A 54,457-nucleotide genomic window follows, 5' to 3' on the forward strand; every position below is an offset into this window, starting at 1 on the left:
CAACTTCGCTTCACACACAGCGGCGCCACCGAAGATTTGGAAACGGTGGTCTCGCATGTCATTTCAACGCGTGATCACAGCGAGATCGCGCTGATTGGATTCAGTCTGGGCGGTAATGTGACTTTGAAGTACCTCGGTGAACGTGGTAAGGGAGTGGATTCACGAATAAGAAAGGCCGTGGCTTTTTCCGTTCCATGCGACCTTCATGCCGGTTCTCTCAAATTGGCCTGGCCGGCCAACCAGATTTACATGCGCCGTTTTCTCCTCAGTTTGCGCCAGAAGATCCGCGCCAAGATGAAAATGATGCCGGGAAAAATAGACGATCGCGATTACGGCCAACTCCGCAGCTTCAAAGACTTCGATGACCGCTACACCGCGCCCATTCACGGTTTCGCCGACGCGGAGGATTACTGGCGCAAATCCGGGTGCAAGCAGTTCTTGAAGAATGTTTCGATTCCGACCTTGCTGATCAACGCGCGCAACGATCCCTTTCTGGCCGAACCGTGTTATCCCGTCGAGGTTGCTGCTGCGAATCCCAACTTGTTTTTGGAAATGCCGGCCTCGGGCGGCCATGTCGGTTTCATCACGTTCAATCATCAAGGCGAATACTGGTCGGAGAGCCGCACCGTGTCATTTCTCAACTGAGCTTGTTTGCTGCGCAACAATGGCCGGACCGATTGTTGAATTCAGATTGCTCCCGGTCGGCAAAAGAGGCAAATGATCCGCGTGTCGCACGCTTATCCACATCTTCTCGGGGAGCTTTTGTCAGCCACGGCTGCGCGTTTGCCCGACAAGGAAGCGCTGGTCTTTGGCGATCAACGCGTGAGCTGGAGTGAGTTTGATCGCCGCGCGAACAATCTGGCCAAGGCGTTCTTGAAACTGGGCATTCAGCGCGGTGAGCGGATCGGCGTCATTTCAACCACCCGGCCCGAATACCTTTACACTTATCTGGCTGCCGCGCGAATTGGCGCGGTGCTGGTTGGCTTCAGTGTGCTCTACACGCCAACGGAACTCGTTCGTCTTGCGCAACTGACGCGGCCCGTCGCCATGGTCGTGCTGGGGAAAGTTGCAGATAAGAAACTCGCTGCGTCGATCAAGCCGTTAATTGACCGGTTTTCCTTTGTCAGACTTTTCGTTGTCATCGGCGACGAAGCGCCTGCTGGAGCAATCCGTTTCGATGACTTGATTGCCGGGGATTATCACAATCAAGATCCTGCACTGGCTGCGCGCAAAGCCGGGTTGCAGGAAAACGAAGCGGCGCTCATCGTCTTCACTTCCGGCTCCACCGGCGTGCCCAAAGGCGCAGTGCTGACCCACAAGAACATTATCGACAACATCGCCGTGCAGGTCCGTCAGTTCGGCTCGCATGCAGACGTCCGCAGCATCCTTCATCTGCCGATGAACCACGTGGCCGGCTCGACCGAAACCACAATTCCCGCGTTGATGACCGGCGCCACGCTCGTTCTGATGGACCATTTTCATCCACGCGGCACGCTGGAAACCATCCAGCGGGAGCGCATCACCATGCTGGGCCAGGTGCCGACGATGTTCATCATGGAGTTCAACCTGCCGGATTTCGCACAGTTCGATCTATCGACATTGCGCACGGTGGTGGTTGCCGGTGCAGCCACGCCGGCGCCCGTCATGGCAAGGATGATGAAGCTGAATGAAAACGTGACTGTAATCACTGGCTACGGCATGACCGAGGTTGGCGGCTTCGTCACTTACACCGCACCCGACGATGTCGGAGAAACAATTGCCCGCACCGTGGGCAAGGTCGCGCCGGAATTTGAATTGCGCATCGTGGACGATCAACACCGCGAGCTGCCGACCGGACAAGTGGGCGAGGTGGCGATTCGCGGCTCGTGTGTGATGCAGGGCTATTTTGAGAACCCGGTGGAAACGGCCGCGGCGATTGACGCGGAGGGTTGGTTTTACTCTGGCGATCAAGGCCGGTTGGACGCGCGCGGTTATCTGACTTTGGTGGATCGGAAAAAAGACATGTACATAACGGGCGGCTACAATGTTTATCCGCGTGAGATTGAGGAACATCTCAGTCAACATCCTCAGATTGCTTTCGTGGCCGTGCTCGGCACCAAGGACGATGTGATGGGCGAAGTGGGTGTGGCCTATGTAGTGGCGCGTCCGGGCGCAACTTTGACCGCCGACGAGCTCAAAGCCCACTGCAAAGCAGGTCTGGCCGAGTATAAAATCCCCCGGCACTTCGAGCTGCAAGAAAGACTGCCGCTCACACCTCTGGGCAAGGTTGACAAAATGAAATTGCGCATGGATGTGGCTGAAACGAATAATGCGAACCGCGACTAATTCTCCGCTCGATCCGGCTGCCGCTCACCCGGCCAGATGCCATCCTCTCCCCCTCGGAGGGGGAGAGGGCAGGGTGAGGGGGCAGCCAAACAAATTGGGTCCACTCTCAACCTCCTATTGAACAACCAAGTGAAAACGATTGAACTGCAAAACACCGGCCCCGTCGCCTGGGTCTGGTTGAATCAACCCCAGCGCCTGAACGCCATCAATGAGACGACGTTGGCTGAGCTGCGTCTGGTTTTCGAAGAGTTGGATCGGAATGAGGAAGTGCGCGCCATTGTTCTGGCAGGTCGCGGGCCGGCTTTCTCAGCGGGATTCGACGTGGCGTACATGGCTGGATTGACGCCCGAAGCCGTGGCGGATGGATTGGACGGAACGCGGGCGGTGTTCGATGTCATCGAGAAATGTTCCAAGCCACTCATCGCCGCGATTCATGGAGCGGTAATGGGCGGCGGCCTGCTCCTGGCCTTGGTTTCTGATTTGCGTCTCGCCAACGAGCGGGCGAGCTTCGGGGCACCGGAAGTCAAGATTGGCATTTTCCCGTCACTGGATTTGATTCCGCGATTGGAGCGGGTTGTCGGTGTGGGCCTGGCAAAAAAGATCGTGCTGACTGGTGAGCCAATCGATGCGACCGAAGCGCACCGGATCGGTTTGGTCGAGCGCATCATTCCTGCGGAGTCATTGCACGCTGAAGCGCAGAAGTTGGCGGAGCAATTGGCCCGCTTGCCGCCTTTGGCGGTCCAGCTTGCCAAGGAGGCTTTTGCGGCCGCGCGAGGACCCGGTTATGCCGACTGGGAAAAGAAACAATTCGTCGCTTGTTGGGCTTCACCGCAACGGCCGGCCGCGATGCGCAAGTTTCTGGGCGCGGGTTGATTGCCCGAATCGGAGATGGTTTCTTGCCGAGCCGTCGTCATCGCGGACGAAATTTTCATTTTGCCGCGCTGACCCAGGTTGAAAATTCTCGTCTCTCTAGCGCAAACGCGCTACACTTTCGTCATGCGGAAGAGAGCCAGCATTCTCATTCTAGTTGCGGCGTTACTCGTTGCGGTTGGTTGGCTGTCGGGTTGTGTCAGTGCGCCGACGTCAGGCCAAGGCGCGGCCAAGGGGGAAAAATTTAACCGCAAGCAGGCGTTGAAGGAGAAGCAGGCCATTGAACGGCGCTACGCCGAATTGCTGCCTCAGGCCATGAACCGGCCTTTGACCATCGAGGAATGGAACGCCATGTTGCAACCCAGACAGACAAAATTTGGGACCTTCGCATTGACGGAAGAGAAGATACTCGAGTACCTCGGTAAACCAGAACGCACCACCACCACCGAAAACACAATTCTTGGTGTCGTGGAGACCTGGATTTATCCCAACTACGTGCGCACCCAGAAGGCCGGCAAAACGGGAACATTGCTCGTGGCGTTTAAGAGCCGGCTTGTCTTTCTGGTCTCGACGCCGGAGGAGTAATCTTAATTCCTGCCCCATTCCCAATCTGATCAATCGCGATGCAAAGGCAAGCAGACGATGAACAACGCGCTGATCCGGTCTCTCACCGTACGAACTTGAGAATCGCCAGCGCCAATGGGTCGTCGTCGTGCGTGATGCTGAGCATTTCGGAGATGTGGCTTTCGTGGGCCACAAAGATCAGCTCGGATTTTAATCCGGCTTTGCGCAGCGCGGCGTGAAATTGTCGCGCTTGCGCCGGTAACGTCAGATAATCCCACTGACAATAGGTGACCAGGAACGGCGGCTCGGAATCCTTGATGTGATTGAGCGGCGAAGCGTCTTTGCGGGCTTGCCCGTCTGTGCCGAACACCGACGCCTGGCTGTCGCCGGTTCCCAGATTGAAAACACCGCTGAGGCAAATCGTCCCGCGAATATTTTTTTGGGAAAGGTTGTAGGGTTTCAAATACTTCTCGTCCAGCGTAAGCAGAGCGGAGAGGTGGCCGCCCGCTGAATGGCCGCCCACGTAAATGCGGTTCATATCGCCGCCGTATTCGCTGATATGCTTCACGACCCAGGCGAACGCTGCCGCCACATCTTCGATCTGTGCGGGGTGCGGATTTTTGGGGGCGAGCCGGTAGCTGGGTACGACGGTCAGAAGTCCTTCCTTGGCAAAACGATTTCCCACCGCTGGATATTGCGCCCGGTCGCCAAACCTCCACGCACCGCCGTGAATGAAAAAGAAAACCGGAGGCGATTTCTTGTCCTTGGGCAAATACAGATCGAGCTTATGTTTCCCTTCGTCTTCCGGTTTGCCTTCGATATAGACAATGTCCTTCTTCACCTCGACGTTCGAGGAAATCGCCGTCGAGGGCAGGCGGATGGCTTGAGCGGAAGGCGTCTTGATGTAAACCGGATTCGAATAAATCCACGGACGCTCTTCGCCATCAACGGTAAGCCACGCTTCCAGCCGGTACGCCCCGGCATCCTTGGCGGAGAAATTCAAATTCGTGCCAGTGGTTTCCTCGACGACTTTGCCGTTATAAATCAATTTCAGCTTCGCCGCCAGCGGCGTGACCGCGGCGAGTCGCGTCGTACCCAGAAACGGAATCGTGTCGCCCATCGGATAAACGCCGAGATTATTTGCCGCGCCAAACGCAAAACCCGTCGGGTCGCAAAGCCAGTCGTGCGACACATAGACGTTGCCATCGCGCAGCGCCCGGCGAATCTCCGGCTCGGTCAACCCACGCGCCAGAATGTGCGTCGAGAGGTGACGAAAGCTCACGTCATACGGGTCAATGGTCGTGCCGCCGATGACGCGATTCTGGTGGGCGTCATTCGCCGCGATGCCGGTAAAGCTGTTCGTTTGAGTTTCCCTGTCCCACTTTGCAAAGACTTCAGGGCGATGATCGCTGCCCGCTGCAAAACATTCGTCCGGGTAGGCTTTGAAGTTTTCCAGCACCTTCCGCCATTTGTCTGGATAGTTTGCGGCTTCGTTCAAGTAGTCATAAAATCGGTTGTCGATTTTGGCGTCAGTGTGGCGGTTGCAGATTTCCATGCCGGTGAAGCCGGTGGTCGCAGCATCATAACGGTCTTCAATTTGGGAGAGAAAGCGGAGTTCGCCGTCCGGCAACGGTTTTCGGTTTGCATCGAAGTTGGGAAAGCGTAAGACGCCGTCGTCGTCCTCCGAGCCGGCGATGAACAGGACACCATCTCGCAAACCGTGCCAGGTCTCGGGCAGCGGGCCATGATGATCGGTGAACATGACCACACGAACGCCGGACTTCTTCGCTGCGTCGAGGACTTCCTGGCGTGTGCCCTTCGTGTGATCGGAATCGTCGGCGTGAATATGAATCACCGCGCGAAAATCTTCATAGACACCGAGGTTGGTCAAGGTCTGGCGTTCGCGCGCGAAACGCATTCGCGCTTCGTGCGCCGCTTTCAGATGTTCCGGTTCGAGGCGCTGCAGCGGGGTCAATGGTTCCGCTTTCGCGGCGGAACAAATTCCCACGAGAACTGAAACGAAGAGGATCTGCAGGTTAACGGCGAAACGTGTCGAACTGGAACGAGTATTGAGACAAAAATATTTCATAGCTGAAAGAACCGGACGAGCATGGTTATCGCGTCATTCAAAATACCTTGCGCGCTTCCAAGTGCGCTTCAATTTCCTGGCGCGTCCGCCAGACTGGGCGCAGTTCTTTCCGCGCGAACAACGGCAATTGGTCGGTGCGATGCGGCGAGCCGGGTTGCGAGGAATTGCCGTAACCAATCAGTGCTTTCGCGCGCACGGGGTTCGAAAACTCAATCGCCGCGACATACGAATCTCCACCCGCCATTTGCATCGGTCCGTTGTTCGCCCGGCCAAAGTAAGCGGCGCGGAAAATCCCCAGATCGCTCGGCCCACCGTTGGCTGGCAGATCCACCTTGTCAATGAGCAGATGATAAACCTTGCCCCACGCGACATCGAGTGATCCGTAGTCCGCTTGAACCTTGTCGGCGGCGGCTTCCAATGCGGCGACGGCCATCGCCGGATCAGCCAGTCCGTCCGGCGTGTCCAACGGTGATTTTTCACTCCAAGGAACCGCGAACGGACCGGACTTGCCCGCGCGTTGAGTCAGTTCCTTGAAAAAGGCCTCGAATAAAACCGCCCCGCGACTGCCTGCATCGGCACAGCGGTCCCAGGACTCCAGCACGGCCATTGCGCGTTGAGCGTTCTCGCCGCCCTTCTGTTTAACCGCGGAAGCCAGGTCGTCCAGAATCCGGTCGGCCAGTTCCATGCGCGTGGAATGTTTATAGCGAACCAATTCGTCGAACGAAATCTTCGGATCTTCCATCAACATCCGCGCTGAACGTTGCGCGCGAAAGTGCATGAAGCGCGGCGCCATGTAGGAAGGAAATTTATCGGCGTCGAGCGCCGGAGGAAACGTGGTCGTCCATGGCGGATCGTTCGCGTTCTGCAACCACCCGCTCGGCGGATCGACGACACGCGGCAGTTCTTCGTAGGGATGAGTTTTCGTCCACAAGGTTGCGGAGGTGTCGCCCGGCACTGTACCCGACCAGTTGTAATTCCCTTTGGGCCGGACCGGGGTCCGTCCACCAAACAAGTGCAGGATGTGGCCGTCACGATCGGCATACATCACGGTGAACATGGGGTTTTGCAGACGCTTTTCCGCGGCTTCAAATTCCGCCAGGTTCCTGGCCCGGCCCATTTCCCAGTATTGTCGGGTCGTGTCAGGTTGATCAAGCCCGACGACGCGCAGCGCGAGCGCCTTCCCGCCTTTTTCTTCGACCACCGGGCCGTGGATGGAACGGCGCACAACCAGTTTTTCATCGCGCAATGTTCCGTCCTTTTGTTTCACCTTCAGCGTTTGTTCCTCGCGCTCGAACTTGCGCACGCCGCCGTCCCAACGATAGCCGCCGTCTGCCAAGGTCAATTCGTAGAGGTCGGCGCCGTCGTGCGTGTTGACGGTGTGCGTCCAACCGAGATAATCGTTGAACGCAATGCTCAAGAGGGGCGAGCCGACCAGCGTCGCGCCGTAGAGGTTGACGCCGGGTGCGATGAATTGCGCTTCATACCAAAGAAAAAAATCCGCCCAACGCAGATGCGGGTTTGCCAGCAGCAGGGCGTGCCCGCTCTCGGAGTGCGATGGCGCAATCGCCCAAGCGTTCGAGCCGTCCGGATGCCAGTTCTTCGCTTGGTTTTTGACCGAGCCGGAATTGACCACAAAAGTGAAGTGCGTCACGCGTTGTCCGTGAGCGATGACGTCAGTGGCTTTCACCGGCAGGACAACTCTGACGTCGGCGCTGATCTGGTCGAGATGTTCTTTGGCGTAGTCGTTAATGCCGGAGGCGAAGGCGTCCAAGTAGTTGCGGAACTCTGGCGACTGCGCCTGATACCATTCCTCGGCACGACGCGGGACGCCCATCGTTCGAACCCACCGATCCGAATCGAGATAATCCGCGCCCCAGTATTCGGCGGCGCGTCCGCGCACCTGGCCGTAAAGACGAAGAATGAGATTGCCATGACTTTGCGCCTGCGCCCAACCGAAGCCGTGAAAAAGCCCGACTCCATCCTTGCCGTAAATGTGCGGAATGCCCCATGTATCCCAAAGAATTTCGTTGCGTGCGACTGACTCGGATGCAGGCGACCGGGTTGAAGAAATGGGCGCAGTGCAGGAGGAAGCCAGGACCGCAATTACAACGCTGAGAAGCCAAGCCGAGGTTTGTTTCCGGCGAGTGACGGAAATCAACCGCCGCGATTTGCAATTCCAATCAGTCATAAACACTTTTCTGTGGTCGCCATCGTTGACGCATTGGCAGTCTGTCGATTGGGTGGGCGCAGCTTAGTGAGCTTCCGCGCGAATGCGACTAAAAAATAAGCGAGTTGGGCAATCTACAATTCATCGAGCGGCCACACCGGTCGCCGGACCTGCTGATAAGGAAGTGCGCGCAGGTTGCTGGAACAGGGGCCGGGCGTATCCACTGTCAGCAGGCGGGCGGCAATCGGTTCGTAAGCCCGGCGATGCGCGACGGCCGCTTTGACGCCAACCACGGAAAACTTCGCGGGGTCAATGCCTTGACTGCGCCATTGACCGAGATCAAAAGGAGGCGTGGGCCGACTCGTCAACAGTAACGTCAAACTCCCGTGCCTGACGACGGCGCAAGGACCCATGTCGACTTGTTGACCGCACATCGAAGCCAGGTGGCTCCGGGTGTCCTCCAGTTGAAATCTTCCATCGCTGCGCGAAACCAGTTCCACTTCCAAGCGCAACGGTCCCGCGTCCAAACGGCTTCCCCGACCACCGAGATCCAGCACCATCGATGAACTAAGCGGCAGACCCGTGAGCCACGCCACGGCAGCGGGGTCACACAGCACCATAGCCGCGTTGTGGACTCGATGCCGAACCAAGGCGCGAAGCAGGCCGGTGCCATCGCCCGGCGCACCCGCGCCGATATTGTCCGAAGGCTCGGCCAGCACTGTGAGACCCGCTGGCAACGGGGACAGTTCGCGTAGCACATCATCCACTGGTCGTTCTGCAACACAGCCTAATTCGCGATGTTTGATGGCGGCAGCACATAGCCGGTCGAGTGCTTGCTCGGCCGCGGCTGCGGAACCGGTGGTAACGATTGAAAAACTGACTCCCGTATCCGGCGTGTCGGCGAATGAAAAGCCGGGCACCACGTTTACGGCCCAAAAGGACGAAGACTCTCGCTCAACTTCGCGCGCCAATTGTTCCAGCTCGCGCATTGGCTCGGTCGCTGTCGCGGTGCCGGTCGGCGGCCAGATGATCGGTGGATGCGCTGAGAACATTTTCGGGATTTCACCCGAACGAAAGCACCGCTCCAGCAGTCGCGCGGCCCGCTGCGCGGACTCACGGGCGTCGGTGTGTGGATTTTCGCGATAGGCGACCAGGCAGTTGGCGTGCGTGGCCATCGTCGCAGTGAAGTTGGCGTGCAGATCGAATACGCCGAAGATTGGTAATCGATCCGCGCCGGGCAGCGCACGAAAGCGCCGGAGAATCTCGCCCTCCACGTCGAGGAACGATTCGGAAACCATCGCTCCGTGAAGCACGAGAAAAAGCCCATCAACTCCACGGGCCAGCGCCGGTTCGGCGTGCTCACGCAACTCGCTCCAGAAAGTTTCGACCGCCGCATCCGCCACCAGCCCGCCCGGTGAAGCGCGGTAATCAATCGTGGACACGATTTCCCAGCCGAATTCCTTGGCCAATTCCAGCGCGCCTCCCAACGGTGACGGGTCGCCACAGACGCCCAGCAAAGTTTCGTCGCGCGCGATTTGGAAATCGGCCAACCTGGTCCGACGCTCGACAAACGTGTTCGTCTCGTGGAACAAACCGGCGACGAGGACCCGTTTTTTCATCGAATTGAGCGAAGAGTCCAAAGCATTCGGACTTCAAAGAATTCCGTGTTTGCGGAACACTTCGCCCATGGGAATTCCGCGGGCGAGGTCGGCGCGGGCAAGATTCTCTCCCGCTACTTTTTCACGCGCCAGACGGACTGCTTCCTTCAAAGCTTCCGCCGGAATGACGACCACGCCATCCTCATCGCCCAGAATCCAGTCACCGTGCCGGATTTTGACCCCGGCGATTTCGATGGGTTCAGCGATGGCGACCATGTCCGCCCGTCCCTTGCTATCGGCGGGATGGTAACCGATGCCGAAGATCGGAAAATTCAAATCCTTGATCTTCCACATGTCGCGCGTGCAGGCGGTCATCACAACGCCCCGCACGCGTTTGGCGACACACGCCGTGGTGAGGAGTTCACCCCAAAACCCGCACGTTCGTTCCTCGCCCGCGTCCACCACAAGCACATCGCCCGCTGCCATCGCCTCCACGGCGGCAATCTCGAGCTTGTATGGTTCCGCTGTCGTCGAATCCACCGTGGCCGCTCGCGCCGGAAAGACACGTCCGCACACGGCTCGCGCCGGAGTCAACGGGCGAATCGAAGCCGGCAATGTCTGCTGACGGAAGCCCAGGCCATCCAGAACGTCGCAAACCACCGCGGTGTACAAAGTGGCAAGCGCGTTCCCGGTGTCGGCAGCCTGAGGTTGCGATATCATGGGTGAAAACTGAGTGTGACGCTATTGATCCAGTTCGGTGAAGTCAAGGTTGTGCGAGGTCGTTGCGTGAGGTCGAAGTCTAATCGGGCTGTGGGGGAATCATCGTTTGACTGGACAGCGAATTGAGCTGGTTGCTAGATTCACGGCCGAACCTTACCAACCAAACTAAAATCTATGTCACCATTTACCGCTGAATTGATTGGCACAATGATGCTCGTCATCCTGGGGGATGGAGTGGTCGCCAATGTTTTGCTAAATAAATCCAAAGGGCAGAACTCCGGCTGGATAGTGATCACCGCTGGTTGGGCCTTTGGCGTGACAGTGGGCGTCTATTCGGTCAACTCGATCAGCGGCGCGCATCTGAATCCGGCGGTGACGATCGGGCTGGCGGCCATCGGGAAATTTGCGTGGAGTAGCGTGCCCGGATATGTCGTCGCGCAAATGATCGGCGGATTTCTTGGCGGAACGATTGTCTGGCTGGCGTATCTGCCGCATTGGGAGGAAACCAAGGATCAAAGTTTTAAACTGGCTGTGTTCTGCACCATACCCGCGATTCGCAAACTGCCGATGAATCTCCTCACGGAAATCATCGGCACGTTTGTTTTAGTCCTGGGCGTCCTGGCCATCCTATCCCCCAGCAATCTGAAGCCCAATTCCGGTTTCGACACGGGCTTCGCTCCGTTTTTGGTTGGCGTGTTGGTCTGGTCGATTGGGTTGTCACTCGGCGGGCCGACCGGTTACGCCATCAACCCGGCGCGCGATCTCGGTCCTCGGCTCGCGCATTTCTTTCTGCCCATCGCCGGCAAGGGCAATTCGGATTGGAGCTACGCCTGGATTCCCGTCGTCGGCCCGGTCATTGGTGGGATTCTGGGGGCGTTGTTTTATAAAATGTGTTGGGTTGCGGCTTGACGCACCACTTCATCAATCGAAGGAAGGACGATATGAAATACATTCTCGCCCTGGATCAGGGAACGACGAGTTCGCGCGCGATCATTTTTGATCACGCCGGTTCAATCAAATCGGTGGCACAACAGGAGTTCCGCCAGATTTTTCCGCAGCCGGGCTGGGTCGAGCACGACGCGAATGAAATCTGGTCCACGCAAACCAACGTTGCCGCAGAAGCGATTCTTAAGGCCGGTCTCATGGCCAAGGACATTGCTGCCATTGGCATCACGAACCAGCGCGAGACGACGGTGGTGTGGGACCGCAAAACCGGAATTCCCATTTGCAACGCGATCGTCTGGCAAGACCGGCGCACGGCAGCAATGTGCGATCGGCTGCGCGCGCGCGGACTGGCGTCGATGATCCGCCGCAAGACCGGACTGGTCGTTGATGCGTATTTTTCCGGCACAAAGCTCCAATGGATTTTGCAGAACGTGGAAGGAGCGAAGAAAAAAGCGCAACGCGGCGAACTGGCTTTCGGCACGATTGATTCCTGGCTCGTGTGGAATCTCACCGGCGGGAAAAATCATGTCACCGATGTCAGCAACGCCTCACGCACGATGCTGTTCAATCTCAAGACCTGCGATTGGGACGACGAACTGCTCGACATTTTTGGCGTGCCGTGGTCGGTCCTGCCGGAAGTCCGTTCGTCGAGCGAAGTGTACGGCGAGACTTCATTCTTCTCTGGATCGATTCCCATTGCTGGCATCGCCGGTGATCAGCAGGCCGCACTCTTCGGCCAGGTCTGCACGCAGCCCGGCATGGTCAAGAACACCTACGGCACCGGCTGCTTCATGCTGATGAACACGGGCACGAAACCGATTGCGTCGAAAAACAAATTGTTGACGACGGTCGCGTGGCGAATTGGCAACCGCACGGAATACGCGCTGGAGGGAAGTATTTTTATCGCCGGCGCGGTGGTGGAATGGTTGCGCGATGGACTGGGTATTATCCGATCATCAGCCGATGTTGAATCCCTGGCAGCGCGAGTGCCGGATACCGGCGGCGTTTATTTGGTGCCGGCGTTTGCGGGACTGGGCGCGCCGCACTGGGACCAATACGCACGGGGCACGATTGTCGGCATCACGCGGGGAACGAATGTCTCGCACATCGCGCGCGCGGCGCTGGAAGGTATTGCCTTTCAGGTCGTGGACGTGCTCAAGGCGATGGAAGCCGACGCGGGGATTCGATTGAAAGAACTTCGTGTGGACGGCGGCGCGTGCGCCAACGATCTGCTCATGCAGTTGCAGGCGGATTTGCTGGGCGTGCCCGTCGTGCGCCCGAAAATTTCCGAAACCACGGCACTGGGTGCGGCGTATCTGGCAGGGCTGGCCGTTGGCTATTGGCAAAATCAATCTGAGATCGCCGAGCAGTGGCGGGCGGATCGGAGATTTGTTGCCGCCATGAAACCAGCCGTTAGAAAAAAACTTCGCGACGGCTGGGCCAGGGCGTTGACGCGCGCCAAGTCGTGGCAGGTTTGAGGTGCGCGATCAAATTGGCTAGCGACAACCACCAATCGCCGTTCGTTGGGAAGCATTTTCAGCTGGAGCGAGGCTGTGCATGAAGTGCCAGCCGCAGCACATCCAAACAATCTGCGGCTGGTCTGCGACACAGCCGCGCTCCAATCGATTCGCATTCAATGCCTAATTAGGATAATATCGCTGCGTCGCCTTGCTGGCCAAAAGCACCACATGCTTTCCTAGCAACTCGACCGCGCTTTACCAGAACGATGAGTGATTATCCGCTTTGTCGCGCAAAAGATTCGAGAGTCATCTCATTGGTGCTGGGTAGCGAATAGTATTTGGAGTCCCGAAATTCAACTCGCCATTGAATCAATTCTTCAAGACAATATTGGTAAGTTTGGCCAAGATTTCTCAGAGAATGCGCCGCGTTGTTTACACGACGTTGAGGAAGTTCTTACAAGAATCCCACCATCTGCAGCAGAGGAGCTTTTAGAAAAATACTGGATTCACTTCGGTAAAACGAGATACTTCGTTACTTGCGCTCTTCGAGTTGGGACGCCTAAATGCCGAGAACTCGCGTCACAAAGCATCAATGCGTGTCCAAAGGAAATAAACTTACTCCGTTTTGTTTATATGCACATGGGTCGAAGGTTAGGCGAAGATGACAACCCCGTTTTTAGATCAGCCCTCCTAACGAGTTTAGAACCCCATCTGGACCGACTTGGTCAGGAGGACATCAGGGGCTTTTATTACGAAATGAAACGTGGAGCAGACTACGAATGGTATAAAACATTTCTCTCCGGGCGATTATCTCCAGAACAACATGCACATCTGTTTCCAAAGGATGAGGATTTAGCAACTGAACTGACCGGACTGGAACAGCCGAACAGAATTCCTCGCTATTGGTTGGAAGAGCTGGAACAGAGGAGAGTCCCAGTGGAACGAATTTGGCCGATTTTGGAAAAGTGGTTTATGTCAACCCCATCAACTAAACGCGCAGAAATTGTATTTGAAATCATCGAAGTAGCAGGAACGCGCCGCGAATTAGCACTATTGGAGCGCGTCTCGAAGTTGCTAAACACTACGGAGAATAATCGGGCAATTGCAAATGTCAGTTTTTCTGTTCGATTGAGAACGTTATTGTGATGATGAATTACGAATCCACCCAAGAATTTCCGCTGAAGCGGAAGAAGTTCTTTCGGACAGCCACCCTAACTTAAACTACCCGCGCGGACCAAGAGATTAATCCGCCTGCGTTTGCGGTACTCAAAGGCTTGGCAAACGAAAGCCGGTGGGTAAGCTGTCGCACGTGACCAACCTTGCTCGACTCAACGATAGAACGAAAGGACCAGGCTATTTATGAAAAGGCATTCCCGCTCGCTTCAAATCGCCAGCCTCATTTTGCTCGCGCTAACTTTTGTCTCCGCCGCATCCGCCGTGGGCGTGAGGGTGACCGACTCCAGTCCCTTGCTTGCCAAGGCGGAGTATTTGCAAGACGACCTGATTGACAAACATTGGTTGGAGGGACTTTATGTTTCGATTGTGCCGTCGGCACCGCCGGGAACGAAGTTGACGCACACGGTCAACGAACCTGGAAACGTCATTCATGCCGGCGTCTGGACGGGGCGTTATCTGGCTGGCGTCGGTTATCAATACGCAGTCACGCAGTCACCGGCGGTCCGCGTACACGGCGGGCGAATTTTGCAGGCTTTGCGCATCCAACAGGAAGTCACAGGCAAGCCGGGGTTGCTGGCGCGCGGTTATGTCAGAGGCCACGGCCCGGTCGAAGGTTGGGAACGCAACGGCCAGGATTCCATCGAATGGCATCAAGGGCAGGGGAAGTATGCGGACTATCGCTGGCACGGCGACGTGAGCGTGGATAACTTCAACGCGGTTCTTTACGGCTACGCGATTTATTTCGATCTGGGCGCGGACAGCGAACAGAAAAAATTCATCGCCCACGATGTGGACCAGTTGATGACGCACGTGCTCGACAATCAGTGTCGCATCATCGACGTGGACGGCGAAGTGACGCGCTATGGTCACATCGGCATGGACCCCGATCCATCGCGCGACGATTACTACAACAAACTCTACGCGCCGTTGCTCAAGCGGATGGGCCGCGAAAATGAGCCGTGGAAACCTTCGTTGCGCGGTTCGCTGATGTTGCTCCCGGATTTGCTAATCGCGCATCACATTACGGGCAAGGATCGTTATCTGGATTTTTACCGGAGCGTCGTCGCGCGGTGCAAGGACAACCCGGATTTGCGCCGCGAGAGCGGGCCGTTTTCCTTGGAGCGACTGGCGCGCGTCAATCACAGCAGCGAGGGACAGGCTTATGAAGCGTTGTTCAATCTCATCCGTTACGAGCACGATCCCGAGCTGCTCGCCAAATATCGTCCGTGGGTTTCGGATCTTTGGGATATGAACTGGATGGAAGGCAACGCGCTCTTCGCCTACATGACGGCGGCGTTGCTGCCCGAATATCGCGATCCGACAAAACCGGGAGTGTCGGCGGCGACACCAAAAGATTTTCCGCACGGCGAGGAAGGACTTCGCCTCGCGTTGAAGACGATGAAGTTGTTTCCGGTCAACCGCGTTTTGACGCCGGTGATGAACTCGTTGCGAACAGACATCGAGCTAAATCCCCATACCGGCCAGCGCGGAAAGGAAAGCGCAAAGCCGCTGCCGATCAACGAGCGCCCATTGGACAACGAATACTCGTGGAAGGGCAACCCCTATCAATTGGACGGCTGGCTGAAACCAACGGTGACGATGTATCAAACATCATGCGACGATCCGCAAGTGGCCGCGCTTTGTGACAGCAGCGGTCGAATCTTCACGACCTTTAACGGCGGCGAGGTTTGGCGTGACCGCAGCGTTGGCCTCATGGGAGCAAGCGTCCAAAACATTGTTGCCTCGACCAACCGAACGTTCGTGCTCCACGCGCAGACGGATAAAGGAGTGTTCATCACGCGCGACGGCGGCATGAGCTGGCGCGCGGCGCCGGCGGATGACAAACCGGAATTTCCAAGACCAGACTTTAAGGAATGGCAGCGTTTGCCGAACCGTCGCCTATTTCGCATCAACGAGGAGAGCGAACTGGTTTTCAGCAAGGACGGCGGCAAGACCAATTCGCCCTGCATGGGAGGATGGCGTATCAAACGCGCGAATTCATTTTTTGTGACGCCGCAGGGTCTTCTCGCCAGCGGACCGGGCGGCTGTTATGAGAGCAAGGACGGCGAACGCTGGAAGGAACTGAAACTCTGGCCCGACCAGGAAACCGGCGCGGCGGATTTTGTGCATGCTTATTGGATGGGACGCTATTACGGATTCATCGGAAAAAATGATTGAGGTCATGAAGCGAATGTAGCCGTCGACGTGAGGAGGCGGGGCGTTGTGTATCCGAAGGACAGGAATCCACTTCGTTACCTCGGTGGCTACGCCGATGATTGCTCAGTAAAGCATCTTTGATTTTATGGGCGCGGCGGATTTGCCGAGAGGTGCGAGGAACTGTTGCGCGCCGGCAGCCATCAGATTCAATTCGGCGACCGCTTGGAAAAAGAGAAAACCTTGCGCCATGAATTTTCTCGCTTCGTCGGGAGTGCTCACAATCGTGCCGAGAAATTTGCCATGTTTCTTGGCGGCGGCGACAATCTTCGCAATGGCCTCCTCCAGCTTGGGATGATTCTGCTGGCCGCGTAGGCCAAGCGAAAACGAAAGGTCGCTGGTGCCAATAAACATCACGTCCAGTCCCGGGGTCGCGGCGATCTCGTCAATCTTGTCCAACGCGCGCGCTTCCTCGATGGTGGTGATGACGACGATGTTCTTGTCGGCGAAGTCATAATAGCCTTCCGGCGCGGGCCAGCGGAAGGTAGCGAGTCGCGCGCCGGAGCCGCGACGTCCAACGGGCGGATACCGACAAGCAGCAACGGCCTGGCGCGCAAGTTCGGGCGTGCTGCTGAAAGGGAACACCACACCCAACACGCCGGCGTCGAGGACACGCTTGGCGGTCCAAATCTCATTGACCGGCACGCGCGCGAAGGGGACGGCCGGCAATCCGCGCGTGGCCAACACCATGTTGCGGACTGTTTCCAGCGTGATGGGCGAGTGCTCCATCTCCAGCCAGAGAAAATCAAAACCCATGCTGGCCGCTTGCGCCGCGACTTCGACGCTGTTGACGGTGATGGTGATGCCGAAGACCGGTTTGCCTTCGTGCAAAAGTTTTTTCACCGGGTTTTCCCAGGTGGACGGTTTGTTCGCGGCAGCTTTAGTTGACATAAATTCGATTTTGCAGGTTGGAACGCATGGCAGGAACGTCCGAAGCGTAATTGCAGAGAATTCCTGACACGGCGCCCGCTCCTGGCACACGATGAGGTGAGATCCGGATTGTCCTCAATTCTTTAATGTTCGAGGTTATTTCTGGTTGAAGCCGGTGGCGTAGCGGAATGATTCCACGTAGTGCCCGTCCTTCTTCTCGTGCTTCATGTGGTAGTAAGACTTGAGCGTCGCCAGATTTTTGGGATCCCAGTCGGGACGATACTTCGTTTCAGACGGCTCGAATTGACTGACCTGTTTGGTAACCGCTTCGACTTTCAATTCAAAGGTCGAGTCGATGTTGATGTAATAATTCGCCTCGTTCGTGGTCGTGTAAAAAAAGTAAAGGTTCGGCACGGTGTACGGCTGTAACTTATCGACCAGCAAGTGTTCGGGATAATAAAGATGAAACTCTGCCGCGCGGACCGCGTCAATGGTGTTGAACGCGGCCATGCGATGATCGGTTTTGTGCCAGCGCTCATACCACTCGCCGGGATCGACGGACAAGACCGCGTCGGGGCGATATTGGCGGATGATCTTCGTGACCTGACCGCACAACATTTTTGGCGGGACATATTCGAGTTCGCCGTCATCGTGGCCCAGCCAGATGATGTTTTCCTTGGGAATGCCCAGCACAGCGCAGGACGCTTCCTCTTCGGCCTTGCGGATGCGCGCCAGTCGCTCGGAAGTCATGTCCTGATCGTAACTGCCTTTGTTGTCATTGGTGTAAATGACAACGAAGACGCGATTTTTGTTCTTCGACAACAGTGCCATGGTGCCGCCGACCGCGAATGTGTCGTCGTCGGGATGGGGCGTAAAGATCATGACGGTCTTGTTGGTGTAATTCTCAAGCCGCTCGGCGGGCTCGGCGTTGGCGGCCAAGGACAGCAAGAATGTTGTTAGAATCAGTAACGTGATTTTCATTTTGTTTTCTCCTTTGGGAATGAGTTGAAACGATTTGATTTTCGCACGCGGTTACGGCATCGGAACCACGTGTTTACGGTGATGGCACCGGTGTGAGTTTGCCGAGCATCTGGTAAAGTTTCACGATCGCATGGTCAACCATCGCTTCGCCGGCACCCACTTCGGTTCGCGTCGTCAGGCTGTTCGCGCCGTAGCCACCTTCCACGGCGGCTTTGATGGTTGGGAAATAAGCGTAGTAGCCGTTGGCGTAACCAACAAAGAACGCGGCGGGAACTGGCGAACGCGCGCGAAAATCCATCGCGAATTCTACGAACGGCTCACCCGGCATTCCCATCAACGCGATCTCGTCGTTGATCAGAACGGTCATGACGGGGCAGGGGATGGGCGAGACCAAAGAACGCCGATAATATCCTGCCGTGGTAGCGTCCACTCGCTTTTCCACCAGCGCCATGACTTTCTCAGCGTCCCAGCGCAAATCAAATTTCATCGTGTCGAGCGAATACTTCAACGACGGCTTATCGGGCGCTTTCGTGGTGATGCTGTGGGCGACGCGCACCGCTTCTTTGCCCACTTGTTCGCCGGTTTCCTTCATGAGGCGGTCGGCGTCTTCGTTGAGCGGCGTTTTGTCGAAGTAAGGATTGATGTCGCCGGGTGCGGCTTGCAGGAAAAAACAAATCGGCGACTTGTCAAAACTCTCTTCGACAAACTTCGCCATCGCGCCGGGATAATCGGCTGAATAGCGCAAATTGTCCGGGCCAAATACCACGGGATGACAGGAATAGTTGACGAGAATCGCCAGCGGTTTGCCCGATGCATCGTCCACACGGATGATGCCGACGCTCGGGTCAACGGGGCTGGTCGGAATTTTCGTCGCGTTGCGCCAAAGCATTTTCACGCTGCCATCCGCCTGGACGTAACGCCGGTTGTGTCCGATGGACGTCTGTCCGTAACCCGTGCCGATCCGGGCGGCGACCAGCCGACCGCTGGCCTCTTCGATGGCCCTGGCAATTTTATCATTCGCTTCGGTTTCCCACGGCGGAATTTTTCCTTCCGGATAACTGTCGTCGATGACCGGCCCGGAGTGCGTGTGCGAGGCCATGAGAAAAACCTGATGAACACCCGCCGAACGTTTCACCCGTGCGAGGAGAGTCTCCCGGAACGGCGGACCGAATGGCCTTCCCAAGTCCAGCGTGATCAGCGCCAGCCGGTTGCTGCCGTCGTCCAGCACCAGCACTCGCGCGAACAGTGGATCGAGCACGGCCGTGGCGCCGCTTTTTCGGTCTGAATAACCCCAGAGCTTGTATTCCAGTGGCGGCGTGATGTCGGTTCGTGCCGCGGCGGCCTTGAATTCTGCGGCGTTGGAAATCTCGGCGGTCATGATGATGACCAACAATGAAAGAAAGCGTTGGAGAAGGGAATTAGTTTTCACACGCCCTTTATTCAGAATCCGGCGTGATTGGGCAATCATTTTTCACGCGCCATACCGCTTTGAGAAAATTAATTGCCGGATTGCCCCTCACCCCGTCCCTCTCCCCATCCGATGGGGAGAAGGTGGTCGAAGGTCGGGTGAAGGGTCCGCGTATTCTTAACCGGAAATTCATTTTGGCAATTGGCCTAACTTTTAAGCGGCGTTCGATTGATGAAATCCAGAATGTGCCCGGCGATTTCCTCGCCCTTGTCCTCCTGCAGAAAATGTCCCGCCTCTTCGATCGTGATTTCCGGTTGTTCGCGTGCAGTCGGAATGAGCCGTCGGAAGAAACGGTCGCCGCCACGGGTCACCGGATCACCATCCGAGAACATCACCAGCGCCGGTTTGTTCCAGCCGGCGAGTCGGCGGCGCGCCTCTTTCATTTCTGCGGCGCCGCCCATGTCGGTCGAGATCGGAACGAGGCGCGGGAAAGCATGCATGCCCGCTTTGTGCTTGCGGTCCGGGAAGGGCGCGTCATAGGCCGCCAGCACTTCAGCCGGAAGATTCTTCCCCGTCGCGCAGGCGTTGCGCACCACCGTGCTGGCGACCAGTTCCGGTGTGCGCAGCGCGAAGCTGCGCCATGCCATGAAACCTTCCGACATTTTCTCTTCGCCGGTCGGGAGGCCGGTGTTCATGATCACCAATCGCGCGAAACGCTCAGGATGATTCGCCGCCACCGTCAAGCCGATCAATCCACCCCAATCTTGACACACCAGCGTGATCTGGCGCAGGTCCAGTTTCTCGATGAACGAAACAATGGTGTCGAAGTGCAACTTGAAACTGTATTCCTCCATCTCCGTAAACTTGTCCGAGCGACCAAACCCGATGAAGTCTGGCGCGACCACCCGCATCCCGGACTTGATGAACGGCGAAATCATTTTCCGATAGAGATAGCTCCACGTCGGTTCACCGTGCAGACAGAGGATGAGTTGCCCGCGCCCTTCGTCCAAATAGTGAATTCGAAGCCCGTTGATTTCCACGAAGTGTGGCGCAAAAGGAAAACCGGGCAGGTTTACAAAACGCTCCGTTTGGGATTGAACGATGGCCATGAATTTCGTGCCATTTCTAGTCAGCCTCGAAACGCCAGGCAAGAGTTTTTCTCATACAATCGTCGCGGGCGAATTCCTTTGCACCTGATGAGGAGACTCGCTGCGTGCAGAAGTTCCGGCGGTTTTCCGAATGGTTTTCCCGGGTCAACGCCTGTCTGAAGCCTTGCAAAATGCACGGCCTGACCTTGCATTTTGCACGATTTCCACGGCCCTCATCCCGCGGCTGCCACAGCCGTAATCGCGCGAAGTGCTTGATGAACAGGCATTGGAACAATTGCCAATGAGGTTGGTACGAAAGGCGCTTTTCGCATTCTAAACCTAAATCAGATGAAAACTCCTAATTGGCTGACTGGGCTGCGCAGTTTACCAGCTTCGCGTTCCCTGGCTCACGCGTCGCTGCGCCCATGGCATCAACCCGCAATGATCGGCGTCGCGCTTGCTGCGACCGCCCGTCCATCAATCCTCGATTCCTGGACTCCACCCAATGCACCGCGACCATCCGAGGCGACTAACGCAGGACTTCGATGAAGAATTCAATCGCACTCGGTTTCATCGGCGCGCTTTGCCTTACCGTTTCGGCCTGGGCGCAACCGAATATGGCGCCGTCCTTCAAGCGCGGGCCAAATCAGACCGTCACGGTGAACAGCGGCGCGCACACGGTGCCCAACTGGGCCACCAGCATCACCGCCGGTTCGCCGTCCGAAGACGCCGCCCAAACCGTCACCTTCATCATTACCAACAATAACAACGCGGCGTTGTTCTCGGTGTCGCCGGCCATCAGCACAAATGGAACGCTGACCTTTACTCCGGCCAACGATTACATCGGCGTTGCCACACTCTCGGTTGTATTGAGAGATAACGGCGGGACGGCGCTGGGCGGCAGTGATACTTCCCCCACGCAGACATTCTTTATCGCCGTCGTCCCGGCTGGCAATCCGCCTTCCGTCGGGAACCCTCAACTTGTGTGGAGCAACCGCTTCAATGGTTCGGCTGGCTTGATTGATCAAGTCTATGCCATGGCGACCGATGGCGGCGGGAATGTGTTTGTCACCGGGTCTTCGTCCAATGCCGTGAGCGCATTGAGCGGCAATGATTATGTGACGTTGAAATACGATGCCAGTGGCACCCTTGTTTGGTCTGCCAACTACAATGGACCTGGAACCGGGAATGACGTGGCGCGCGCGCTGGCCGTCGATGCGTTTGGGGATGTGATTGTGACCGGCGTGTCCGCCGGTTTAACCAGTGGCGATGACTACGCCACCATCAAATACGACGGCCGCACCGGTGCACAGTTGTGGGTCCAACGCTTTGACGGTCCGGCCAGCGGCCTTGATCAGGCCACGGCCATCGGACTCGACACCAATGGCAACGTGTTCGTCACCGGTGTATCGGCCGCGCTGGCGAACAAGGATTTCGCCACCATCAAGTATGCCGGCACCAACGGCAGCCCCATCTGGACCAACCGCTACAATGGTCCCGGCAACGGCGATGACCAGCCCTACGCACTCGTGGTGGACGCCAGTGGCAACCCGATTGTCACCGGCGCGTCGCCCGGCTCCGCGAGTGGCGATGATTACGCAACTGTCAAGTACAACGGCGCCAATGGCGGCCAGGTCTGGGCGAGCCGCTACAATGGTCCAGGCAACAGCACGGACACCGGTCGGGCGCTCGCGTTGGATGCCGGCGGAAACGTTTATGTAACGGGATCGTCTCGCGGCAGTGCCAGCGGTGACGACTACGCCACGATCCGATATCGGGGGACGGATGGCTTTGCCGTGTGGACCAATCGCTTCAACGGGACTTCCAATGCCACCGATGTCGCGCGGGCCATTGCCGTGGATTCCGCCACCAATGTCGTTGTCACCGGTTATTCTCAAAACACGGGGACCGGCGATGATTTCACCACGATCAAGTACAACGGAGCCACGGGCGCCGGAATTTGGACCAACAAATATAGCGCCGGTCTGAACGACCAGGCCACTGCCCTTGCGGTGGATCAGGCCAACGACGTGTTTGTCACCGGCATTTCCAGCAATGCTGTCAGTGGAATGGATTTTGCCATCGTGAAATATGACTCCGCCGGCACCGCCGTGTGGACCAATCGTCTCACTGGGCCAGGCAATACAACCGATGCGCCGGTGGCCATCGCGTTCGATCGCTTGCGCAACGTCTATGTCAGCGGCTATTCGGACGGCGGTGTCTCCGGTCTCGACTACCTCACCGTCCGGTATGTGCAGAATTTAGGGCCAGCAGCCAATGCCCAATCTGTAAGCGTTGTGGAAGACGTTCCCACTGCCATCACTTTGACGGGTTCAGATCCCAATGGAGATCCGCTCTCCTTTACGCCGACGACTCCTGCTCATGGTACCTTGTCGGGCACAGCTCCTAACCTGACCTATACGCCGTCCACAAATTTCAATGGGTCGGACAGTTTTACCTTCACGGTTAACGACGAATATTCAAACTCTGCCGCCGCGACCGTCACCATCACGGTCACTCCAGTGAACGATGCGCCGGGTTTCACCAAAGGACTCGATCAAACCGTTCTTGAAGATGCCGGGCCGCAAACGGTGGCGGGCTGGGCGACGGCCATCAGCAATGGGCCGCCGAATGAATCGAGCCAGTCACTCAACTTCATCGTCAGCAACACCAACCACGCCCTCTTTTCTGTCCAGCCGGCGATCAGCGCCGCCGGCACGTTGACCTACACCCCAGCCGCCAACGCCAATGGTTTCACCACGGTAACAGTCCAGTTGCATGACGATGGCGGCACGGCCGACGGCGGCGTGGACACCAGCGCCGCACAGACCTTCACCATCACAATCACTCCCGTCAACGACGCGCCCACTTTCACCAAGGGGCCGGATCAGACGGTGAATGAGGATGCCGGGTTGCAGGTCGTTTCTGGTTGGGCAACCGCCATCGGCAAAGGCCCTCCGGACGAATCGGGCCAGACGTTGACCTTTGTCATTCTGAACAACAGTAACCCGGGATTGTTCTCCGCAGGGCCGGCGATCAACACGGGTACCGGCAATCTGTCTTACACTCCAGCAGACAACGCCAACGGCACGGCTACGATCACGGTGCAGTTGCAGGACGATGGCGGTACGGCCAATGGCGGCACCAACGGAAGCGCCGCGCAAACGTTCACGATCACGGTCAACCCGGTCAACGATGTGCCCAGCTTCACCAAGGGTGCGAATCAGACCGCGAACGAAGACGCCGGACCACAAAGCGTGCCCAACTGGGCCACGGCGATCAGCACCGGGCCGCCCAGCGAGTCGGGTCAGACGGTGGACTTCATCGTCAGCGACGATAACAGCAGCCTCTTCTCGACCCAACCGGCAATTAGCTCCAGTGGCACGTTGACATTTACCACGGCAACCAACGCAAACGGCCTGGCCAATGTAACCGTGCGGATACATGACGACGGCGGCACGGCTAATGGCGGAGTGGACACCAGCGCGGCGCAGACCTTCACGATCACGGTCAACGCAGTGAACGACGCGCCCGTCGTGACAGTGGCCACACCATCGCAAACGGTGTTGGAAGATGGAACGTTGCTGGTGGCCGGGCTGAGCGTGGCGGACGTGGACCTGGCGGAAACCTCGGTGTCGAACAAGATGGTAATGCGGCTGACCGTAACCAACGGCATCCTGACGCTCAACACCACCAATGGGCTGACCTTCACGACGACCACGAACGGAACGCCACCGTTTCAGACCATCACCACCAACGGCCCCAACGGTACCACCAATGTGGAGTTCAGCGGGACGTTGCAGTCGATCAACGATGCGTTCACGAACCTGACGTATCTGGCCAACGGGAACATTAACGGAGGCGACTCGTTGCGGATCATCGCCAACGATCAGGGCAACAGTGGCTCCGGCGGGTCGCTGATGAACACGAATTTTGTCACGTTGACCATCACTGCAGTCAACGACGCGCCCAGCTTCACCAAAGGCGGCAATCAGACGGTGCTCGAGGATGCGGGCGCCCAAAGTGTTTCCTGGGGCACCGGCATCAGCGCCGGCCCGCCCGACGAATCGGGCCAGATGCTCGAGTTCATCGTGACGAACGACAACAACGCGCTTTTCGCCGTCCAGCCTGCGATCAGCACGAACGGCGCGACGGGAACGCTGACCTACACGCTGGCGGCCAACGCCAACGGCGTGGCGACGGTGACGGTCCGGTTGCATGATAACGGCGGCACGGCCAACGGCGGCGTGGACTCGAGCGCCCCGCAGACCTTCACCATCACTGTCACGCCCGTGAACGATACGCCGAGCTTTGCCTTTTCCACCACCACGGTCAGCAGTCTGGAAGACGCCGGGGCGCAGAGCGTGCCCAATCTGGCCACGAACATCAGCGCCGGGCCGTCCGACGAATCGGCTCAGACTTTGAACTTTATTGTCAGCAACGACAACAACGCACTTTTTTCCGTCCAGCCGGCGATCAGTGCAAACGGCACGCTAACCTTTACTGCCAAGCCCGACTCCAACGGAGTGGCGACGGTGACCGTGCAATTGCATGACAACGGGGGAGTGGCCAATGGCGGGAGCGACACGAGCGCGAGCACCAATTTCAACATCAACGTGATCGCCGTGAACGACGCGCCTGTGGGAGTGAATGATTCGTTAAGCAGTATCGCCGAAGACAGCGGGCCGCGGACAAATTCGATTGCCAGTCTGGTGGCCAATGACTCGAAAGGCCCGCCCAACGAAAGCGGTGAAAACTTGACGATCACAGCGGTGAGCAGCGCAGTGGGTGGTACGGTGAGCATTTCCGGGACAGACGTGGTCTTCACGCCAGCCACCAACTACAACGGGCCGGCGAGTTTTGTTTATACGCTGCGGGACAACGGGCAGTCGGGCAGTCCGCTGACCAACGACTTCAAGACGTCCACGGCGACGGTGAGCTTCAGCATCACGCCGGTGAACGACGGGCCAGTGGTGACTGTGACGACGCCCTCACAAAGCGTGCTGGAAGACACGTCATTGCTGGTGGCCGGAGTGAGTGTGGCGGACGTGGACCTCGCGGAGACTTCACCCGCCAATGAGTTGGTGTTGCGACTGACGGTGACGAATGGCATCCTGACCCTCAACACCACCAACGGACTGACCTTCACTACGACCACCAACATCACCGGCATGCCGCCGCTGCAGACGACCAACATCACGGTCAACGGTGCCAACGGAACGACCAACGTGGAGGTCAGGGGCACGTTGAGTGCGATCAACGACGCGTTGACCAATCTGACGTATAGTCCGAACGCGAATTTCAACGGGAGCGACGGGTTGCAGATCGTTGCCAACGACCAGGGGCACAGCGGGGCCGGCGGCACGCTGACGGACACCAACAACGTCGCTTTGATTATTATCCCGATGAACGACGCGCCGGTGGGAGTGAACGACCCACTGGGCGATGTGGCGGAGGACAGCGGGCCACGCACCAATTCATTTGCCAGTCTGCTGCCCAACGATTCGCCGGGGCCGGCCAACGAAAGCACGCAAACGTTGACGATCACGGCGGTGGGCAGCGCGGTGGGTGGTACGGTGAGTATTTCCGGGACGAACGTGATCTTCACGCCGGCAGCCAATTACAACGGGCCGGCGAGTTATGTCTATACGCTGCGGGACAACGGACAGTCCGGCAATCCGCCGACCAACGACTTCAAGACGGCGACGGCGACGGCGAGCTTCACCATCACGCCGGTGAACGACACGCCGACGGCTGACCCTCAATCGGTCACCACGGCGGAGGACACGGCCAAAGCAATCACCCTGACGGGCAGCGACGTCGAGACGCCGTCAGGCAATTTGACCTTTGCCGTGACGCAAGCGCCGGCGCACGGGGCCTTGAGCGGCACCGCCCCGAATGTCACCTACACGCCAGTGGCCAACTACAATGGGCCGGACAGCTTCAAATTTACGGTGACGGACACGGGCGATGGCCCTTCGCCGCCCAAGACGAGTGCCGAGGCGACGGTGACGATCACCGTGGACCCGGTGAACGACGCGCCGGTGGCCGATGCACAATCGGTCACGACGGCGGAGGACACGGCCAAAGCGATCACGCTGACAGGAAGCGATCTGGAGACGCCGTCAGGCAGTTTGACCTTTACCGTGACCCAAGCACCGGCGCACGGGGCCGTGAGTGGCACGCCACCGAATGTGACCCACACCCCGGCGACCAACTACAACGGGCCGGACAGCTTTAAGTTCACTGTGACGGACACGGGCGATGGCAGTGCGCCGCCGAAGACGAGCGCCGAAGCGACGGTGACGATCACGGTGACGCCAGTGAACGACGGGCCAGTGGTGACCGTGACGACGCCCTCGCAAAGCGTGCTGGAGGACACGCCATTGCTGGTCGCCGGGGTGAGTGTGGCGGACGTGGACCTGGCGGAAACCTCACCCGCCAACGAGTTGGTGCTGCGGCTGAGCGTAACCAACGGCAATGTGACGCTCAACACCACCAACGGTCTGACCTTCACCACGACCACCAATGTCACCGGCATGCCGCCGCTCCAGACGACCAACCTCACGGTCAACGGTGCCAACGGGACGACCAACGTGGAGGTCAGGGGCACATTGAGTGCGATCAACGACGCGTTGACCAATTTGACGTATAGTCCCAACGCGAATTTCAACGGGAGCGACGGGTTGCAGATCGTTGCCAACGACCAGGGGAACAGCGGGGCCGGCGGCGCGCTGCTGGACACCAACAACATCGCTTTGACCATCACCACGGTGAACGACGCGCCCAGTTTCACCAAAGGCGGGGACCAGACCGTGAATGAGGACTGGGGAACAACTAACGTCGTGAATTGGGCTACAGCGATCAGCAGGGGGCCGTCCGATGAATCAGGTCAGACCCTCAACTTTATCGTCAGCAACAACAACAGCAATTTGTTCTCGATTCAGCCGGCGGTCGCTCCCAACGGCACGCTGACCTACACTCCGGCGGCAGACTCCAACGGCGTGGCCACGGTGACGGTGCGGCTGCACGACAACGGGGGCACGACCAATGGCGGGTCTGACACTAGCGCGGCTCAAACTTTCACCATCACGGTCAACGCGGTAAATGATGCGCCCGGCTTTACGCTCCGGAGCAACAGTCTGACGGTGCTTAAGAACTCCGGACCGCAAGTCATCGCGAATCTGGCAACTAATTTCAACTTTGGTCCGCCGGATGAACAGGCTTCACAGTCGGTGCTGGCATTCCTGGTGACGAATAACAACAACGGCTTGTTCTCGGCACAGCCAGCGATCAGCACGGACGGCACGCTGACCTACACACCTGCGGCCAACGCCATTGGCACAGCTACGGTCACCAACCGGTTGCAAGACAACGGCGGCACAAACTCTGGCGGCATTGATATTTCATTGCCGCAAACCTTCACCATCACCGTCACCCCGGTGAATGGACAACCCAATGTCGGCCCGGACTTCCTCGATGCCTGCCGCGATGTGCCAATGCGCATCCCGAGCAGTCTCCTGCTCTCCAATGATTCGGATCCCGACAATGACCCGTTGGAAATCATCGGCGTCAGCCCGACCAGCGCGCAGGGTGGAACGGTTTCCTTGTCCGGGGATCAACGCTACGTGACTTATCAACCCGCCTTTGGCTATCTCGGTTCAGACACGTTCACCTACACCGTCAGTGACGGAGCAATTGAAGCAGCGGCAGTTGTCACAATGAATGTGGTGGCGCCGTTTATCGGCGAGCCAATGGCCGTGTGGACCAATCGCTACAACGGCCCGAATAACGCCATCGACACGGCCAACGCCATGGCCGTGGATGGCGCCGGCAATGTTTATGTCACCGGGGCCTCCGATGGAGGAGCGACCACCGGCAATGATTACGCGACCATCAAATACAACTACGCTGGCCAGCTAGTCTGGTCCAATCGCTTTAACGGCCCGGCCACCGGTAACGATCAGGCGAAGGCGATTTGCCTTGATGCGGCCACCAATGTCTATGTGACCGGCTTCTCCGCGGGCATCAGCAGCGGCAGCGACTACACGACCATTAAATACAACGGCGTTACTGGAGTCCCGATTTGGACCAATCGATTCAACGGCTCCGGCAATGGTAACGACCAGGCCGCCGCAATCGCCGTGGATCCTTCGGGCAATGTGGTTCTGACGGGCTCGGCCCTGCGCAATGTCGGCGGCAGCAACGACATCGTCACCGTCAAGCTCAACGCCACCACCGGCAGCATCATCTGGACGAACCAATATAACGGCCCCGGCAATGGCACGGACACCGCCGTCGCCCTCGCCATCGATGCCGCAGGGAACGTCATCGTCACCGGCGCTTCGGACGGCGCCGGTACCGGGCCGGACTACGTCACGCTCAAGATTCACGGGACCGGCGGGACGAATCTGTGGGTGGCGCGGTATAGCAACAATGGCATCGCCAATTCTCCCGATGTCCCAGCGGGCCTGGCCTTGGACGGAGAGGGCAACGTCTATGTCACTGGCTCGTCCATGGGTTCGGACCGCGATTATCTGACGGTGAAGTATGACCGGCTCACGGGCGTGCAACTTTGGGAAGCTCGTTACCTCGGTCTGGGCAGCGGTGACGATCAGGCCCGGGCCATCGCGGTGGACAAGGCCGGCAACGTCTTTGTCACCGGCATTTCCTCCGGCGACTTTGCCACGATCAAGTACGATACGGACGGCAATCCTGTCTGGTCGGATGCCTCGCGTTACAACGGTCCGGGTAATGGGACCGACCAGGCCAATGTGCTCGTGTTGGATCGCGCCTGCGATGTGTATGTCGCCGGCAGTTCCGTGGGCAGCGGGTCCGGTACCGATTATACGATCGTGAAATACGACGGCGTGAGTGGCTTGCCTGTCTGGGCCTCAGAAGCGCGGTATAACGGACCCGGCAACGGCGCCGATTCGCCGGCGGCGCTCGCCGTTGATTTGGTCGGCAATGTATTTGTCAGCGGCGGCTCCGCCGGCGCCGGCAGCAGTCAGGACTACGCGACGTTGCGGCTGTTCCAGAATATTCCTCCGACCATTTCCGCGTTCACCAATCAGACGACCGCCGAGGACACGCCGGTCGGACCAATCACCTTCACCGTCGGCGATACCTTCACGCCCGCCGGCGACCTGACGGTGAGCGGGGCTTCTTCGGACACGAACCTGGTGCCGACGAACAGCTACGTTTTCGGCGGCTCGGATTCCAACCGCACCGTGACCATCACGCCGGGCACCAACCGCTTCGGCACGGCCACGGTTTACATCAGCGTCAGCGACGGCCTGGCCACAGTCAGCAACAGCTTCCAGTTGACCGTCACCGCGGTGAACGATGCGCCGGTGGCCGTCAACGATGCTTACACCAATGCCGAGGACACCTTGTTGAGCGTGCCGGCGCCGGGCGTGATGGCCAATGATAGCGACGTGGAAACGAATGCGTTGACCGCAACGTTAGTGAGTTCGACCACCAGCGGCAGTCTGTCATTCCATCCGGATGGTTCCTTCACTTATCTGCCCAACACAAACTTCAACGGCACCGACAGCTTTACCTACAAGGTGAACGATGGAGCGCTCGATTCCGGTGTCGCCACCGTCGTGCTCACAGTGACGCCAGTCAATGACGCGCCAGTGTTGGCCCCGATCGGCGATCGCACCGTCAACGAAGGCAGTTTGCTCACGTTCACCAACACGGCCACCGATGTGGAAAACGACACGCTCACTTTCAGCCTGGGCACCAACGCTCCCGCCGGTGCGAGCATCAACTCGAGCAACGGCGTCTTTACCTGGACACCCACCGAGGCGCAAGGCCCGGGCACGAACGTGATCACCGTCACTGTGACCGACAACGGTTCGCCCAACCAGAGCGATTCGAAAAACTTCACCGTGATCGTGAACGAAGTGAACAGCGCCCCGGTGTTGGCGGCCCAGACCAACCGCACCATCAATGAGTTGACGACCTTGACCGTCACCAACACGGCGACGGATTCGGATATTCCAGCCAACACGTTGACTTTCAGTCTGAGCGGCACGCCGCCAGCCGGCGCCACGATCAACCCGACGAATGGCGTGTTCACCTGGACGCCAACCGAGGCCCAGGGGCCAAGCACCAACGTCATCACCGTGACCGTGACGGACAATGGCTCGCCCAACTTGAGCGACTCGAAGAGCTTCACGGTGTTTGTGAACGAAGTGAACAGCGCGCCGACCTTGCCGACCCAGCCGGACCGCACCAACAATGAACTGGCCACGCTCACGGTGACCAACACGGCCACCGACACTGACCTGCCGGCTAACAACCTCACCTATACATTCCTGGCCGCGCCGGCCGGGGCAATCCTTGATACCAACGGCGTCATCACCTGGACGCCCACCGAGGCCCAAGGCCCCAGCACGAACACCTTCACCACGCGCGTGACCGACGATGGGTCGCCCGCACTAAGCGCCACCAACACCTTCACTGTGATTGTGCGCGAAGTAAACAGCGCACCCGTGTTGCCTGCGCAGACCAACCGAACGATTGCTGAACTCACCACGCTCGCGGTGACCAACACCGCGACGGACAGTGATATCCCAGCCAACACGCTCAGCTACGTGCTGCAGGTGGGACCGACCAACGCTGCCATCTCGGCCGACGGCGTGATCACCTGGACGCCGACTGAGGCCCAGGGGCCAGGCACCAACGTCTTCACCACCGTGGTAACGGACAACGGCACCCCCAACCTCAGCGCCACCAACACGTTTATGGTGGTTGTGACCGAAGTCAACAGCGCCCCGGCGTTGCCGGTGCAGACCAACCGCACGATTGCGGAACTGACCACCCTCACAGTGACCAACACCGCGAGCGACAGTGACATGCCGACCAACACACTGAGCTACGCGCTGACCGTCGCGCCGGCCAATGCCGCCATTTCTTCCAACGGCGTGATCACGTGGACGCCAACCGAAGCTCAAGGCCCGAGCACCAATACCTTTACGACTGTCGTGACGGACAACGGCGCACCGCCCTTGAGTGCGACCAACACCTTCACTGTCACGGTGACCGAGGTGAACAGCGCGCCGGTGTTGCCCGCGCAGACCAACCGCACAATTGCCGAACTGACCACGCTCATCGTGACCAACACCGCGACCGACAGTGATATTCCGGCCAACACGCTGAGCTACACTCTCACCGCCGGCCCGACGAATGCCACCATCTCCACCAATGGTGTGATCACCTGGACGCCGACCGAGGCGCAAGGACCGGGCACGAACGTCTTCACGACCGTCGTGACCGACAACGGCACGCCGAACCTGAGTGCGACCAACTCGTTCACCGTCGTGGTAACTGAAGTGAACAGCGCGCCTGTACTGGCCGTGATCACCAACCGTACGGTGAACGTTGGCACGTCGCTCAGCATCACGGCCACTGCGACCGACTCGGATATTCCAACCAACAACCTGTTCTTCAGTCTGGGCAGTCCGCCAGCCGGCGCCAGCATCACTCCGGCCAGCGGTGTCTTCAGTTGGCGGCCACCGGTGTCACGGGCGGGTACCACCAACCTGATCACCGTGCACGTCCGCGACGACGGTTCGCCGCCGCTCTCTGATGAGAAATCATTCCAGGTGATTGTGAATCCGCTCTCGCCGGTGCAGTTGACGGCGGTGTCGGGGACCAGCACTCAATTTGTGTTGAGCGTTTCGGGCGATGTGGGCCCCGATTACACGATTCAGATCTCCACCACGTTGACCAACTGGAACAACTTGCAGACGGTCACGCCGGCCAGCACGCCGTTCACCTTCACCGACACGAACACGGTCGGCAACACCAAGCGCTTCTATCGCGCTTTGCTGGGACCGTAAGAAACGACTGGCCGAGGCGGGATATTAATCCTCCGTCGGAATCGGCTTCAGATTGCCGCGCAGTTCGTGAATGCGACGCAGTGAGAGGCGCAACAACCCCTCGCCAGTGCCGACCGCAACTGTGGTGTTGTAGCCGGCACCATAGCCGCCTTCGACGGCGGCTTGAATCGTCGGGAAGTAGCCAGCCCAGACGCCACCGGCAGAAAAGCAATAGCCCACGAGCATCGTGGTTGGCACCGGCGATTGATCGGCCAACGCGATTTGAAAATTCACGAACGGTTCACCCGGCCAGCCGGAGATGGCAATGTCGTCGCCGATCAACGCGGTGATCAAGCCGACGGGAATGATCTTGTCCGGCTCCCAACGATTCGGAATTTTCAGGAGGTCTTCGCGAATGCGCAATTCCACCTTTTTCGAACCGGTCTTGGGCATTTCCTTCATCACCCGTAAAACTTCAGCGGCGATGAGATGGCCGGAATCTTGCGCGGCTTGGAATCCGCCTTTGTCGATGGGTTGCTTGTCGAGGAACGGATTGATGTCGCCCGCGCCGCCTTGCAAAAACAGACAATAGCTTCTGTTGCCAAGCGCCGTTTCGATTTCGTTTCGCATGTAACCCGGCCAGTCGGCGCAGATTTGGAGGTTGTCCGGACCCAGATTGACGCCGTGACAGGCGTAGTTGACGAACACCGCACGCGTTTTCCGGGAGCCATCCGATACGCGAATGACTTTCACTGCTGGATCAACCGGCGATGTCGGCTGCCGTTCTTCATTGCGCCATAACATCGTGACTTTTCCGTCTGCGCCCACCAGACGGCGGTTGTGTCCGAGATAAACTTCGCCGGCCGCGGTTTGGAGTCGCGCGTCGAACAGCGAACGGTTCGCCTTGGCAATGGCGGCAACGATCTTGTTCTCCGTTTCCGCAAACCACGATTTGTCCGGCGCCGGCCAGGACTTGTCTTCCCACGTCAGCGGGCCGGAATGGTTGTGGCTGCTGCACAGCATGACGTGCGCGATGCCGAGTTCGTTTCGCACGCGCTCAACCACTCGCTGCGAGGGAAAGGACCGCAGATCAAGTGTGACCATCGCCAGGCTTTCCTTGTCCGACTTGAGCACGGCGACCGTGGCAAAGAGCGGATCGTGAATGCCCGTCGAACCGCCTTTGCGGTTCGAATACCCGCCCATCGGGTAGCCGACAGGCGGCGTAATATCCGTGCGGGCAAACCCCGACTTGAATGTGGCCGCGGAAACCACGACAGGAAAAATAGCGAGAGCCAGAAGAAGTGGTTTCATCTGGAGTTTTCTAATTTGCCGAAGACGAGTTGGCGAAACGAGCCCCTGAACCCACCCCTGGCCCCTCCCAGAAGGGGAGCGGCGCATAAGTGGATTGTTCCCCTCCTGGGAGGGGCAGGGGTGGGTTGGTAGGTCGCAGTTTTATGGCTGGAGTAGGTTAAGGGGTTGACTCGCATCTCGCTATTTGATCCTGAACGCTGGTTGAATCTTCTCCACGCTTCGTTCTGGTGTTGGGAAAGCGTCGCCGAAATTATTTCTTCGCCGGCGTGACACCAACATAGATCTCCGGGTTGCGCAACGCTTCGGCGTACTTGATGCCGTGGCCCTCGCCATCGCGCTCGGCCTTGGCCTTCATCCCGCGCGCAATCGCGTCGCGGTCACTTCCCTTCTGGCTCACATGTTTTGCGAGCGCGTCAATTTTCGTGTCGATGGTGCTGCTGATGTCGATCCACGTATTCGGGGTGGGGGTGTCGTAGTAATAAACCTCGCTGACTTCGCGCGGTTCGAGTTTTTCCTTTTGTAAATGCTCCGGATAATAAAGCGGGAAGGGCGCACAGGTCACGGCGTCCATCGTGGCGAAGGCCGAGGCGCGATGGTCCATGTGCTCGTCCGCGTTGCGCGGGTCAAACGCCAGCACGATATCGGGGCGATGCTTGCGAATCATGCGGACGATGTCGCCGCGGAGCTTGTCCTTCGGCACCATGTCGAGCCAGCCGTCCTCATAACCGAGCCATTCCAACACATCCACCTGCAAAACTTTGACCGCGTCCTCTTCTTCCTTCTTGCGAACGGCGGCGTGATTTTTGAGCGTGGCCTTCTTGTCGTATGTGCCTTTGTCGTCGTTGGTGCAGATGATGTAGATGATTTTGTTCCCGTTCCGTTTCAACAACGCCACGGTGCCAGCGCAGCGGGATTCCGCGTCATCGGGATGCGCTTGAACGACCATCACCGTTTTGCCGCGAACGGTCGCGAGGTCGGCGGCGATGCTAAAGGTGGATAAAAGGAAAACGCCCAGCAGAGAAGTCAGTCGAGTAATCATAATTATTGATGTTTGTCCGAAAGAGCTTCGTTTGTTACCTCATTGAATCATCCGAGTTGGAACTAAGCGAGCAGCTTGTTCATCAAGCGACGGCCCACGTCGGTCAGTCGACAATCGCGCGCCTCCGCCCGACCGTTCCCGCTCACTGACCTGGGGCCAGCACAACCCGGAAACCGCGGAAGTTGAGGAACCCGGCGCCCGGGTCGCGGCCCGCTGACCGGCAGAACCTGGCGCGGGTGGCCCAGTCGCCGCCGCGAATCCCGCGGAGCGAGCCCGTAGCAGGCCCCTGCGGGTCAATGGCGGTCCCGGCGGGATAAGCCCCATACCAGTCCTGACACCACTCCTCCACGTTCCCGATCATGTCATACAATCCCCACCCGTTCGCGGCATAGCTCCCGACCGGGGTCGTTATCCCAAGGAAGATTCCGCTCGGATTAGAGATCGTGCCCAGCACGGCATCGTATTCGTATTGGCCATCGAAGTTTGCCTGTCCTGAGTACAAACCGCTCCCCAAATAAAACGCCGTCGTCGTCCCCGCCCGGGCCGCATACTCCCACTCCGATTCCGTCGGCAGCCGATACACATAATTCGTGGGAATCTGCCCCCCTGCCTGCTCCTGCTGCGTCCGCAGCGCGCAATAGTTGCTCGCATCATTCCAACTCACTTTCTCCACCGGGCGAGTCAGGTCATCGGAATATCCGTTGGCGGACGTGAAATAACTCGGATTGCTTCCCACCACTGCGAGATAATCCCCTTGGGTCACCTCATACTTCCCCATCCAAAACCCCTGGCTAATCGTCACGATGTGCTGGACCTCGTCTGAGCCCCGCTCAGCCTCGTTCGTCGGGCTGCCCATCGTGAACGTCCCCGGCTGGATGAACACCAGGTTGGTGTCGGCCGGTGCAGCAACCGATACGGCACGGTAAAACCGCTGACCCGTAGAAGAGGCCGACGGATCAGTCCAAACATTGCTGTCACCCGCCTGCACTTGGAGCAGCGTCCGGTCAGTCCAAAAGCTCGCTGCGGACAGGTTCGTGGCGTACTGAATGGAATAGACGGTCCCAACCGTTCCGGTGAGGCTCAGCATCGGCTGCCCCGCCGAGTAGGTCAGCTCAAGACGCGGCGGGGTCTGAGCGCCGGCCCGTGGCGCTACCGCCCACGCAGCCAGGCATAACACGGAAAGGAATGGAACGAGTTTCGAGGATCGCTGCTTCATAATTTCAAGACTTGATGGTTTTCTTCAGCCAGGCCCGAGCCGGAATCTATGCACAGATGTCGTCGGCTGAACCTTGGCCAGTGGCTCAGGAGTTAGTGGTGTTTACTCTTTAGTCCCAAAGGCGAATAAGAGCAAGGCAAATTCAAAGTCATGTTCCGTTGCCGAAACCCTCCCGACCAAGTCTGGAATGGCGCACGGGGCACTGTCCCCGGCGCGCGGCCTTCAGGCCGCTTCAGTGTTCGAATGGCATGGAAGAAACGATTGGCCTGTGGGCTTCCGAACGGTGAAGCGGCGTAAACGCCGCGTTCCATCCTGGTTGCAATCGCGGGCAGTGTCGAGACGCGCCAAATCGGGAATTTCCACCAAGAGCGGGATTGCAGTCTTGCCGGGAACTCGGTTAGCTTGCTTGAAACCTTCAAAGCAATCAATGTAGGACGACCATGAAAGCAAAATCATTCCCAGTTTATTTTTTGGCGCTGCTTACGAGCACAAGCCTGGCCGCCGATTTCAAGTTTTTTGAACCGCTCAATCCGCCGCGGCCTTTTCAAGTGATGGTTCATCGCGGTGAGGCGGAGCAGGCGCCGGAGAACACGCGCCCCGCATTGCAACGTTGCATCGAGGACTTGTTCGAGTGGGCTGAAGTCGATGTGCGGTTGACCAAGGATGGTCAGCACGTTCTTTGTCATGATTCGAAACTGGATCGTGTTTCCAACGGCACTGGGTTGGTGAAAGACCATACGCTCGATGAAGTGCTGGCCTTGGACGCGGGTTCAGGCTTCGCCAAACGTTACGCCGGCACGCCGCTCCTTTCGTTCAAGCAATGTCTCGAACTGGCCAAAGGCAAACTCAATCTCTATCTCGATTGCAAGGACGTGAATCCCGAACAACTGGCGAATGAAATTCTTCAGGCCGGCATGGAGCAGCAGGTCATCGTCTTTGACAAACCGGACAAGTTGCAGCGCGTCCGCAAAGCCTCCAAAGGCAAAGTGGCGATCATGCCCAAGTGGCATCCCGCCGAGGGCACCACGACCTGGGTGGACAAACTTCAGCCGGATGCCGTCGAAATTGACGCGAACGAAATCACGCCCGCAATCACCAAGGCGTTTCACGACAAAAAAATAAAGGTACAGACCAAGAATCTCGGCCAATGGGACACGCCGGAGTTCTGGGACAAGGCCCTGGCGGCGCACGTTGATTGGATTCAAACCGATTTGCCGGAGGAGATCATCGCGCGCGATTTGTGGCGCCGCGTGCCGAAGCGGCCAGTGCGCATTTCACTCCATCGCGGTGCCAACCGTTACGCGCCGGAAAATACCTTGCCCGCCTTCGCCAAAGCGATTCGTCTTGGCGTGGACTTTATCGAGTTCGACGTGCGGACGACCAGCGACGGAAAGTTTTATCTGCTGCACGATGGCACGTTGGATGGCAAGACCGACGGCACCGGCCCGATTGCCAACACGCCGTCGAGTGTGGTGGCATCGTTAAGCGCTGGCGTCAAGTTTGGGCGGCCATTCGCCAAGCTCGGTTTGCCGACGCTGGAAGAATTCCTGACCGCAACTGAAGGCAAGATTGATTACTATTTTGACGCCAAGGCAATTCCGCCCGAAGTGTTGGCCGAGGCCGTCGAACGTCATCACATGAGCGAACGGACGGTGGTTTATCAAAGCCCGCAATATCTGCTGAAGCTGAAGGCCATCAATCCGCGCATTCGTGCGCTGCCGCCGCTCGGCTCGCCGGAGCAGATCGACGGACTCGCCGCCAATTTGAAACCTTACGCCGTTGATGCCTCGTGGAAAATTCTCTCGAAGGAAGTGATCGACCGCTGCCACGCGAACGGCATTTTGGTTTTCTCCGACGCCTTGGGCGCGCATGAGACGATTGCCGATTACCTGCAAGCAATGGATTGGGGCATCGACTTGATTCAAACCGATCATCCGATGCGCGTGATGCGCGCCATCGAGTTACGCGCCGCCAAAGCGATTTTGCCGTGATGCTGGTTCAGTCCTGCGTTCGGCTGTGCCTCCGTTTGGATATGAGATAACGCACGAACGACCACAGCCCTGAGAAGCGATAGCCGGGATCGACGTAGTGTTCGATGACGTAAAAGGCGAAGTAGTAGAAGCGGCAAAAACTCCAAACCGCCAGCAACAGCAGGACCGCGGTTTTCAACGTCGGCTGCTCGACGATCAGTAGCGACGCCGAAGCAAATCCGATGATCAGAAACAGAACGCCCTTGAGCTTGATCCAACGAGGGTCGGTAAGGTCTTTCATGTTGAGTAGAGTGAATACTTCGCTTGAAATATTACCGTACTTGCCCGCCTGGGCGTTCTTGGGCACTCATAGGAAGCCACAGGCAACGTCAGTCTCTTGTCGGGTCAATTATGAGTTCACCATCCCAAAGTTTGACGCAATGCGGGCACTCCCAAAACATTTGGTATGCTGGTCCTTCACCTACAGGGACTCTACGTTCAACCAAGCGTCTCCTGCACTGAGGGCATCGAACCCCACGTGACTCAACGAATACTACGATACCCACAACTGACGCTACCAATGGCCAAGGCGACGACGTCAAACCCGCCACAACTAAGCCCGTGAAGAAGACAACTAATCCAAAGACTAACGCCCATTTGGATCCTCGCGGCAATGGTCTTACAAGCGCCATGGGTGTCATTCCGCTAACGGGATTAGCTTTTCTCTCAATGAAATGACGTGGTACATCCATGCGAAGGATTTCATAACTTTTGTGCTTGGTCAAAATCTTATTACTGACCCATAAAGCAAAAACTCGTCCTGATAGAACATTCTCAACCAATCCAACGCGCGATGCCGAACGCCGCGGCTGCTGCCAGTCCGCCAATCAACGCAGTTTGCAATCCGCTGCGAGCCATCGACACGCCGGTAAACCGGCCCTTGACGGCGCCAAAGACCACGAGCGCGACCAATGTCACTGCCACGGAAACGATCAAGGCGCGATGTGTGCTTGGGAACACAAGGTATGAACTCAACGGAATCAACCCACCCACAACGTACGCCCCTGCAATCGTCACCGCGCTCTTGAGCGCGCGTCCCGGTTGCGGTTTTTCCAACCCCAACTCAAACCGCATCATGAAATCAACCCAGGCTTGCGGACGCCGACGCAATCCTTCGACTACGGAAGCGCTCTCCTCCGGAGTCAGCCCGTAGCTCTCAAATATCTCCCGCACCTCCTTCGCCTCAATTTCTGGAACCGTCACAATTTCCACTTCTTCACGGGTGCGCTCGCTGGCGTAGTGATCGGCATCGCTCCGGGCGGCCAGATAACCGCCCAATCCCATTGCAATCGAACCCGCGGCAATTTCCGCAAATCCGGCGGTGACGATGATGCGCGTGGAGGCAATGGCGCCGGTCAGACCCGCCGCCAAAGCAAACGGCACCGTCAAACCGTCGGACATTCCAATCACAACGTCGCGTACGGCTTTGCCGGCGGTGAAATGCTGTTCAATGTGTGGTGTAAGTGGCATTGAAGTATGAGAGTCGCGCGCCGTGGCCTTCGGCAAGTTCAAAGTTCGAGGTTCGCACCCGCCTTTTGCACTTCAATCGAAGGGAATGCAGTTGGTCGCGTCAGCGTTTGGAGTGCGGCGACTGGTCGCCGCTTTGGAATAGCGCCGACTGCAAAGCGGGTGTGTTCTCCCCACTCGCCCCGTGCAACAGCGGCGACAAGTCGCCGCACTCCAAACGCTCCGCGCGTATTCGACGGTTTGGAAAGGAGCTGAACTTTCTTCCTTCTCGGAAATCGTTCATGGTATTCGCCCTAACCGCGCTCATTCTTCTTCGGTGACCGAATCGTAAAACTCCAGGATGTCGCCCTTTTGTCCCTTGATCTCGGCTTCTTTGAACTTGATGGCGGTGCGCGGGTGCTGGTTCAGCACACCCGTGAGCAGGTACGGCAGATCGTAGCCCCACAGCAATTTTGCGCGCAGGGGTTCGATGGTGTTCTGCACACAATCGAGGATGGGCCGGAGATTGTACTTCGGATTGTGGAGGAACGCGATGAGCAGCTCCATCTGGCAATTGCCGGCGCCGCGCCCCAACCCGGCCATCGTCGCGTCGAGGAAGTTCGCGCCCATGATGATGCCTTCGATGGTATTGGCGTAGGCCAGTTGCAGATTGTTGTGCATGTGCACGCCGACCTCTTTGCCGGACGCCTTGCAGTAATGCTCGTATTTCTTGACGAGGTAATGAACCTTCTCGCTGTAAAGCGCGCCGAAACTGTCCACCACATAAATGGCCTTGGCCTCCGAACCGGCGAGCAATTCCAGACCCTCGTTCAGTTCTCGCTCCGGCACCGTGGAAACGGCCATGAGGTTGACGGTGGTTTCATAACCCTTGTCGTGCGCGTCCTTGACCATGTCCAGCGCGGTGGGAATCTGGTTGATGTAAGTCGCCACCCGGATCATGTCGATGACGCTCTCCTTCTTGGGCGGGATGTCTTCGTGGTAATCGCACCGCTCGGCGTCAGCCATGACGGTGAGTTTCAAATCGGTTTTGTTATCGCCGACAATTCGCCGGATGTCTTCTTCCAGACAATACTTCCAACAACCATGCTCGCCGACCTTGATGCCTTTGCGCGATGCCTTGTAACCAAGCTCCATGTAATCCACGCCGCCATCGACGCAGGCGCGGTAAACGGCCTTCACGATCTGGTCGTCGAAATGGTGGTTGTTCATCAGACCGCCGTCGCGGATCGTGCAGTCCAGGACTTTGATTTCGGGGCGGTAGGAAATCCATCGCCCGGCGGCGCTGTCTTTCGTTTTCACCGCTTTTTTGATTTTATCATTCATGGTGCAATCGCGGTTACAATTTCCGGCCAGCCCGGTGCAGCAACAGCGGCGGATATTGTTAATTCAAACCCACGCGTCTTGACGAACAAAAAATGGACGTATCGCCCATCGAGTGCTCCTGGGTAGCGGCCACGATTTCAAAATCGCACATCCGAACCATGAACCGGGCAGTGCAAACTTTTGCTTCACCTGAAGCAAAAGTTGGTAGCAGGCGCTCCGGTTCATGCAAAGGCGGTTGGTAGTTTCGCCTACATCCGCCTGAAGGATGGACTTTCCCTCCAGCAAACGTCGCCAGGTTCATTTTCCAAATGCGTAAAGGTGACCTTGTGTCCGCACATAAAGCTGGTGCCCGATAATGGCCGGCGTGGCCATGATCGGTTCGTCGAGAGCGTTGCGGGCGAGCACCTGCAGCGCGTCACCGGCTTGGAACACCACCACCACGCCCGGCTGCGAGGCCACACAGATTTTTCCACCCGCCGCCACAGGTGATGAGTAATAGTCCCCAAGTGCGCCCAGACGCTCCTCCTGATAAAACATTTTTCCTGTCCGCGCGTCGAAGCAGGACGCCAGTCCGCCGTTTTTCACCAGGTAAATGCGCCCGTCGTAGCAAAGCGGCGAAGGCACGTAAGGCAATCCGCGCGTCTGCTTCCACGCCACGTGTGTTGCTGTAACGTCTCCCCTCCCGCCCGGACGGACGGCCAGCAACGCGTTCTGGGATTGAGCGAAGATTTTGGCGAGCGATTCATATTCCTGGCGCGTGATGAAACCGTCCTTATCAGCGTCGAGGTAAAGAAACTGTTGCTGGGCTGGCCCGGGTGGAGCTTCCGCGCGAGAGAGTTTTCCGTCCTTGTCTTGGTCGCCTTGTTCCAGCAACGCATCGAACGCAGGCAGCCGGGGCACGCCCGCGCCGAAGGTCCAGCCGGCCACGAAGATCAATCCGTCGCCCGCCACCGGCGACGCCACCATCTCATTCGGCAAGCCGCTCACGCTCCAGCGTTCGGTGCCGCTTTTCAGATCGTAGGCGACCAGTCGCAGAGTGCCGGCAACGATGGCCAGCTCGGGGCGGTCGCCGGGATAGAGCAGTGGCGTCGAGAAGCCGCGCCGAAATCCCGGACGCTCCGCTTTCCAAAGCGTCTTTCCCGTGCGACAGTCCGCCGCAAGCAAATACGAACCCACGTCCTGATCGCTGGCCAACAAGAGGCGGTCTCCCGCCACGACCGGGGAAGTGCTGGCGCCATGCTGCGTGATGGGGATGGGCAACGGTTTGCGCCACTGCTCTTGCCCGGCGATATCGTAAGCGATCAACCCGAAAGAACCGAAATAAACGTACACTCGCGCTCCATCCGTCGCGGGAGTGGAAGCCGCCGGGCTGCTGTTCTGCGAACCGCGGTCAATTTTTTCCGGCTCGATTGCCCGGCGCCAAAGAATCTTCCCGTCAGCACGATCGATGCAAAGCGTTTCCAGTTTACCATTGTCCGCGCCCGTCAGGAAAATTCTGTCGCGCCAGATGCAGGGGGAAGAATGGCCGGCAGGCAGAATAACTTTCCAAAGGACGTTTGAGTTGGGTCCGAAGTGGACGGGGAAATCACCCGATCGGCTCACGCCCGAACCGCCCGGTCCGCGAAATTGCGGCCAGCAGTCCTCTCCACGATCACCACCGCGTAGGATGAGCGCGAAGGGGAGTGTTGCCAGAAGCAAGTTTGAAAATAGGAAGAGGCGCATGAACGGGCTTGAGGAAATCAAATCCACGCGGCGATTTCAAAGACTCTTTGGCCGGGCTCGCGGGTTACTTTGGAAACATCGAAGAACCATGAACATCTTGCTTGCGGTTACAGTGTCCAGCCTTCGCGATACGGACGCTGCAGAAACTCGTTGGCCTCCGGCAGATTCGTGATCTTCAGACTCGGCGCGTTCCAGAGCAGTCTTGTGCGGGTCAACTTCTCGCGCAACTGGACTCGCAACGCCACGTTGCCCAGCAGCACCGCTTCGGCCAGCGGTCCGGCCCAGTCGAAATTCGATCCGCCCGGTTTGCCGCCTTTGCACGCCGCGATCCATTCCTGATAGTGGCCGATGGAGCGCGGGATGGTCTTGGGCGGTTCCGGGTATTCCTTGCGCCTTGATTCAGGATAAAGCCGATTGCCGAGGATAAACCCCTTGTCGCCGACGAGCAGCCGGCCATTGTCTCCCATCAAATCACCCTCGGGCAAACCTTCCGGTCGTGGCGGACGCAAACCGCCGTCGTACCAAACGAGTTTCACGGGCGGCAGTTCGCCCCGCACGGGAAAATGTTGCGTCACCATTGATCCCACCGGATAAGTTTCCTTGTTCACGCGCGTTGATGCCGCCTCTACGCTCATCGGCGCGCCGAGTTTCAAAGCGCGGAAAACTGGATCCAGCGCGTGGCAGCCGATGTCGCCGAGCGCGCCGGTCCCAAAATCCCACCAACCCCGCCACTTGAACGGCAGGTAGGCCGGATGATAAGGCCGTGCCGGCGCCGGTCCCAGCCAGAGGTCCCAGTCCAGCGTGGAAGGCACGGGCGGCTCGTCTTGGGGACGTCCGACGCCTTGCGGCCAATATTCATTGAACAATCCGTTCGCCGGCCGATCGGTCCAGACGTGCGCTTCACGAACCGGACCGATCGCTCCGTCCCAGACAAATTCGCAGAGCCGGCGGGTTTCCTCGGAAGCCTGGCCTTGGTTGCCCATTTGCGTGGCGACCTTGTGGGCGCGCGCGGCTTCCGCCACTTTGCGCGCCTCGAAGACCGCGTGCGTCAGCGGCTTTTCGCAATAGACATGTTTGCCCAGTTTGATCGCTGCGATCGAAGCCACCGCATGGACGTGGTCCGGCGTGGCGACGACGACGGCGTCGATGTTCTTCTGCTCTTCGAGCATCTTGCGGAAGTCCTTGTATTTTTTTGCGTCGGGGAACTTGCGGAAAGTTCCCGCCGCCCGTGCCCAGTCCACGTCGCAAAGCGCGACGATGTTTTCGCTCGTCATCTGGCCAAGGTCGTGGCCGCCCTGCCCGCCAACGCCGATGCCGGCGATGTTCAGCTTCTCGTTCGGCGACGTGGCGCCGCCGAGTCCGAGCACATGACCCGGAACTATCGTGAACGCCGCAGCCGCCATCGTCGTGCCGCCCATGAATTGACGGCGGGAGATTTTTTGTCTGTTATCTTTGTTCTTCATAAGCACTCCGTGCGGGTCAAGCGGGTTGAACAAACATGGTGTGATTTGATATGCTCGTTCAAATCGGTCGCGAGCGAGTCTCACGATTGGCGCAAAACGCAGCGTTGATTCAGATCAAGGTTTACTGCGATCTCAACGGCAACTTCGCTGAATTGTCTTTGAACGGACAGCAGAGTTGTCGTTGCCTCAGCCGCAACGATGAAGACCGACGAACCCCTCAACCTCGCCCTTTCCCCGTCGGACGGGGAGTGGAAAGGTTTTCGCGCGTATGGGCGACACGCACCGTTCCGTGATGTACCGCAACGTCGCCGGAGTTTCACCCTCTCCCCATCGGATGGGGAGAGGGCCAGGGTGAGGGGCGTGTTCAACTGCATCGTTACGCCTCATGGCAGAGATCGAATCCAGATGTTCCGAAAGCGCAGCGGCGGATCATTTCCGTGATCTTGCAGACGGATCGGCGCCTTCTCCGGGAATTTGCCTTTATAGCTCGTCGTTTGCTTATGGACTGTCGGCCCCATGATCTTCGTGTGGTTTTGGACGCAGATGCCATTGATGATCGTCGTCACGTAGGCCGGCTCCGTCACCGTGCCGTCCTGGTTCACCTTCGCGGCGGTGAAGATCACATCATAAACCTGCCACTGGCCTGGCGGACGCACGGCGTTGACGAGCGGGGGAGTCTGACCGTAAACCGCGCCGGCGGTGCCGTCAGCGTAGGTTGGGTTGTTGTAGCAATCGAGGATTTGAGCTTCATAGCGGTCCATGAAAAAGATGCCGCTGTTCCCCTTTTTCTGCGAATTACCCTTGGTCTCGGGCTGCGAGAGCCACTCAAGATGAAGCTGGCAGGAACCAAAGGATTCTTTCGTCCAGATGTCTCCGCCCTGAACCACCAGCTCGCCGTTTGCCACTTTCCAGGTGCACGGCGCGCCGTTTTTGCTGGCAAAGTTTGCATTCGATTTTCCATCGAACAAAACCACCGCGTCTGCCGGCGCCTCCGCAGCCGTCTGGCCGGGTGCGACTACTTTTGGTGCCGGGCGCTTGATGTCGTGCACGCGCCATTGGGTGCCAGGGATGTAGGGTGTGTCGTCGTAGCCGATGGGCGAAGGTTTGTCCTCCGCCAAAGCGGCGACGGCAGACAATGCGAGAAGAGCGAACAGTGGATGGATTTTCATAAATGTTTCAGAACTTGATCAACGAAGTCTAAGCCAATGTTTTTGAAAGCTTGGACGAAATTGCCCATGACACTTCTTGGTCGAAGGTGATTTGCTTTTCGTCCATGCGCATGTCGGCGAGGTTATTCCGGGCCGGATGGCTGTCAAGCAGCCATCTTTCCACGCCGCTTCGGTCAGCTTCTCAAAAAGTTTGATTCGCGGGGCGCGCGGTAGTGCACGGCGAGGTGCGGCGTTTCAATCCTCCTTTGCCCTTCGGCGAGAGATTGCATCCCCGCAGCCACAAGTCCGGTGGTCAAGAGCGTTCGCTCGATGGGGTAAGGTGCTTTGCCGGTCACGAACATGCGCTCGGCTTGCGACATGAGGCGGGCGGAATAAGTCACGTTCGGGGTCGGCGGCAGATAAAACAGGGTGGAGAGCGGGGTCGCTTCCCCTTTGATGCGCGCGGCAAAGTTGAAGTCGTTCACCAAGCCGTTCATCAACAGCATCGTGGCTTTCAGACCATCCGCGTATTCAAACCGGTAAGCGATCGGCTCTTTCACGAACTCGCGGACCTGCGCCGGTGTGGGATAACGGTCGCTGTAAGTGGGCGGCTGGGTGAGAGTTTGACTCCGCGAAAGACAGGCTTCGAAGAGTTTCGGATCCCACCCGCCGGCCGACCACGAGCCGGCTTCCATCGCTTGCCAGACCGGTTCGCCGCGCAAGGCCTGAAGCGCGACGACTCCAGTTTCTCCACCGCGACGTCGTTCCGCCATGCATTGGATCACTTCCAACGCGTGGAAGTCGTAGCTGTCCACGCCGCCAATCGCCACACATAAAACTTCCTGCAAGCTCGCGCCGTAAGGCATCTCGATGGACGGCATGCGCCAGGTGACCGGCAGCGAGGAGCCGGCCAGGAAGGGGAACTTCATCTGCCGCGACAACTCGACCATTTCCGCTGCCCACTCCCATTTCCAGGAGAGATGTTTGTCGTTGAACACCGGAGTGGTGCGGCCGTCCTGGCGAAAGACGTCGGTGACTTGTTTGAAGAATTCGTAGCGCGGATACTTGGTTTGTCCCCACTCACTCTTGGGATAATTGCCGTGCTCGCCGATGATGAGCACGGCGTCCACGGCTAGTTGTTTTCCGCCGCAACGCAACGCCTCGGCAATCGTCGGGTAAATTGTGAAACCAAACTCCTTGGCGCGTTGGCGGCTCAGGTCACCTTCGGGAAATTGATCCACGTAGCCCGAGACGACATTGAGCGGTGGACGATGCCACGCGCCGCCGCTGGGATAACCGACGAGAAAGCGTTCGCCCATGTGCCAGGCATGGGAGAGGAAGCGCCATTCCGTCGTGACGATGGCCATGCGTTTGCGGCGCGGTTCAGAGGCGAGCGCTGGGAGCGCCGGGACAATCAAAGGCGCTGCGATCACGCCTGCGGCCATCTGTTTGAGAAAATCGCGTCGAGTTCTCATTGGGTTGACGTTGATCGTGGACGGTTAACGGAGGATTGGTTTTCGTCCGTAGTCATGGGCGCGAGATTATTCCGGCTCAGCCGAGACACTCAAGGCGTTTCTAATCGTTCGCCTTGCCCGACTTTGCCCTGTGGAATAATCGCGGGGAAAGTCCGTCAGCCATTCTTGCTATTCCACGGGGCGAGCCGACGTGATAGCTTCTTGTTCACACTCATGTCATACGACCGCGCCGATCACGATTACAGCAGCGAGGCCGAACCGCTTCCGCAAGGACACGCAGCGACGCACATCGGCATGTTTCTCGCGTGGGCTGTTCTGAACGGCTTGGAGAATGGCTTTCACCAGCAACACTCCGCGGAGCTTCTGGCTAGGTTGCGGCGGCGGGAGTTGACCGGGCGGCAATTCTTCGAGGCGATGTGCCACGGCAGGTTCGCCGAGAAAGACTTGAACGTGGAAGGAAATGCGTTTGCGCAGCAGTATTACGCGGACGACACCGGAAAGCGCGGCGACTATTTCGCGGATTACAAACGGGTGTTGGTGCGGGGACTGCCCAGCTTCTGGCATGTGGCCGACACTTGGGAGAACTTCGACAAGATCGCGCCCGTGATCAGCCGGCGCTATGACGAGTGGAAGAACCCGCGCAAGAAGCGGTGGTGGCAGTTTTGGAAATGATCTCTTCTTCAGCTTCGAGGTGGGGCTTAATGCGGCCGTCGTTGACCGCAAAGTCTCCGGTCGTTTCTTCGATTGCAAAATGTGACTTCTACTTCTACCATTCCAACACACTTGAAAATCACAACCAAATAACACGAGAAGCCCATGAACCGTATTGCACAAACCCTCGCAGGCATCATTGCCCTCGCATCAATCACGACGTTTGCCAAAGACCTGAAATATTCAATCGCGCCAAATTTCTTCGAGCAAAATCCCGATGGCCAGTCGCTTGGCCCTTGCCACGGCGGCGTGGTGATTGACAAGGCGGGCAACATTTACGTCACCACCGACACTCCGCGTGGCATTGTCGTTTTTTCATCGCAGGGCAAGTTTTTGCGCACCGTCGGTCCGACGCGTATTCACGGGTTGGAAATACGCGAGGAGAAAGGTGTGGAATACATCTATGCCGCGCGCCACGCCGATCATGAAGTGGTGAAGCTCAAGCTCGACGGCGAGCAGATGTGGTCGATCCATTATCCACCGGAGGCCGGCATCTACAAGGACGAGAAAGGCTTCAATCCGTGCGCCGTGACCGTCGCGCCCGATGGTTCGATATTCATCGCCGATGGCTACGGATCGAACTACGTGCTCAAGTACGACAAGGACCGCAAGTTCGTGAAGGCCTTCGGCGGGCCGGGCGAGGCGGATGGGAAATTCAAGACCTGTCACGGCATAGGGCTGGACACGCGGACGGGCAAGCCGCTCTTGCTGGTTTGCAACCGCAACAATAATCGCGTGGAATATTGGGACCTCGACGGCAATTTCGTGAAAGTCATCCAGAAAGATTTGCGGATGCCCGCCGCCGTGCAGTTCCGGGGTGATTATGCAGTGTTTCCAGAGTTGCAGGGGCGGGTCACCGTTTTGGACAAGGCCGGAAACATCGTTGCGCAAGTCGGCGACAATCCGGATGAGAAGCAACGCGCCAACTTCGCCTTGCCGCAGGACCAGTGGAAGGACGGCATCTGCGATTCGCCGCACGGCGCCACGATGGACAAAGGCGGCAATCTCATTGTGTCGGAGTGGAGCAAATTTGGTCACCTCCACAAATTCGCGCGTGTGAAGTAATCCCACACGCGCTTACAGATCTGAAAATGAATGTCCACCCCCTCACCCGGCCTTCGGCCAACCTCTCCCCATCGGATGGAGAGTCGGCTGGGGTGACGCTTATCCGAAAAATAATTTTGCGCGTTGAACCTCTGAACCGTAGCAGCCGACATGAGTCGGCTCAAACATCCATTCGGAAAAGTTGGAGCGGACTCACGTCCGCTACTACCAGGTGCATGGAGACGGTCTTGAGCTTTCGCTGGAAATCGCTGATGACCGTGGCCGCGTTGTTTGCCCTCGGCTGTTGCCCCAATGGAAATATCCGAGCCGCTGAAGAAACTTTGTTTGTGGCCCGACCGCTGACCGAAGAGAATTCTTTTACCGCCGGAATCGAGGGGCCGGCTTGTGACGCCCAGGGAAATATCTACGCCGTCAATTTTGCTAGGGAACAGACCATCGGTAAGGTTTCGCCCGACGGGAATGCGGAAGTCTTCGTGGAGTTGCCCGGCAAGAGCACGGGCAACGGCATCGTCATTGGCCGCGACGGGACACTGTTTGTCGCCGATTACGTGGGGCACAATATTTTGCGCATCGATCCCAGATCGCGGGCTGTTTCGGTGCTGGCGCATGACGACCGGATGAACCAGCCGAATGACCTGGCGCTCGCGCCGTCTGGGAACATTTACGCCAGCGATCCGAATTGGAAGGAAAGCACTGGCCAAATCTGGCTCGCAAGTCACACTGGCAAGCTCAGTTTGGTGGCGACGAACCTGGGCACCAGCAATGGCATCGAGGTCAGCCCGGATGGGAAAATTCTTTATGTCAACGAGAGTGTCCAGCGCAACGTCTGGGCGTTCACCATCGAATCAGACGGATCGCTCACCCACAAACGGCTGCTGAAGAAATTCGACGATCACGGCTTCGATGGGATGCGTTGCGATGTGGACGGCAATCTTTACATCACGCGCCACGGCAAGGGCACGGTCGTTAAACTCTCGCCGGACGGAAAGGCGTTGCAGGAAGTGGACGTGCTGGGTTCGAAGCCGAGCAACCTTTGCTTTGGCGGCCCGGACGGCCGCACGGTGTACGTCACGGAAGTCGATCACCGCCGCCTGGTGCAGTTTCGAGTAGATCGTCCGGGTCTGGCCTTCGCCCGCCTGCGATAGCAGCCCTTTCACGATGTAGCCGCCGAGGTAACGAGGCGGACACAGGACTGCGATTGGATAATGAATCCGCCTCCTCACGTCGGCGGCTACATCGCGATCGTGTCAGACATCAATCATCCTCCTTTACGTCAAACGCAGACTACGATATTGTGTCGTTACTATGATCGTTCCACTCTCGAAAGTGCAGCTCCGGCGGGAAGAAGACGGTGTGTGGATTGCCAAGTCCTCGCTGCTCCCCGGTTGCCACGCGCACGGACGCGACCGTGGCGAAGCTACCTTGCGTTTCCAGCAAGCCGCCAAGGCTCACCTCGAAGTGTTGCTTGAAACGGGTCGCCCCATCCCGCCCGCTTTCCGCGACAAGTTTATTCTTGCCGCCTGATCCGTGGGCAAGTTCCCCACATTCAACTGCCGCAAGTTGGAACGCCGACTCCTTGAAATCGGTTGTGCGCACTTGCGCAACACCGGCAGCCACCGACACTACTCCAATCCGTTTCGGCCCGACCGCCTCATCACCTTCTCGTGGCATCCCGGCGACGTACCACGCGGAATCATTGCCGACATAATCGAAGACCTCGGCATCACCCGCGACGAATTCTACTTCGGAAAATTCTGACGATGTGAGGCTTCACCAAAGTAATTTCTCGAAAGTCGGCGGTACTCTGATTTGAAAGTAGACCACGATTCGCGAAGCGAAAATCTCCTTTGGGGAATCCTTCTCGTAGCGGCGTTGAGAACGCCAATTTCCAGTAGCCGTCAGACTGCACAGAGGGACGACTGTTCGCCGGACGGTTAGTTAAGTGTCATCTGTATCCAAGCATTTCGGCTAAAGTCTCGCCTACGATTCCGAGAACGAATAAAATAAACGGGCCGAGTCGAAACACCCAAAGGTCACTGGGCCAATAGTAGCGACGGCTGCGAAAATAAATTAAGCTGCAACTCCAAAACAGAAACGAGGCGACGAGGTAATATCCAAGAACAAAGCCACCATCTTGCCCCCCCATCGCCAAAATAAAACATATCATCCAGACAATGATCGCTTCTCCAATCACACGCTTGCTAACATGGCCCGCAAGTTCATCCATAATGTTCGCCGACATTTATTGATCTATGGAAAAAATGTTATTTCCGCAATGGACAGTATTGAGCGGCAACAAGTAAAATCAGTTCGATCCTGTCCTTGCGGCACGAGGCAACTTAGGACCGTGAATCGCGATGGTCAATCCCCAATCGGACTTCACGGCTTTTCAACCGGCGGACTGCTGCTCTCGAACGGCTTTCTGGCTTCTTTCTTTTCTTTCTTCGGCGAGAGGTCTTGAGCGGCCAGGGCGCTGAATTCCTGAAGGTATTGCTGCCACGCCTGCTCCAGTTCCCGAACCTTTTCCGGCATCTTGGCGGCAAGGTTCATTGTTTCGCTGCGGTCGCGCGCCAGATTGTAGAGTTCCCACGGTCCGTCCGTCCCTTTCGAGACGAGCTTCCAATCGCCCATCCGGATGGCGCGGTTGCCTTCATGCAGCCACCACAAATATTCATGTGCCACCGTGCCGTCTTTGCGGAAGACGGGAACGAGGCTGCGGCCCGGCGCCGGTGGAATCGGTTGGCCGTTCCAGGTGTCGGGTTTCCTGCCGCCCGCGAGTTCCAGGAGTGTCGGAGCGAGATCGACGAGGTGGCCGGGATTCATCCGCAGTTCACCGTGCGCCGCGATTCCGGCGGACCAATGCACAATCAACGGCGTCGAGATGCCGCCCTCATGCACCCATGACTTGTGAAGTCGCAGCGGCGTGTTCGCCGCCGTGGACCAACCCGGACCAATCCCCAGAAATGATTTCGCCGAACCGACGGGCGCGGCTGGATCGTGGCCGTCACCGCGAATAATTTGTTCGGCGCTCGCGCCGTTGTCGGACAGGAAGAGAATGATGGTGTTGTCGAACGCCTTCATCGCGCGAATTTGATCGAGCACGCGGCCAATCTCGTGATCCATGCGATCAACCATCGCGGCGTGCACCGCCATCTTGGCGGCCTGAAACCGCTGCTGCTCGGGCGACAGTTCCTTCCACTGCACGGCGTGGGCCACTTCACCGGGGCCGACGCGCTGCAGAAGGGCAGCCTCGGACAAGTTCCATTTGGGCACGGTGTCTGGTTCCAGCGGCGACAACTTGGCGTTTAATATCCCCAACTTCTTCATGCGTTCCCAACGACTTCGGCGCAACGCATCCCAACCGTTGCGGTAGGTATTGCGATATTTGGCGATGTCTTCCGGCCGCGCCTGGATCGGAAAGTGCGGGACGGTGAACGCGAGGTAATGAAAAAAAGGCCGGTCGGGAAATTTCGCGGCGTGTTCCTTGAGGCACTTGATCGCGTGATCGGCAATCGCGATGGTCGAATAGAAACTGGTGCCGGGTTCGACGGGCGGCAGCTTCATGTCATCCTCAAAGTGAACGCGCGGTGAAAAGTGACGGTCCTGGTCGTCCAATCGGTAGGAGTGGTCGAAGCCATTCTCCAATGCTTTGCCGTCGAGGTGCCACTTGCCGGAATGATACGTGCGGTAACCCAGTGGCCGGAGAAAATCCGGCAGCAAGCGCGCCCAACTTTGCCGCACGCCGGCGCCACCGCCGCCCAGACCGGGCAGCGCGTCGCGGTGAACCTGTTGAGCGTAATAGCCGGTCAACAACGCCGCGCGCGATGGCCAGCAACGCGCCGTGTTGTCAAATTGCGTGAAGCGCAGGCCGCGTTTCGCCAGCGCGTCGAGATTGGGCGTATGGATTTCGCCACCGTAACAGCCGAGGTCCGAGTAACCGAGGTCGTCGGCCAGGATGAGCAGGATGTTGGGTCGCTGCGCAGTTTCGGTGACGGCTCGCGCCGAGGTGCTGAAGGCGAGCAGCGCCACAGTGAGAATGGCGGTGAATCGGCGGCTCATAGCTTTTTTGGTTTCCGACGAAAGTGTTAGCCAAACTCTTCTCACAATCAACGAGCGTCCGTCGAGCAGTTTCATCACCAGCGCCGACTTATTCGGATGGAACGCGAAGGCAAGAAACATTTGGCGAAAGAGCTCGGGACGATTTGAATCCAAACCATTTGATCGCGGGTTGGAGGCGGTGACCACCCCCCGAAGGTTTTAGGGGGTGCCGGGCCGGCGGGTGGAGCTGCTGCTGGACGCCCGCCGGGCAACCGCGCACGTTGCATAGCGCGTGAGGAAGGACAAATTTATGTTGCATATGCAACATACACTTGTCCATGCTCGCCTCGTGAATTCCAAGACCGAAGAATTTCTGAACTTCCTGCTTTGGTCGGCCGAAGTGCTGGCGCGTCCCACTTTTCGCAACCTGACCGACTCCTACGAAACCTGGGCCTATCGCAACGGGCTGCTCAAGCAAGTCTCCCGACTGGAGCAGCAGCAATTCCTGGAACGCGATGCCTCTGCTCCAGACGACCGGCTTTACCGGCTCACGGCACAGGGGCGATTGCACGTCCTGGGCGGGCGCGATCCGGAGACGCAATGGGCGCGGCCCTGGGATGGGCAGTGGCGGCTGGTGCTCTTTGACGTGCCCACGGGACAAAACGCCCAGCGCGAACGGTTGCGACGCTACCTGCGCGACAAAGGCTTCGGCTATCTGCAAAACAGCGTGTGGATTACGCCAAATCCACTGGAGGAAGATCGCCAGATTCTCGGTGGCGGGAAGATCAATGTGGAATCGCTCATATTGCTGGAGGCACGACCATGCGCCGGAGAATCGGACGCGGAAATCGTCGCGGGCGCGTGGGACTTTGAACGCATCAACCGCCGCTATGCCTGGCATCTGAAAGTGCTGAAGGAGCGTCCGGGCGGCGCGCTGCGGAACGATGCGGCGGCGAAGGCGTTGTTGCGCTGGGCGGCGGCGGAGCGCGAGGCGTGGCTGGAGGCGGTGACGGACGATCCGCTGCTGCCGGGCCGGATTCTGCCGTCGGATTATCTGGGGCAACAGGCGTGGCGGCGGCGGGTGGAAGTGCTCCGAGACGCCGGCCGGCAACTGCGCACGTTCAACATTCTATAGCTTGGGACAAGTATATGTTGCATATGCAACACATACTGGTCCAGATGTTTCAGTTCCGGGATGAGTTCTTCATCTTCGCTTTCACCGCAGCATCCATTCTGATCAGCGGCGGCCAGGGGCGTTTGAAGCCTTCGCCGGGGAGTTTTTTCGTCGCGTCAATGCCGAGTTTGCTGCCGCTGGCGATTTCGCTGGTGGCGTGGTCGAGCACGTCGGACGGGCCTTTGGTGAAGATGCTGTCGCGTTGCGGGTTGGTGTTGGCGCAGTGGGGAGCGCGCCCGCCCCGGGTGCATCGGTCAGCGCCCCGCTGACCGAATCGGGCGTCGCGCGAGGAGGGTTTCGACGAGGGCGTCGAAACCAACGCCCGGGGCGGGCGTGCTCCCCATTTCTATTTGCCGAATAGCGCATCTATTTTCTTTCGGGTGGCTTCATCCATTTTTATTAACGGCGGCCAGTGGCGTTTGAAACCTTCACCGGCGAGCTTGCGCGTGGCGTCAATTCCCAGCTTTGTTCCAATTGCGATTTCAGAAGTTGCATGGTCCAAAACATCGGCTGGCCCTCTTGTGAAAATTGAATCGCGCTGGGGGTCGGTGTTCGCACACAGCCGAAACAGCACTTCACTTGTATTGTGAACATTCACGTCGTCGTCCACCACCACGATGTATTTGGTGAACATCATCTGCCCCATGCCCCAGAGGCCGTGCATGATTTTGTAGGCTTGCATCGGGTAGGTCTTGCGGATGCTCACGAAGACGAGGTTGTGGAAGACGCCTTCGGCCGGCAGCGCGAGGTCCACGATCTCGGGGAAGTTCATCTTGAAGATGGGCAGGAAGAGTTTCACGGACGCGCCGCCGATGTAGAAGTCTTCCATCAGCGGGATACCGGCGATATGGCTTGCGGCGTAACCATCATTCGCTTCCTCGGCCATTTCTTGCTCAGCGATTCCGAACTTTTCACCCCGTTTCCGAAGGTGCCCTCCCCGGTCTCACTGGCGCGTTGACTTCTTCCACG

General features: G+C 58.1%; 37 protein-coding genes and 1 pseudogene (1 of these 38 running past the window's edge). 17 read left to right on the top strand and 21 right to left on the bottom strand.

Annotation, left to right across the window (positions count from 1 at the left end; all coding sequences use genetic code 11):
* The 4 genes from HY298_15825 to HY298_15840 form a co-directional block, all read left to right on the top strand.
* Nucleotides 1-645, top strand: partial view of an alpha/beta fold hydrolase gene (locus tag HY298_15825; protein MBI3851723.1) — the 3' portion only. Its footprint begins 315 nt before the window's first position; 645 of the gene's 960 nt are visible here — the last part of the coding sequence; its start codon lies off the left edge, out of view; its stop codon occupies nt 643-645.
* Between the two features lie 72 nt (nt 646-717).
* Nucleotides 718-2,325, top strand: a complete 1,608-nt coding sequence (locus HY298_15830; GenBank protein MBI3851724.1) for an AMP-binding protein — start codon at nt 718-720, stop codon at nt 2,323-2,325.
* 129 nt (nt 2,326-2,454) lie between these two features.
* Nucleotides 2,455-3,198, top strand: coding sequence for an enoyl-CoA hydratase/isomerase family protein (locus HY298_15835; GenBank protein ID MBI3851725.1), 744 nt, complete (start codon nt 2,455-2,457; stop codon nt 3,196-3,198).
* A gap of 123 nt (nt 3,199-3,321) precedes the next feature.
* A complete protein-coding gene (locus HY298_15840) occupies nt 3,322-3,780 on the top strand; it encodes a hypothetical protein (GenBank protein MBI3851726.1) in 459 nt (152 codons plus the stop codon).
* 82 nt (nt 3,781-3,862) lie between these two features.
* On the opposite strand, the gene HY298_15845 is transcribed toward HY298_15840, so the two are convergent.
* The 4 genes from HY298_15845 to HY298_15860 form a co-directional block, all read right to left on the bottom strand.
* The gene (locus tag HY298_15845; GenBank protein MBI3851727.1) at nt 3,863-5,734 is read right to left on the bottom strand and encodes an alpha/beta hydrolase fold domain-containing protein; all 1,872 of its coding nucleotides are present in this window, start codon (nt 5,732-5,734) and stop codon (nt 3,863-3,865) included.
* Nucleotides 5,735-5,885: 151 nt separating this feature from the next.
* Nucleotides 5,886-8,036, bottom strand: a complete 2,151-nt coding sequence (locus HY298_15850; GenBank protein MBI3851728.1) for an acylase — start codon at nt 8,034-8,036, stop codon at nt 5,886-5,888.
* 113 nt (nt 8,037-8,149) lie between these two features.
* On the bottom strand, nt 8,150-9,634 hold the full coding sequence (locus HY298_15855) for a M81 family metallopeptidase (protein ID MBI3851729.1): 1,485 nt from the start codon (nt 9,632-9,634) through the stop codon (nt 8,150-8,152).
* A 33-nt stretch (nt 9,635-9,667) separates the two neighbouring features.
* Nucleotides 9,668-10,333, bottom strand: a complete 666-nt coding sequence (locus tag HY298_15860) for an RraA family protein (GenBank protein ID MBI3851730.1) — start codon at nt 10,331-10,333, stop codon at nt 9,668-9,670.
* Between the two features lie 174 nt (nt 10,334-10,507).
* Here HY298_15860 and HY298_15865 point away from each other — a divergent pair, with 174 nt between their 5' ends.
* From HY298_15865 to HY298_15880, 4 genes are all read left to right on the top strand, one after another.
* Nucleotides 10,508-11,242 carry an aquaporin family protein gene (locus HY298_15865; GenBank protein MBI3851731.1) on the top strand — a complete coding sequence of 245 codons (735 nt, stop codon included), beginning with the start codon at nt 10,508-10,510 and terminating at the stop codon, nt 11,240-11,242.
* Nucleotides 11,243-11,274: 32 nt separating this feature from the next.
* Nucleotides 11,275-12,756, top strand: a complete 1,482-nt coding sequence (gene glpK, locus HY298_15870) for a glycerol kinase GlpK (GenBank protein ID MBI3851732.1) — start codon at nt 11,275-11,277, stop codon at nt 12,754-12,756.
* A gap of 252 nt (nt 12,757-13,008) precedes the next feature.
* On the top strand, nt 13,009-13,884 hold the full coding sequence (locus HY298_15875) for a hypothetical protein (GenBank protein ID MBI3851733.1): 876 nt from the start codon (nt 13,009-13,011) through the stop codon (nt 13,882-13,884).
* 213 nt (nt 13,885-14,097) lie between these two features.
* Entirely contained in the window at nt 14,098-16,092 is a 1,995-nt protein-coding gene (locus HY298_15880; protein ID MBI3851734.1) for a hypothetical protein, read from the top strand.
* Between the two features lie 102 nt (nt 16,093-16,194).
* On the opposite strand, the gene HY298_15885 is transcribed toward HY298_15880, so the two are convergent.
* From HY298_15885 to HY298_15900, 4 genes are all read right to left on the bottom strand, one after another.
* Nucleotides 16,195-17,019: an aldolase gene (locus HY298_15885; protein ID MBI3851735.1), complete on the bottom strand. Its 825-nt coding sequence runs from the start codon at nt 17,017-17,019 to the stop codon at nt 16,195-16,197.
* 135 nt (nt 17,020-17,154) lie between these two features.
* Nucleotides 17,155-17,979, bottom strand: a complete 825-nt coding sequence (locus HY298_15890; GenBank protein MBI3851736.1) for a PIG-L family deacetylase — start codon at nt 17,977-17,979, stop codon at nt 17,155-17,157.
* A gap of 73 nt (nt 17,980-18,052) precedes the next feature.
* The gene (locus HY298_15895) at nt 18,053-19,408 is read right to left on the bottom strand and encodes a neutral/alkaline non-lysosomal ceramidase N-terminal domain-containing protein (GenBank protein ID MBI3851737.1); all 1,356 of its coding nucleotides are present in this window, start codon (nt 19,406-19,408) and stop codon (nt 18,053-18,055) included.
* Between the two features lie 185 nt (nt 19,409-19,593).
* Complete coding sequence (locus HY298_15900; GenBank protein MBI3851738.1) at nt 19,594-20,496, bottom strand: haloalkane dehalogenase; 903 nt, start codon at nt 20,494-20,496, stop codon at nt 19,594-19,596.
* 524 nt (nt 20,497-21,020) lie between these two features.
* Here HY298_15900 and HY298_15905 point away from each other — a divergent pair.
* Entirely contained in the window at nt 21,021-32,327 is an 11,307-nt protein-coding gene (locus HY298_15905; GenBank protein MBI3851739.1) for a tandem-95 repeat protein, read from the top strand.
* Nucleotides 32,328-32,351: 24 nt separating this feature from the next.
* Here the strand turns inward: HY298_15905 and HY298_15910 are convergent, their stop codons facing one another.
* The 3 genes from HY298_15910 to HY298_15920 form a co-directional block, all read right to left on the bottom strand.
* Nucleotides 32,352-33,617, bottom strand: a complete 1,266-nt coding sequence (locus HY298_15910; GenBank protein ID MBI3851740.1) for a neutral/alkaline non-lysosomal ceramidase N-terminal domain-containing protein — start codon at nt 33,615-33,617, stop codon at nt 32,352-32,354.
* A 250-nt stretch (nt 33,618-33,867) separates the two neighbouring features.
* A complete protein-coding gene (locus HY298_15915; GenBank protein ID MBI3851741.1) occupies nt 33,868-34,656 on the bottom strand; it encodes a PIG-L family deacetylase in 789 nt (262 codons plus the stop codon).
* Nucleotides 34,657-34,798: 142 nt separating this feature from the next.
* On the bottom strand, nt 34,799-35,872 hold the full coding sequence (locus HY298_15920; protein ID MBI3851742.1) for a formylglycine-generating enzyme family protein: 1,074 nt from the start codon (nt 35,870-35,872) through the stop codon (nt 34,799-34,801).
* A gap of 440 nt (nt 35,873-36,312) precedes the next feature.
* Between HY298_15920 and HY298_15925 the strand changes: the two genes are divergently transcribed.
* A complete protein-coding gene (locus HY298_15925) occupies nt 36,313-37,863 on the top strand; it encodes a glycerophosphodiester phosphodiesterase family protein (protein MBI3851743.1) in 1,551 nt (516 codons plus the stop codon).
* A 7-nt stretch (nt 37,864-37,870) separates the two neighbouring features.
* Here the strand turns inward: HY298_15925 and HY298_15930 are convergent, their stop codons facing one another.
* The 7 genes from HY298_15930 to HY298_15960 all read right to left on the bottom strand — a co-directional run bounded on the left by HY298_15930 (nt 37,871) and on the right by HY298_15960 (nt 46,500).
* The gene (locus tag HY298_15930; GenBank protein MBI3851744.1) at nt 37,871-38,143 is read right to left on the bottom strand and encodes a hypothetical protein; all 273 of its coding nucleotides are present in this window, start codon (nt 38,141-38,143) and stop codon (nt 37,871-37,873) included.
* A 533-nt stretch (nt 38,144-38,676) separates the two neighbouring features.
* Nucleotides 38,677-39,372 (bottom strand): VIT1/CCC1 transporter family protein, encoded by a 696-nt coding sequence (locus HY298_15935; protein MBI3851745.1) that lies wholly within the window; start codon nt 39,370-39,372, stop codon nt 38,677-38,679.
* 300 nt (nt 39,373-39,672) lie between these two features.
* Nucleotides 39,673-40,692, bottom strand: coding sequence for an aldolase catalytic domain-containing protein (locus tag HY298_15940; protein MBI3851746.1), 1,020 nt, complete (start codon nt 40,690-40,692; stop codon nt 39,673-39,675).
* A gap of 297 nt (nt 40,693-40,989) precedes the next feature.
* Entirely contained in the window at nt 40,990-42,390 is a 1,401-nt protein-coding gene (locus tag HY298_15945) for a PQQ-binding-like beta-propeller repeat protein (protein MBI3851747.1), read from the bottom strand.
* Between the two features lie 131 nt (nt 42,391-42,521).
* Entirely contained in the window at nt 42,522-43,877 is a 1,356-nt protein-coding gene (locus tag HY298_15950; GenBank protein ID MBI3851748.1) for a Gfo/Idh/MocA family oxidoreductase, read from the bottom strand.
* Nucleotides 43,878-44,260: 383 nt separating this feature from the next.
* On the bottom strand, nt 44,261-45,046 hold the full coding sequence (locus HY298_15955; protein MBI3851749.1) for a DUF1080 domain-containing protein: 786 nt from the start codon (nt 45,044-45,046) through the stop codon (nt 44,261-44,263).
* 173 nt (nt 45,047-45,219) lie between these two features.
* Nucleotides 45,220-46,500 carry a twin-arginine translocation signal domain-containing protein gene (locus tag HY298_15960; GenBank protein MBI3851750.1) on the bottom strand — a complete coding sequence of 427 codons (1,281 nt, stop codon included), beginning with the start codon at nt 46,498-46,500 and terminating at the stop codon, nt 45,220-45,222.
* 213 nt (nt 46,501-46,713) lie between these two features.
* On the opposite strand from HY298_15960, the gene HY298_15965 reads away from it, so the two are divergent.
* From HY298_15965 to HY298_15985, 5 genes are all read left to right on the top strand, one after another.
* On the top strand, nt 46,714-47,172 hold the full coding sequence (locus HY298_15965) for a hypothetical protein (GenBank protein ID MBI3851751.1): 459 nt from the start codon (nt 46,714-46,716) through the stop codon (nt 47,170-47,172).
* Between the two features lie 144 nt (nt 47,173-47,316).
* Nucleotides 47,317-48,276: a 6-bladed beta-propeller gene (locus HY298_15970; GenBank protein ID MBI3851752.1), complete on the top strand. Its 960-nt coding sequence runs from the start codon at nt 47,317-47,319 to the stop codon at nt 48,274-48,276.
* Between the two features lie 215 nt (nt 48,277-48,491).
* On the top strand, nt 48,492-49,421 hold the full coding sequence (locus HY298_15975) for an SMP-30/gluconolactonase/LRE family protein (protein MBI3851753.1): 930 nt from the start codon (nt 48,492-48,494) through the stop codon (nt 49,419-49,421).
* Between the two features lie 160 nt (nt 49,422-49,581).
* A complete protein-coding gene (locus HY298_15980) occupies nt 49,582-49,800 on the top strand; it encodes a type II toxin-antitoxin system HicB family antitoxin (protein ID MBI3851754.1) in 219 nt (72 codons plus the stop codon).
* 3 nt (nt 49,801-49,803) lie between these two features.
* Entirely contained in the window at nt 49,804-50,034 is a 231-nt protein-coding gene (locus HY298_15985; protein MBI3851755.1) for a type II toxin-antitoxin system HicA family toxin, read from the top strand.
* 187 nt (nt 50,035-50,221) lie between these two features.
* Here the strand turns inward: HY298_15985 and HY298_15990 are convergent, their stop codons facing one another.
* Together HY298_15990 and HY298_15995 are read right to left on the bottom strand one after the other, a co-directional pair.
* Entirely contained in the window at nt 50,222-50,518 is a 297-nt protein-coding gene (locus tag HY298_15990; protein MBI3851756.1) for a hypothetical protein, read from the bottom strand.
* A 137-nt stretch (nt 50,519-50,655) separates the two neighbouring features.
* A complete protein-coding gene (locus HY298_15995; protein ID MBI3851757.1) occupies nt 50,656-52,335 on the bottom strand; it encodes an arylsulfatase in 1,680 nt (559 codons plus the stop codon).
* Nucleotides 52,336-52,633: 298 nt separating this feature from the next.
* On the opposite strand from HY298_15995, the gene HY298_16000 reads away from it, so the two are divergent.
* Nucleotides 52,634-53,449 (top strand): hypothetical protein, encoded by an 816-nt coding sequence (locus HY298_16000; GenBank protein MBI3851758.1) that lies wholly within the window; start codon nt 52,634-52,636, stop codon nt 53,447-53,449.
* A 23-nt stretch (nt 53,450-53,472) separates the two neighbouring features.
* Nucleotides 53,473-53,757, top strand: a complete 285-nt coding sequence (locus HY298_16005) for a hypothetical protein (GenBank protein MBI3851759.1) — start codon at nt 53,473-53,475, stop codon at nt 53,755-53,757.
* Nucleotides 53,758-53,834: 77 nt separating this feature from the next.
* On the opposite strand, the pseudogene HY298_16010 reads toward HY298_16005, so the two are convergent.
* Nucleotides 53,835-54,329: pseudogene (locus tag HY298_16010) on the bottom strand (UbiD family decarboxylase).
* Nucleotides 54,330-54,457: the final 128 nt, after the last annotated feature.

Source organism: Verrucomicrobiota bacterium (assembly GCA_016200005.1).
Classification (GTDB): Bacteria; Verrucomicrobiota; Verrucomicrobiia; order Limisphaerales; family PALSA-1396; genus PALSA-1396.

Excerpts from the sequence above, each read along its gene's own strand:
- HY298_15850 (MBI3851728.1), bottom strand. The coding sequence starts at position 8,036 with ATGACTGATTGGAATTGCAAATCGCGGCGGTTGATTTCCGTCACTCGC.
- HY298_15955 (MBI3851749.1), bottom strand. The coding sequence starts at position 45,046 with ATGAAAATCCATCCACTGTTCGCTCTTCTCGCATTGTCTGCCGTCGCC.
- HY298_15865 (MBI3851731.1), top strand. The coding sequence starts at position 10,508 with ATGTCACCATTTACCGCTGAATTGATTGGCACAATGATGCTCGTCATC.
- HY298_15990 (MBI3851756.1), bottom strand. The coding sequence starts at position 50,518 with ATGTCGGCGAACATTATGGATGAACTTGCGGGCCATGTTAGCAAGCGT.
- HY298_15900 (MBI3851738.1), bottom strand. The coding sequence starts at position 20,496 with ATGGCCATCGTTCAATCCCAAACGGAGCGTTTTGTAAACCTGCCCGGT.
- HY298_15860 (MBI3851730.1), bottom strand. The coding sequence starts at position 10,333 with ATGATATCGCAACCTCAGGCTGCCGACACCGGGAACGCGCTTGCCACT.
- HY298_15925 (MBI3851743.1), top strand. The coding sequence starts at position 36,313 with ATGAAAGCAAAATCATTCCCAGTTTATTTTTTGGCGCTGCTTACGAGC.
- HY298_15880 (MBI3851734.1), top strand. The coding sequence starts at position 14,098 with ATGAAAAGGCATTCCCGCTCGCTTCAAATCGCCAGCCTCATTTTGCTC.
- HY298_15970 (MBI3851752.1), top strand. The coding sequence starts at position 47,317 with ATGAACCGTATTGCACAAACCCTCGCAGGCATCATTGCCCTCGCATCA.
- HY298_15940 (MBI3851746.1), bottom strand. The coding sequence starts at position 40,692 with ATGAATGATAAAATCAAAAAAGCGGTGAAAACGAAAGACAGCGCCGCC.
- HY298_15905 (MBI3851739.1), top strand. The coding sequence starts at position 21,021 with ATGAAGAATTCAATCGCACTCGGTTTCATCGGCGCGCTTTGCCTTACC.
- HY298_15995 (MBI3851757.1), bottom strand. The coding sequence starts at position 52,335 with ATGAGCCGCCGATTCACCGCCATTCTCACTGTGGCGCTGCTCGCCTTC.
- HY298_15960 (MBI3851750.1), bottom strand. The coding sequence starts at position 46,500 with ATGAGAACTCGACGCGATTTTCTCAAACAGATGGCCGCAGGCGTGATC.
- glpK (MBI3851732.1), top strand. The coding sequence starts at position 11,275 with ATGAAATACATTCTCGCCCTGGATCAGGGAACGACGAGTTCGCGCGCG.
- HY298_15910 (MBI3851740.1), bottom strand. The coding sequence starts at position 33,617 with ATGAAACCACTTCTTCTGGCTCTCGCTATTTTTCCTGTCGTGGTTTCC.
- HY298_15890 (MBI3851736.1), bottom strand. The coding sequence starts at position 17,979 with ATGAAAATCACGTTACTGATTCTAACAACATTCTTGCTGTCCTTGGCC.
- HY298_16000 (MBI3851758.1), top strand. The coding sequence starts at position 52,634 with ATGCAACATACACTTGTCCATGCTCGCCTCGTGAATTCCAAGACCGAA.
- HY298_15830 (MBI3851724.1), top strand. The coding sequence starts at position 718 with ATGATCCGCGTGTCGCACGCTTATCCACATCTTCTCGGGGAGCTTTTG.
- HY298_16005 (MBI3851759.1), top strand. The coding sequence starts at position 53,473 with ATGCAACACATACTGGTCCAGATGTTTCAGTTCCGGGATGAGTTCTTC.
- HY298_15885 (MBI3851735.1), bottom strand. The coding sequence starts at position 17,019 with ATGTCAACTAAAGCTGCCGCGAACAAACCGTCCACCTGGGAAAACCCG.
- HY298_15915 (MBI3851741.1), bottom strand. The coding sequence starts at position 34,656 with ATGATTACTCGACTGACTTCTCTGCTGGGCGTTTTCCTTTTATCCACC.
- HY298_15930 (MBI3851744.1), bottom strand. The coding sequence starts at position 38,143 with ATGAAAGACCTTACCGACCCTCGTTGGATCAAGCTCAAGGGCGTTCTG.
- HY298_15935 (MBI3851745.1), bottom strand. The coding sequence starts at position 39,372 with ATGCCACTTACACCACACATTGAACAGCATTTCACCGCCGGCAAAGCC.
- HY298_15855 (MBI3851729.1), bottom strand. The coding sequence starts at position 9,634 with ATGAAAAAACGGGTCCTCGTCGCCGGTTTGTTCCACGAGACGAACACG.
- HY298_15980 (MBI3851754.1), top strand. The coding sequence starts at position 49,582 with ATGATCGTTCCACTCTCGAAAGTGCAGCTCCGGCGGGAAGAAGACGGT.
- HY298_15950 (MBI3851748.1), bottom strand. The coding sequence starts at position 43,877 with ATGAAGAACAAAGATAACAGACAAAAAATCTCCCGCCGTCAATTCATG.
- HY298_15975 (MBI3851753.1), top strand. The coding sequence starts at position 48,492 with ATGGAGACGGTCTTGAGCTTTCGCTGGAAATCGCTGATGACCGTGGCC.
- HY298_15840 (MBI3851726.1), top strand. The coding sequence starts at position 3,322 with ATGCGGAAGAGAGCCAGCATTCTCATTCTAGTTGCGGCGTTACTCGTT.
- HY298_15920 (MBI3851742.1), bottom strand. The coding sequence starts at position 35,872 with ATGAAGCAGCGATCCTCGAAACTCGTTCCATTCCTTTCCGTGTTATGC.
- HY298_15965 (MBI3851751.1), top strand. The coding sequence starts at position 46,714 with ATGTCATACGACCGCGCCGATCACGATTACAGCAGCGAGGCCGAACCG.